This window comes from Variovorax sp. GW821-FHT10B04 (assembly GCF_059415645.1).
This window is the reverse complement of sequence record NZ_JBWKNQ010000004.1, coordinates 503686-561356: the sequence shown is the minus strand read 5'-3', so window position 1 is coordinate 561356 and position 57671 is coordinate 503686. Positions and strand designations below refer to the sequence as shown.

Here is a 57671-nt window from a genome sequence, read left to right as displayed (position 1 = left end):
GCGTGCGCTTCGATGGCGGCGTCACCGAAGGCGCGGCCGTCACGGCCGACTTCGACTCGATGCTGGCCAAGCTGGTGGTGCACGGCGCCGACCGCACGCTCGCCATCTCGCGCATGCGGACCGCGCTGGCGGAGACGACGATGCTGGGCGTCACGATCAACAACGACTTCCTGGCGCGCGTGCTGCGCCACCCGGCCTTCGCACGCGGAGAGACCGACACCGGCTTTCTCGAGCGCCATCGCGCCGAGCTGGCGCACCAGCCGCTGACCGATGCCGAGCGGCAGGCCGTGCTGGCGGTGGCCGCCAGTGCCGCACCCGACCCCGCCGCACGGGCCGTTCCCGAACCCTATGCATCGATGGGTGCATGGCGCAATTGATTCCTTCGAGAGCCTTCATGACAACCTTTCAATTCACCCATGAACCCGCGGTGCGGCACCGCGTGATGCCGCAGGGCGACAGCGTGCAGGTCGATGCCGTTCGCGTGCCCGTCCGGGCGGCCGGCCAGGGCAGCTTCGTCGCCACCGTCGACGGCCGCAGCGAGCGCCTGCACGCCGCCGCGCACGGCGATGCGGTCTATGTGCAACTCCGGGGGCGGGCGTGGCGGGTGGACCGCGTCGACGCCACGCGCTCGAGCGGAACGGCTGCGGCGGCCGGCGCCGGCGCCTCGCATGCGCCGATGCCCGGCGTCGTCGTGTCGCTGCATGCCGCGCAGGGCCAGGTGGTGCGCCGTGGCGACCCCCTGCTGGTCATCGAGAGCATGAAGCTGCAGATGACCATCGATGCCTCGGCCGACGGCGTCGTGGTGGAGTTGCCCTTCGCAGCGGGCCAGACCTTCCAGCGCGGTGCCACGCTGGTGCGCATCGCCGTCGAGGAGGCCGCCGCATGAGCCGCATCCAGAGCCAGATCGACACCGGCAGCGCGAGCTACCGGCAGAACCATGCCGCCATGACCCAGCGCGTGGAGGCGCTCAGGGCGCAGGTGCACAAGACCCGCTTCGAGCGGCCCGCGCGCGACCTGGAGCGCCTGCACCGCCAGAAGAAGCTCACGGTGCGCGAGCGGCTCGACCTGCTGCTCGACCCCGGCACGCCCTTCCTCGAACTCAGCACGCTGGCCGCCAACCGCGCATACGACGGCGAGGTGCATGGCGCCGGCCAGGTGTCGGGCATCGGGATCATCCAGGGGCGCGAAGTGATGATCCATGCCGACGATCCGAGCATCAAGGGTGGCGCCTGGTATCCGCTGTCGGTCAAGAAGATCGTCCGCACGCTGGACATCGCGATCGAGAACAGGCTGCCGGTGATCCACCTGTGCGACAGCGCGGGCGGCTTCCTGCCCCTGCAGTCGGCGCTGTTCCCCGACCGCCAGGCGGCCGGGCGCATCTTCCGCAACCAGTGCACGCTCTCGAAGATGGGCGTGCCGCAGATCGCGGTGGTGCTGGGCCATTGCACGGCGGGCGGCGCCTACATCCCCGCGCTGTGCGACTACAGCGTGATCGTGCGCGGCAACGGCGGCGTCTTCCTGGGCGGGCCGCCGCTGGTGAAGGCGGCCACGGGCGAGGTCGTCACGGCCGAGGCGCTGGGCGGCGCGGACATGCACACCAGCGTGTCGGGCACCTGCGACTACGCGGCGGACGACGAGCCGCACGCCATGGCCATCGCGCGCGACATCCTGGCGCAGACCACACCCATCGAGAAGCAGCGCATCGACCGCGTGGAGGCCGAGCCGCCCTACTACGACCCGGCCGAGCTCTACGGCATCGTGCCGACCGACTGGAAGACCGGCTTCGACATGCGCGAGGTGATCGCGCGCGTGGTCGACGGCAGCAAGTTCCACGAATACCAGCCGGGCTACGGCACCACGATGATCTGCGGCTACGCGCGGATCTGGGGCTGCAAGGTCGGCATCCTGGCCAACAACGGCGTGCTGTTCAACGACAGCTCGCTCAAGGCCGCGCACTTCATGCGGCTGTGCGACCGCGACCGCACGCCGCTGGTCTTCCTGCAGAACATCACGGGCTACATGGTCGGGCGCGAGTACGAGGAGCGCGGCATCACCAAGGACGGCGCCAAGATGATCATGACGCAGGTCGGCTGCACGGTGCCCAAGTTCACCGTGATCGTCGGCGGCTCGTTCGGCGCCGGCAACTACGGCATGTGCGGGCGCGCATTCGACGGCCGCTTTCTCTGGATGTGGCCGCAGTCGCAGATCGCGGTGATGGGCGCCGAACAGGCCGCCAACACGCTGGCCGACGTGAAGGTGCGGCAGCTGCAGCGCCAGGGCAATGAACTCTCGTCCGAGCAGATCGCCGCGATCCGCGACCCGGTGCTGCGCAGCTTCGAGGCCGAGAGCGACGCCTACTACTCCACGTCCGAGCTGTGGGACGACGGCATCCTCGATCCGGTCGACACCCGCAATGCGCTGGGCATGGCCATCGTGGCGTCGCTCAACGCACCGTTCAGCGACGACGCCGGCTACGGGGTGCTGCGCCTCTGAGCACGGCGGCGCACCGACCCACCAGGAGACAACAGAATGATCGAGATCGACGAACGGTCCACCATCGGCGAAACCTTCTTCCGCGCCGCCGAGGCCTATGCGGGCCATGCCTTCCTCGCCGTGCCGGCCAACCCGGCGCGCGCCTATGCGGCCGAGGGCATGGAGATCCGCTACGGCGACGCGGCAGGCGTGGTGCGCAGCCTGATGAAGGCTTACGGTGATGCCGGCTACGGCGTCGGCCACCGCATCGGCCTGCTGCTCGAGAACCGGCCCGAGCACCTGCTGCACAAGCTCGCGATGAACGCGCTGGGCGTGTGCTGCGTGCCGCTGAACCACGACCACCGCGCGGGCGAGCTGGCCTATGTCATCGACCATGCGCGCATCGACCTGGTGGTGTGCATCGAAGGCCTGGAGCCGCTGTTGCGCGCGGGCATGGCGCAAGCCCGCCATCAGCCGGCGGTCGCGCGTTTCGAGGACTTCGGCCCGGGCCTGCCCGCGGCGCGCGCACGTGCCTCGTCCATCGTGCCCGAGGGCCAGACGCCCGCCAGCGTGCTCTACACGTCCGGCACCACGGGCCGGCCCAAGGGCTGCGTGCTGTCGCATCGCTACGAGCTGGCGTCCGGCGCCTGGTACGCCATGCGCGACGGCCTCTGCAGCTTCGGCGAGGGGTGCGAACGGCTCTACAACCCGTTGCCGGTCTTCCACGTCAACGCATCGATCTTCTCCTTCTTCTGCGTGATGCTGAAGGGGAACTGCCAGGTGCAGACCGACCGGTTCCAGCCATCGCGCTGGTGGACCGAGGTGCGCGAGTCGCGTGCCACGGTGGTCCATTACCTCGGGGTCGTGGTGCCGATGCTGCTGGGGCAGCCCGAAAGCCCGCAGGACCGCAACCATGCCGTGCGCTTCGCGATCGGCGCCGGCGTCGAGCCGCAGCGCCACGCGGCCTTCGAGGCGCGCTTCGGCTTTCCGCTGATCGAGATCTGGGGCATGACCGAGATGGTCCGCGCGATGATCGACAACCATCCGCCACGCCAGGTCGGCACGCGTGCCTTCGGCCGCGCGCAGCCGGGCGTCGAGGTGCGGCTCGTCGACGATGCCGACGTCGAGGTGCCGACGGGTGCCGAGGGCGAGATGACCATCCGGCATTCCGCGGCCACGCCGCGCAAGGACTTCTTCAGCGGCTACCTCGACGACGATGCGGCGACCGAGCAGTCCTGGCGCGGCGGCTGGTTCCACACCGGCGACATCGTGACGCGCGATGCGGGCGGCATGCTGCACTTCGTCGACCGGCGCAAGAACATCATCCGCCGCTCCGGCGAGAACATCGCCGCGGCCGAGGTCGAGGCGTTGCTGCAGACGCACCCGCTGGTCGACCAGGTGGCCGTCCTGGCGGTGCCGGACGACATTCGGGAAGAGGAAGTCCTGGCCTGCCTGGTGCTGCGCGCGGGTGCGGTCGGCGGCACGGGGCTGGCGGTCGACGCCGACGTGGCGGTGCGCGTGCTGTTCGACTTCTGCAACAGCAAGCTGGCGTACTACAAGGCGCCCGGCTGGGTCTGGGTGACCGATCGCATACCGACCACGGCCACGCAGAAGATCCAGAAGCACCAGATCTTTCCGCAGGGCGTGGACCCGCGCGGCCTGCCGGGCATGCGCGACCTGCGCAGCTGGAAGAAGCGCGACGCACCGGCGCGCGCCGGATCGGCCTGATCCGCGCTGAGCTGGTGCAACGCCGTCATGCAACCCACTTCCAACCGGAGACGCCCATGGGCTGGTACTACGAGGATTTCGAACCCGGCCGTGTCGTCGAGACGCCGGGCCGCACCATCACCGAGGCCGACATCGGCACCTTCGCGGGCCTGAGCGGGGACTTCAACCCGCTGCACACCGACGAGGTCTTCGCCCAGGAGGCCGGCGTGGGCGGGCGCATCGCGCACGGGCCGATGGTGCTCGGCATGGCTTTCGGGCTCGGCGCGCGGGCCGGCCTGTTCGACGAGACCGTGCTCGGCCTGCTGGGCGTGCAATGGACTTTCGAGGCGCCCGTGCGGCCAGGCGACACGCTGCGCGCATCCATCGTGGTGCTGGACATGCGCCCGACCCGCAAGCCCGACCGCGGCATCGTCAGCCTGCGCCTGGACCTGCGCAACCAGCATCGCGTGCAGGTCCAGACCGGCCATTGCCAGATCATGTTCATGCGCCGGCCGGCAAGCGCCTGATCGCTGTCCATCATCAGAACGACCACGGAGACACCATGCCATTGCCCCGCCTGTTCCAGAACGCGCTGTCGATCCCCGCGATCGGTGCGCCGATGTTCCTCGTGTCCTTCCCGCCGCTGATCACCGCACTGTGCAAGGCCGGCGTGGTCGGGACCTTCCCGCACGTCAACGCGCGGCCCGCCGAGCAGCTCGACGTCTGGCTCACCGAGATCGAACAGGCGCTCGGTGCGCACCGTGCGGCGCATCCCGAGGCGGCGGTGGCGCCCTACGGCGTCAACCTGATCGTGCATCGCACCAACGCGCGCCTCGCGCCCGACCTGGACGTGGTGGTGGCGCACCGCGTGCCTTTCGTCATCACCTGCCTGGGCAACCCGGCGCCGGTGGTCGAGGCCGTGCATGCCTATGGCGGCACGGTGTTCTGCGACGTGACGAGCGCCGACCATGCGCGCAAGTCGGTCAGTGCGGGCGTGGACGGGCTGATCTGCGTGGGCGCCGGCGCCGGCGGCCACGCATCGAACCAGAGCGCCTTTTCGCTGGTGCGCGAGATCCGCGAGTTCTGGGACGGCTGCCTGGTGCTCGGCGGCGCCATCAACGACGGCTTCCAGATCCGGGCCGCCGAGACGCTCGGCGCCGACATGGTCTACGTCGGCACGCGCTTCCTGGCGACGCGCGAGTCGCAGGCGCAGGACGACTACAAGCGGATGGTCGTGGATGCGAAGGTCGCGGACCTGGTCTACACCGACCGGTTGTCGGGCGTGCACGCGAACTTCCTCCGGCCGTCCCTCGAACGCTTCGGCATCGACGTGGCGACGCTGCCGCCGAAGGCGCCCGGCTTCAGTTCGCTGAACGACTCGGAGGCCAGGCTCTGGAAGGATCTCTGGAGCGCGGGGCAGGGCGTGGCGACCATCCACGACATCCCGACCGTGGCCGCGCTGGTCGAACGGATGGCCGCCGAATACCGGCAGGCGTGCGCGCTGCCGCCCAGCGGTGCGCTGCGCCACCCGGCTGCGGCGGCTGCCAGATGACCGCCACCGGCCCTGGCGCAGCGGCGCCCGAAACCCGCGCGGAGCCGATCGATTTCTGGTTCGACTTCGCATCGCCCTACGCCTATTTCCTGTCCGAGAAGATCGATGCGCTGGCGGCCCGCCACGGGCGCACGGTGCGCTGGCGGCCGGTGCTGCTGTTCGCGGTGCTGCGCGCGCTGGACCTTCCGGCGCCCCTGGGCAACAGCGTCAAGCGCGACTACATGCATCGCGACTTCGACCGGTCGGCGCGGTTCATGGGCGTTCCGTTCCATCTGCCGCCGGGCTTCCCGGTGACCACGCAGCTCGCCGCGCGGGCCTTCCATCTGATCGATCGTGCCGACCCGGTGGCGGCCGTGCGCTTCGCGCAGCGTGTCATGCGCGGCTACTTCCGGGACGCCGCGCCGATCGACCAGTTGGCGCTCATCGCCGGCTGGGCCGCGCAGGAGGCGCCCGCGCTCGGCGACGCGGCGGCCATCGAAACGATGCTGGCGCTGCCGGAAACCAAGGCGCTGCTGGGCCAGGCGGTCGACGAGGCGATCCGGCGCGAGGTCTTCGGTTCTCCTTTCGTCGAGGTGGACGGCGAGTCGTTCTTCGGTGCCGACCGGCTGCCGCAGATCGAGGCCGCGCTGGCCGGCCGCGCGGCCACCACGGGCAGCCGGAACGAGGCCGTGCCCGATGCGCCGCCGCGCGTCCTGCTGCACAAGGAGGACGCGGTCGCGGTCATCACCCTGAACCGGCCGGACAGCTTCAACACGCTCGACCTGCCGATGCTGCTGGCCATGGAAGAGGCCATCACCGCGGCCGATGCGGACCCGGACGTGCGCGCCGTCGTGGTGACGGGTGCCGGCGACCGCGTGTTCATGGCGGGCGGCGACATCGAGGACCTGTCGCGTCGGCGCGGCCTGCAGCACTACGAGGAATTCGCCGAAGTGCTGCAGCGCGTGTTCCGCCGGTTCGAGGCATGCCGGCATCCGACGATCGCGGCGGTCAACGGCTGGGCGCTGGGCGGCGGCATGGAATTCATGCTGTGCCTGGACCTGCGGCTGCTGGGCGAACGCGCGCGCATCGGCCTGCCCGAGATCAAGCTCGGCCTGTTCCCCGGTGGTGGAGGATCGCAACGGCTGCTGCGCCAGTTGCCGCTGTGCCAGGCCAAGATGCTCATGTTCTGCGGCGACGCGATCGATGCGGGCGAGGCCCTGTCGCTCGGGCTGGTCAACCGCGTGGTCCCGCAAGACGATCTGCGGGACGAGGCCATGGCGCTGGCGCGGCGCCTCGCCGGGCAGCCCCGCGTGGCCTTGAGGCTGCTGAAGAAGTCGATGCTGCACGGCGCCGAGATGCCGCTGGAGGCTGCGCTCGACTACGAGCGGTCGATGATCAGCCTGGTGTTCGACAGCGAGGACGCGCACGAAGGCACGTCGGCCTTCCTGCAGAAGCGGCCGGCGAGCTTCTCCCACCGCTGACGCACTGCGTGTGCGCACGCACCCTATCTAAATCGCGGGCCCCGGTGAATCATCCATTTGGATAATCCAATGGCCATGACGCTCCATGCCCGGCAACCATTAGCGTTGGGCATCTTCCTAGGAGTCGACATGAATGCCGTCCTGATGCCCCCGAGTCACACGCCTGCGCAGTTCGAGGACGCACAGCGTCGCCAGGCCGGGCATCAGATATTGCGCGCACTCGCATCCGCCTGCGACGCCAGCCCGGCGACGGCGAGGGTGCCGCAGCACGGGGCGTCGCGGTCGATGGTGAAGGTCGAAGTCATGCTGCCGCGCGACCTGGCCGGCCTGCTGGGAGGCTTGACCATCCGCACCTGGGAGGGCAGCGGCCCCGTCACGGAATACCACGCGGTATCCGCCGCCGAGCAACAGGGCCTGCGCCTCGAGCTGCGGGGCACGCAGGAGCTCGGCGACCTGACGCCGGGGCACTTCTGCGAGGCCTTCGACATCACGCATGCCGAAGCGCGCGTGCTCGCCGCGCTGGTCGCGGGCGAGCTGCCGAAGCGCTATGCGTCCAGCCGCGGCCTCTCGATCCACACGGTGCGTACCCAGATCAATTCGCTCAAGATGAAGATGGGTTGCAACCGCCAGATCGACCTGGTGCGCAAGGCCTATGGGCTCGCGCATCGCACGCCGTCGCGCCCCTCTTTCTTGCCGGTCGGCTAAGCCTTGGTTTATTCAGGAGCCGCAGGGGCTGCGCCTATGATTGCCGGATTTCCCGGGTCTTCCAGAGCTTTCATGCACGTTCTCATCGTCGATGACCATCCCTTGTTCCGGCAGGGCCTGCGAGCGCTTCTCTCGGCGCTCGATCCGAGCATCGAGGCGGCGGACGTGAGTGCGGTGCCGGATGTCCGGGCGCTGCATGCGGCCGGCTACCAGCCCGAGCTGGTCCTGCTCGACATGAACCTTCCCGGCATCAGCAAGCTGGACGCCCTGCGCGACGTGAAGGCGCTCTTCGAGTCGGCCTGCGTCGTCGTGGTTTCGGCCGACGAGGATCCGACGCTGATCCGCAGCGTGATCGAGGCTGGCGCGGCAGGCTACATACCCAAGACGACCGACCCCGCGATCACCATCCAGGCGCTGCGCCTGGTGCTTTCCAACGGCATCTACCTGCCCTCGATCGCGCTGGACCACGCGATCGATGCGCCTTATCCGGCCCACAGCGCGAGCAGCGACGCCGGCTCGTTCAGCCCGCGCCAGCGCGCGGTGCTGCGGTGCCTGCTGCAGGGCAAGGCGAACAAGGTCATCGCGCGCGAACTGGACATGGCCGAGGGAACCGTGAAGGCCCACCTCTGGGCGGTCTACCAGGCGCTCGGCGTGAACTCGCGCACGCAGGCGATGTACCGCGCGCATGAACTCGGACTCTTTGCGCAAGTCTCCTCGTGAACCCGGCGGCTGCTCCCCGTGCGGTTCCGGCGCCGGACGCCGGTCCGGGCAGCCACGTCCTCGAGGATGAATTGCTGCGTCTCCTCGCCACACAAGGTCAGCGGGCGCCGCTGCCGGTCTTTGCCACCGCGGCGCTGCTGGCGTTCATGGCGGCCGGACGGCTCGACTATTCCTGGGTCGCATGGCTCTGGCTCGCGCTGGTCGCCGTCATCCTTGCGGTGCGCTGGCGTGTGCTCGGCGGGCTGTACGGCGACACACGGCTCGATCTCGCGCAGAAGCTGAAGATCGCCATCTGGCTGAGCGCCATCAACGGCGTCGTGCACGGTGCCTCGGTGATCTTCCTGCCGTCGCTCGACGGCATCGAGAAGGCGTTCCTGTCGATCCTGCTGCTCGGGCTCTGCGCCGGCTCGGTGGCCACCACGGCGGGCTACCGCCCCATATTCCTGGCCTATGTCGTCCCCACGCTCGCGCCGTTGTCGATCGCCTGGATGTTCAGCTCCAGCACCGACGCCCACCGCTGGACGGGCGTTTCGACGGCGGTGCTGATCGTCGTCTTCGGCGGGCTCCTGGTCGCGCTGGCGCGCGACACCTTCCACCTGTTCAAGGAGTCCTTCGACATCCGGCAGCAGCAGGTGGAACTGAACCGGCAATTGAGTGCGGCGCTCGACAACGCAGAGGCCGCCAACCGGGCCAAGACCCGCTTCCTGGCCGCGGCCAGCCATGACCTGCGGCAGCCGATGCACACGCTGACGCTGTTCGGCGCGGCGCTGACCATGCGCACGCTCGACGAGGCCAGCCGCCAGATCGCGCAGCACATGAGCACGGCGCTGCAGGCGCTGGGCGCGCAGCTCGACGCGCTGCTCGACATGTCCAAGCTCGACGCGGGCGTGGTGCCGGTGCGGCCTGCGCGGTTCTCGCTGGTGACCTTCCTGCAGCGGCTCGACCACGAGTGCCGTCCCCGCGCCGAAGCCAGGAAGCTGTCGCTGCGCATGGAATGTCCGTCCAACGCGATGACCGAGACCGACGAGCTGCTGCTCGGGCGCATCGTGCGCAACCTCATCGACAACGCCATCAAGTACACCACCTCGGGCAGCGTGCATGTGACGGTGCAGTCCGGCCCGCACCCGGTCGGCTGGACGCTGTATGTCCGGGACACCGGTGTCGGCATCGCCGAATCGGAACACGCCCGCGTGTTCGAGGAGTTCTATCAGGTCGGCAATCCGGAGCGCGACCGGTCGGAGGGGCTGGGGCTGGGCCTGTCGATCGTGAGGCGCCTGACGCGTCTGCTGCAGCTGGAGCTTCGCATGGTCTCGGCGATCGGCGTCGGCACCGAATTCAGCCTCGAGCTGCCGGCCGCCTCTTACGTGCTGCCGATGTCGGACCGGCCCGCGTCCGCCGTCGGCAGCACTTCGCTGGCGGGCTTGCGCGTGCTGGTGCTCGACGACGAGGAGGCCGTGCGCAGGGGCATGCAGTCCCTGCTGCAGGCGCTCGGCGCCGAAGTCGCGCTGGCGGGCGGCATCGCCGAAGCCGTCACCCTGGCCGAGAGCACGCGGCCCGACATCCTGCTGGCGGACTTGCGTCTGCGTGGCGACGAGGACGGCGTCCAGGCGCTGCGTGAGCTGAGAAGGATCCGCCCCGAGCTGCGCGCGCTGTTCGTCAGCGGCGACATCGAGCAGGGGCGCCTGCAGCAGGCGCATGCCACGGGGGTGCGCATTCTTCACAAGCCCGTCGCCGTCGACCTCCTGTGCAGTGCCATCCAGGAAGAGATTCGAAATGGAGCACACGATGACGACAGACGCAGAAGGGGTTCCGGAACAGGCTGATCTTGCAAGGGAGGGTGCGCGCGCGACGCGGTGGTTGTCGCGCGGCCTCGAAGAACTGATCCTCGAGCGCTCCGCCTGCGCCTCGCGCGTCGAGTCGGTCGCCGACTTCGACGCCGTGGTCATCGGCAGCGGCTACGGCGGTGCGGTGGTCGCCGCGGAGCTGTCTGCGATGTCGGCGCGCAAGAGCGTCTGCGTGCTGGAGCGCGGGCGCGAGTACCTGCAGGGCAGCTTTCCGTCTCGCGTGGCCGACCTGCCTTCGCACGTGCGCTTCACGACCGGCGACACGGGTGGCCCACGGGGCTACCGCGAAGGGCTGTTCGACGTGCGTGTCGGCGCGGACGTGAGCGCCGTGGTCGGCAACGGCGTGGGTGGCGGCTCGCTCATCAACGCGGGCGTGATGCTGATGCCCGAGCCCGAGGTCTTCGCGGATCCGGCCTGGCCGGAGGCGCTGCGCGAGCCGGCGGCGCGCGATCAGCTGGCGGCCTGCAGCGCCGAGCTGCTGACCCGGCTCGGCGCGACGCACACCGTGGCGAGCGACGGCGTGCGCGACCCGGCGCCTCACAAGTACAACGTGCTCGGCCAGCTGGCGCCAGCGAAATTCAGCGCCGTTCCCATCACCGTCGCGTTGGCCGAGGCCCCGCGGACCATCGCCGGCGTGCAGATGGACACCTGCGTGCGGTGCGGCGACTGCGCGACGGGTTGCAACCACAACGCCAAGCTGTCGCTCGACGTCACGCTGCTGGCCGAGGCCGTGCGCAACGGCACCCTGATATTCGCCGGCGCCACGGTGCTGCGCATCGAGAAGCAGGCGCGCGCCGACGGCCCGCCGCTGTGGAACCTGCATCTGGTGCATACCGACGAGGCGCTGCGCCGCCGCCAGGGCGCGCCCTTCGTGCTGCGCGCCGAGCACGTGGTGCTGGCCGCCGGCACGCTCGGCTCGTCCGAGATCCTGATGCGCTCGGAGAGCGACGCGCTTCGCTTCTCGCCGCGGCTCGGCCATCGCTTCTCGGCCAACGGCGACATGATCGCGGCCGTGTGCGACACCGAGGCCGGCGTCGTCGACTGCGTCGGCGACGAAACCGTGCCCCCCGCGGGTGTGCCGCCGGCCGATCGCGTGGGGCCGACCATCACGGGCCTGGTCGACCTGCGCGGCGACAAGGCGATCGGCATGGCGGTGCAGGACCTGGGCGTGCCCGGTGCGCTGCGCCGCCTGTTCGAGGAGGTCGTGACGACCTCGGCCAACCTGCACCTGCTCGGCGAGAGCGACGAACGCGTGCATGGTCCCGGCGACTCGGTGGCGACCGATCCCTGCGCGATCGATGCCGAGCGCATGCGCAAGTCGCTGCTGGTGGTCATGATGAGCCGCGACCCGGCCGATGGCCTGCTGACGATGAACCGCGACGACACCTCGCCCGAGGCCGGCGACGGTGCCGTCTCGATCCGCTGGCCCCGGCTGCGCGACCACCCGCCCTTTCTGGCGCAGCACGCGGCGCTGCAGGACATGCTGGACCGGTCGCCGATCAAGGGGCGGGTGCTGCCCAACCCGGTCTGGCGGCCGTTGCCGGCCAAGCTCGACTACCTCTTCGACGGTGCCAACGGGCCCTTGCTCACGGTGCATCCGCTGGGCGGTTGTCCGATGGGCGATGGCGTGGACACGGGCGTGGTGGACCACGCGGGCCGCGTGTTCGACCGCGCCGCGCCGGCGGGGTCGGCGCAGCGCTTCCATGAAGGGCTGGTCGTGCTCGACGGCTCGGTCATCCCGACCTCGCTCGGCATCAACCCGGCGCTGACCATCGCCAGCGTCGCGCTGCGTGCCGTGCGGGAACTGCGCGCGTCATGGGGCTTCACCGAGCCGCGCGAGCGGAAGGCCTTGCCGCCGCGGCCGATCTTCCGGATCGAACCGGTCCGGCAGAAGCCGCAGCCCACGGTGGTCGAAGTGCTCGAACGGCTGTCGGGGCCGGTGACGCTCAAGGGCCTCGGCCGCGAGGTGCACGCCGAACTGACGATGCACTTCGAGCCGACCGAACTGCGCCAGTTGATGGTGCCCGGCGCCACGCTGCGCCTGTCGCCCGATGCCGGCAAGCTCCGCATCTTCAGCAGGCAGCCGGGTGTGGACGAGGACAAGCGGGACGACGACCCGACCGCCCTGCTCGTGGCCCGGCTGTCGGGGTCGCTGCGCGTGTTCCATCAGGAAGCGTCCACGCCCTGGGAGCGGCGGGTGCGCAGCCTGTGGGCCTGGTTTCGCAACCGCGGGCTGCGCGACACCGTGCATTGGCTCCAGGATCTCTGGGCCAACCGGGCTTCGGCACCGGCCGGCACGCACACGTTCGTCGAAGCGGTCAAGAGCCGGGCGCTCAGCGCCTGGCAGCTGGGCTCGCGCGCCGGTGCGGTCCGGCTGATGAGCTACGAGCTGCAGGTCGATGAGGTGCTCTCGCACGCCGACGAACCGGCCATCGCATTGCTGGCCGAGCGCTTTCGCGGCGCGGCGATCCGGGGCGAGAAGCGGCTGACCTATTCGCGCCGTGCCAATCCCTGGCGGCAGCTGATGGAGGTGAGGCTCAGTGCCTTCCCCGATCTGGCGGCTGGCGGTGCCGACCCGCTGCTTCGGCTCGATCCGGCCTACCTGGCGCACCAGGGCATGCCGCTGCTGCGCATCGTGAAGCAGCAGGACCAGCCGAGCGCGCTGATCGACATGGCGTCGCTCGCCCTGTATGTGCTGCGCATCCTGCTGCACGTGCACGTCTGGAGCTTCCGCGCGCCCGACAAGCCGCTGCCGCGCGAGATCCGCCGCCTGCCGGGGCTGGTCAAGGGCCTGCCGCAACCGGTCGTGGTGGAACTGCCGGTCGGCGCGATGCCGGACGGCCGTCCGATCATGGTGCGGCTCACGCACTATCCCTTCGGCGAGTCGCAGCGCGCCGGTGTGCTGAAGCTGAAGGCGGGCGCCCAGGTCGCGGTGGAAACACCCGTGCTTCTCATCCATGGCTACAGCGCCAGCGGGACCACCTTCGCGCACCATGCGGTGCGGCCGAACCTGGCCGGTGCCCTGTGGGACGCGGGCCGCGACGTCTGGATCATCGACATGCGGACCAGCGCCGGCATGCCGCACGCACAGCACGCGTGGAGCTTCGAGGAAGTTGCCCGCGCCGACATCCCGGTCGCCGTCGCCCATGTGCTGGCGAGCACGGGCAAGTCCTGCATCGACGTGTTCGCCCACTGCATGGGTTCGGCCATGCTGGGCATGGCGCTGCTGGGTCCGAAGGACGACGGCGAGAGCTTCTGGCCGCTGCGCGACGGGCTGCATTCGAAGATCCGCAGCCTGGTCATCTCGCAGGTTCCGCCCGCGATGATCTTCACGCCCAGCAACGTGTTCCGGGCCTACGTGATGCGCTACGTGAGCCACTACCTGTCGCTCGACGGCTTCCAGTTCCGCATGTCGGATGCGCCGGGGCTGGCGGAGCAACTGGCGGACCGCCTGCTGGCCACGCTGCCCTATCCCGAGTCCGAGTTCGATCGCGAGAACCCGCTGTGGACACCGTGGCGCCGCACGCCCTGGGTCGCCACCCGGCACCGCATGGACGCGCTGTACGGCCGCGACTTCAGCGTGAACAACGTGTCCGACGAGATGCTGCGGCACATCGACGACCACTTCGGGCCGCTCAGCCTGCAGACCGTGTCGCAGGTGATCCACTTCGCGCGGTTCCGCTCGATCGCCGATCGCCAGGGTTTCAACGAATTCGTCGACCCGACCCGCCTGCGCGAGAACTACGACTTCCCGGTCATGTGCGTGCACGGCGTGGACAACGGGCTGGTCTCGGTCGAGACGCTCGCCCACTTTGGCGAGGTCATGAGCGAGGCGACCGGACGGCGGGTGCACAAAGAGCCCGTGCCGGGCTTCGGCCATCAGGACTGCCTGATCGGCGTCGAGGCGCGGCCGGTGTTCGACAAGATCATCCGGTTCTTCGATGGCGCGATCGAGGCCGATGCGCCGGCGGCCGATCCGGCGGGCGAGCCCGACACGGCGTCGGCGGTCTACGTGTGCCAGGTGCCGACGCTCGGGCTTCGGATGGACATCATGAGCACCGGCGCGACCTTGCGCTTCGCGCTCGGCGACGACGGCGGACGCGGCAGGCCGCTTCACGCCGCGATGATGCCGGTCGCCTGGAAGAACGGTCGCCTGATGCTGGTGGGCGAGACGGGGCCTGTCGCACCGACCCGGGACAACCTGCTGGAACTCGCGCAGGTGGTGCAGCCCCTGGCCGGCGTTCAGCACGACAACATGCAGCTGTCGTTCGAAATCGATCGGCCCTCGCTGTCCGACGGCACCGATGGCCTGCTCATGATGCTGGTCTACCCCCAGTCGCGCCTGATCGGCGACCTCGATGCGAAGCTCCGCGTCAAGGCGCTGCAGCGCGCGATCGCGGCGGCTCCCCAGCTCACGCCCGACATGGCCGACGCCTTGCTGTGGGCCTGGAACGACAGCGCCGACGATGCGCTCGAAGCGGGCATCCTGCGGCTGCCCGCGACACCGCTCGTCGATCGGCCCGCGGTGATCGCGGCGCAGCGAAGCTTCGTCCTGGCGAGTTGCCAGTACCCGGGCGGCATGCTGGACCGCACGCCGCCCGGCATGCCGAGCCATGCGCAGGCCGGGCCGTCCGACGCGTCGTACCTGCGCCTGCGCGACCGGCTGCTGCCCACGGCGCCATCCCCGGCGCCTGCCTTTCTCGTGCTCGCCGGCGACCAGGTCTATGTGGACGCGACGGCCGGCCTGTTCGACCCGCGCGGGCTGGACGACCGGTTCCGCATGCCGTACGAGAACTTCCTGGGAGCCCGCGGTTCGCGGGCGGTGCTCGGCCGCCTGCCCGCCTACATGGTGCTGGACGACCACGAGGTCGTCGACAACTGGGAAGCCGACCCGGCCGGCGCGACGCCCCGGGAACCGACGGGCAACGACGAACTGCGGGCGCTCGGCCTGGCGGCTTTCCGCCGGTACCAGCGGCCCTGGAGGGCCGCGGCGGGGGAGGGCGATGCGTTGTTCAGATCGACCGAACTCGACGGCTTCGCGTTCTTCTTCGCGGACAGCCGTCTCGAGCGCGCGCCCCGGCTGGCGGCAGACGCCATGCAGGCGGACATCATGGGGGAAGCCCAGGCGCAGGCGATCGCGGCCTGGCTGGCGCAGCAATCGCCTGGCGGGCCGCGCTTCTTCGTGTCGAGCGCGATGGTGTTGCCGCGCCTGCTGGAAACCCAGGCGTCGGGCGGCGCGGCCAGTCTTCGCTCCGACGCGTGGGACGGCTACCCGGTCGCGCTACATCGGTTGCTGGCCGGCGTGTTCGAGCGCGGCACCAGCGACGTCGTCTTCCTGTCCGGCGACGCCCATCTCGGCAATGTCACGCGCATCGTGCTGACCCGCGACGACAGCGACCTGCAGGTGGTCGCGCACTCCGTGCACTGCCCGGCGCTGTACGCGCCCTATCCCTTCGCCAATGCCGTGCCCGACGACTTCGCGCGCGTCGACGCATTCGCCTTCGAGGCCGCCGACGCGGGGGGTGTGACGCGTCGCTATCGGTGTTCGGTCGAGAGCTGGTTTCCGGCGCCCGGTGACGGCTTTGCGCTGTTTCGTGTCGACAAGGCGGACAGCGGCTGGGCGGTGTCCGTCGAGTTCGACCGTGCGCCCGGTCCGGCCGGGGTGTCGAACAGCATCAGGCGCTTCGTCGTGCCCTGACTCGGGGCGCGGCGGCTCGGCGGCTCGGGGACTCGGGAAGGGCGATGTCGCCCGAGGCGCGGGCCAAGGGCAACCAGCGACCGGCCGCTCAGCCGCCGGCTTCCGGCGCCGGCCGCGCGGAAGACCGGGCGTTGAAGTTCATCTCGCAGAAATAGGCCGCCTTGCGCAGCATCGAGCCGTTCAGCGCTTCGGCCAGGGGCGCGTCGCGGTCGAGGTAGGCATCCGCGACGCGCAGCCTGTCCAGCGCCAGGACCTTCAACTGCTCGCGGCTCATCAGGCCCAGCCGGCGAAACCAGTTGATCTTCCACTTCAGCGAGTCGAGCACGCCCAGCACGACGTCGTTGCCGCACAGGCGGCTTTCGGCGAGCAGGTAGTCCTCGATGTCCTGCACGTGGACGTCGGTCTCGCTCGTGTCTCCCTGTTCGACCAATGCGAGCGCACGGGCGCGGAGGTCCTGCAGGCTCGGTTCGGAGGCCGTTTCCACGATCGCGCGTGCGATGTAGGCATGCAGTGCACTGCGCAGCGCATAGAGATCGCGGATGGCCTTGACCGACACCGGCGCAACGCGCGGACGCCTCCGGGCCGACATCGTGATCAGCCCGTACTGGTTCAGGATGAGCAAGGCTTCGCGCACCGGCGTGCGGCTGGTGCCGAAGCGCGCGGCCAGCTCGACCGAGTTGATCGGCGCGCCGGGCGCGACCTCGCCCCGGACGATGCTGTCGCGGACCGATTCGAAGATCTTGACGACGGTGTTGTCGTCGCTGGGAAGGGCATCCGCAGGCGCGGTCGCAGGGGTGTGGGAGGCGGGCACGCCGCCATTGTGCTGGAACCGGCGCGGTATCCGCATCGTGCGCGCGACGGCAGAAGTGTCGACACTAATAAGTGAATATACCTATCCAAGGAAAATATAGGGCGAATAATATTAAAAGTGTCCACACTTCATCTGAAGCAGCAGATCGTGCAGGGCACCACATCCAGAAAAACCAGGAGACATCCCGTGCCCCATTCCTCTCGTCTTACCCGGCGTGCCACGATCCTGTGGGCCACCGCCGCCATGGCCGGCCTGGCCCATGCGCAGTCGCCATCGGGGCGCCCGATACGCATCGTGGTACCGGGGCCGGCCGGCTCCGCCATGGACGCGCTGGGCCGGTCCATCTCGGCGCCGTTCGGCCAACTGACCGGGCACCCCGTGCTCATCGACAACCTGCCAGGCGCAGGCGGCACGCTGGCGACGGCGCAGGTCGCGCGGGCGGCGCCGGACGGGCTGACGCTGGAGATCGTCTCGTCGAATCACGTGGTCAACCCGAGCATCTTCAAGACGCTGCCCTACGACACGCTCAACGACTTCACGCCGATCGCCGTGATCGGCGTGGTGCCGATCGTGCTGGTCGTGTCGCCGTCGCTCGCCGCCCGCAACGTGCCGGAGCTGATCGCGCTGGCCAAGAGCAAGCCGGGTGAACTCAACTACGGCTCGCTGGGCATCGGCACGGCGCTGCACCTGGCGGGCGAACTGTTCGGCAGCGAGGCCGGTGTCGACATCCGGCACGTGCCGTACAAGGATGCCGGCGGGCTCACCACCGACCTGGTGAGCGGCCAGGTCCAGATGGCCTACCTGGCGCTGCCGTCGGTGTCGCAGTTGATCAAGGCCGGCAAGATCCGCGCGCTCGGCGTGACCACCGTGCAGCGTTCGGCCGCGATTCCCGACGTGCCCGCACTGGCGGAAACGCTGCCCAGGTACGCGCTGGACGCCTGGATCGCGCTGATCGGACCGAAAGGCATGGCACCTGCGGTGGTACAGAAGTACTTCACCGATCTGAAGGCCTCGATGGACGATCCGACCGTCAAGGACGCGCTGGCCGCGCAAGGCCTGGTACCGACCCTGAAGGCGCCGGCCGATGCGCAGGCCTACTTCGTCAGCGAGATGGAAAAGAACGCCGCGCTCGTCAAGCGCTCCGGCGCGACGCCGCAGTGAAGCGGCGGCCCTTCCTCATGGCGCAGGCGACCGGGGACTTTGCCTTCCGCGCCGCGCGCATCGACCGGCGCTTTTCATACGGGCTCCATGTGCCGTCAAGCTTTCGGCGCGAGCGGGCGGAGAGCTTCCGGATCCTCGTTGCGGTCCATGGCTCGGAGCGCGCGCCCGAAGCCGCGCGCGAAGGTTTCGCGGACCTCGCCGAGGAATGCGGCTACCTGGTGCTGGCGCCGCTGTTCCCGATGGCCGTCACCGACGACGAAGAGGCGCACAACTACATCTTCCTGAAGTACCGCGACATCCGCTACGACCTGGTCCTGCTGTCGATGATCGACGAGGTGGCCGCGGCGTGGGGCGTGCCGTCGCGCGAGGTTTCGCTGGCGGGGTTCTCGGGCGGCGGGCAGTTCGCGCACCGCTTCATGTACCTGCATGGGGCGCGGCTGGCGGCCGTGTCGGTCGGTGCGCCCGGCATCGTCAATACGCTGGACGACCAGGTCGACTGGTTCGTCGGCGTGCGCGACGTGAAGTCCCGCTTCGGATGCGACGTCGACCGGGCCGCGCTGCGCGGGCTGCCGGTCCAGGTGGTGGTCGGTGCCGAAGACGTCGGCGCCGACGTGCTGATGGCGCCGGGCAGTCCGCTCTACATGGACGGCGTCAACGCGAGCGGCACCACACGCGTCGAGCGCGCACGGACGCTGCACCGCGTGCTGGTCGACGCAGGCGCGGATTGCCGCTTCGACCTCGTGCCCGGCGCGGGGCACGAGGCGCAGCAGGTGCAGTTGGCGGTGGACGCGTTCTTTCGAAGGCTGCGCCCGCCGGCGCGCTGAGCGGCGCGCTCCCACAGGCGCGATATCGCGCAAGCGACGATCTCCTCCACCGGTTGGCGATATGGTTCGAGCCGACGCCACGGCAAGACCCAGAAGGAGACAAGACATGCAGCTTTCCATCGACGACGCGTTCGGCACCATCGGCCAGCGCGTGCGGCAGCACGCCCGCGAGGCGCCCGATCGCGTGGCGCTCCATGACATCGGCGACGCGACCCGCATCACCTACCAGGAACTCGACCGGCGCATGGACCGCGTCGCCGCCGCGCTGCAGGCCGAAGGGCTGGCGGTCGGCGACCGCATCGCCATCTGCGGCAAGGCGTCGATCGACTATGCCGTGGTGTTCCTGGGCGCATTGCGCGCTGGTGTGGTGGTGGCGCCGCTCGCACCGAGTTCATCGCCGGAGACGCTCGCGCGCATGCTGTCCGACGCCGGCGCGCGCCTCTTCTTCGTCGACGACAGCGTGAAGGCGCTGATCGACGCCATGCCGGCGGGTTCGCTGCCCCGCATCGCGCTGGACGGCGGCGGTACCGGGCAGCCGCTGTCGGCATGGCTGGACCGCACCGCCGCGGCGCCCGCGGAGGCCGCGATCGAGCCGGCCTCCGCCTTCAACATCATCTATTCGTCGGGCACCACCGGCGAGCCCAAGGGCATCGTGCAGTCGCACGGCATGCGATGGGCCCACATCCAGCGCGGACGCTTCAGCGGCTACGGCGGCGACAGCGTCACGGTGCTGTCGACACCGCTCTACTCCAACACCACCCTGGTGCTGTTCTTCCCGACGCTGGCCTACGGCGGCACGGTGGCACTGCTGCACAAGTTCAGCGTGCCGGTCTATCTGGCGGCCTGCGAATCGCTGCGCGCGACCCACACGATGCTGGTGCCGGTGCAGTACCAGCGGCTGATGGCCAGCGACATCTTCGACCGGCATGACCTGTCGAGCTTCGTCAACAAGTTCTCGACCAGCGCGCCCTTTGCCGCGTCGCTCAAGGCCGACGTCCTGAAGCGCTGGCCGGGCGGGCTCATCGAGTACTACGGCATGACCGAAGGCGGCGGCACCTGCATCCTCGAAGCCCACGACCACCCGGACAAGCTCCACACCGTGGGCCAGCCGGCCAGCGGCAGCGACATCCGGTTGATCGACGACGAGGGCCGCGAAGTCGGGCCAGGGGAAATGGGCGAGGTGGTCGGCCATTCCGCGGGAATGATGACGGGCTATTTCGGGCAGCCCGGGAAGACGCGCGACGCCGAGTGGTTCGACCCGCAGGGCAAGCGCTTCATCCGCACCGGCGACGTGGGCCGCTTCGACGCCGACGGCTTCCTGGTGTTGATGGACCGCAAGAAGGACATGATCATCTCGGGCGGCTTCAACATCTATCCGAGCGATATCGAAGATGTGCTGCACAAGCATCCCGCGGTGCTGGAGGCCGCGGTTGTCGCGCTGCCGTCCGAGGCCTGGGGCGAGTCGCCTGGCGCCTTCGCGGTCCTGCGCGCAGGCCATCGCGACACCACTGCTGAAGCCCTGCGCGAATGGGTCAACGAGCGGGTCGGCAAGACCCAGCGGCTGGTGTCGCTGCAACTCATCGACGAGCTGCCGCGCAGTGCGATCGGCAAGGTGCTCAAGCGCGAGCTGAGGGACGCGGCAGTGCTCGGCGGAGTTCGGCCGCTGACCGCCGTCACCCCGCGAAGCGCTTCCGGTACTCCACCAGGCTGACGCCCAGTCGGCGGCTGAATGCGCGGCGGAAGCCGTCGACATTGGCATAGCCCACGGCGTTGGCCAGCCGCTTGGCCGGCGCATCGGAATCCTCGGCCAGCCGGCGGGCGGCGTCGATCCTTGCGTTCTCGACGAACTCCGCCGGCGTCGTGCCGGTCTCGCTGCGGAAGATCCGGGCAAAGCTTCTTTCGCTCATGCCGGCATGTGACGCCAGAACGGGCACCGACAGGTCGCTTCGGAGGTGCGCGAGCACATGCTCCTGCACTTCCCGCATGCTGCTGCGCTCGGCCGTCTGCGCGGCCAGATGGGCGCTGAACTGGCTCTGCCCGCCCGGGCGCTTGAGGAACATCACGAGCTGTCGCGCCACGCGCAGGGCCAGGTCGCGGCCGTGGTCCTCTTCCACCATGGCGAGCGCGAGGTCCATGCCGGCGGTGACGCCGGCGGACGTGAACAGCTTTCCTTCCTTGACGTAGATGGCATCGGCCTCGACGCAGGCGCTGGGGTACGCCGCGGCGAGCCGCGCCGTGGAATTCCAGTGCGTCGCCACCCGCTTGCCGTCGAGCAGCCCGGAGGCCGCCAGCACGAAGGCGCCGGTGCACACCGAGCCGTAGCGCCGCACGGTCTGCGCCTGGAAGCGCAGCCATTCCTGCAACGGCGTGTCGCTCGCCATGTCGTCGATCTCGGGGCTGCCCGCGACGAGCAAGGTGTCGATCGGGCCGCGATGCGTCGCCACCGTGTCGTCGACGGCAAGGCGCAGCCCGCCGCTGCTCGCCAGCAGGCCTTCCGTGGTGCCGATCACCCGCACCTCGTAGGCGTCGGGCTGGCCGAGCTGGCGTGACGCCTCGGCGAAAACGTCCGCCGGCCCGGCGACGTCGAGCAGTTGGAAACGAGGAAAGGCAAGGATGGCGATGCGCATGGCCGACGAGCTTCGATGATTGGCAGGAAACGTCGTGTACGGACGAGGACGGCTGAAGAAGTCTGGCAGAAACTAGCCGCTCATGCAAATTCAGCCAAGGAGGCCACCGTGTCAAGCCAGCCTGCAAGTACGTTCCAGCCCGTCTCTTTCCGTTCCAGCCAGGCGTCGATCCGCAACCTGCCCGTCAACCTGTTCGCGTCGGTCATGGGCCTGTCGGGGCTGGCGCTCGCCTGGCGCGTGGCGCACGGCAGCCTGGGTGCGCCGGCCTTCGTCGGCGAGGCCATCGGCGCGCTGGCCCTGGGCGTCTTCCTGCTGCTCGCGTTCGGCTATCTGGTGAAGCTCGTGAAGCATCCGCAGGCGGTGCATGCGGAATTCCATCACCCGATCGCGGGCAACTTCTTCGGCACGATCGTCATCTCGCTGCTCCTGCTGTCGGCGGTGATCGGGCCCTACAGCGCACCGGCGGCGCACGCCATCTGGACCGTCGGCGTGCTGGCGACCTTCGCGCTGGGCTACGTCGTGGTCGCCCGGCTGCTCAAGGGAGCGGTGGACGCATCGCACGCCGTGCCGGCCTGGATCGTCCCGTGCGTGGCCACGCTCGACATACCCGTCACCGGCGCGGAGATGCCAATGGCCTGGGCTGCGGAAATCAATCTGATGGCCGCCGCCGTCGGCACCATGCTGGCGCTCGTGCTGTTCGGAATGATCGTCCCGCGGCTGGTGCACCGCGACCCGCTCGCGCCGGCCATGACGCCGTCGCTGATGATCCTGCTGGCGCCGTTCGCGGTGGGCTTCCTGGCGTACGGCAACATCGTGGGCGGCATCGATCGCTTTGCCGCGCTGCTCTTCTATTTCGGGCTGTTCATGTTCGCCGTGGTCGCGCCGAAGGTGTTTCGCCCGAGCGTCAAGTTCTCGCCGGGGTGGTGGGCGATCAGCTTTCCGATGGCCGCACTGACCAATGCGGCACTGAAGTACGCGGAGTTCCGCGCGAGCGCGCCGCTGTGGGTGGTCGCCATCGTGCTGCTGGGCGCGCTCAGCGTCGTGCTGGCCGTGCTCACGGTGCGGACCGTGCGCATCGCGCTCGACAGGACGCTGTTCCTGTGAACTCGGCGTCCGCCTTCGTGAGCCTTCACGGATGCATGCGCACCACGGCCGGATCGTCACCGCCATGGAGCTGCGCCACGTGTGCGGCGCGGCGCGCGAGCACTGCGCGCTGGTTGATGTAGCCCTTGTCGGTGATCTCGCCCGCATCCAGGTCCGGCGGCTCGGTCAGCACCAGCGCGCGGGCCGGGCACTGCGACGAGCCCGCACCCTCGTCGCGCAGCGCGCGCAGCACCGCCGCGATGTGCGCGTGCAGGGCTGGCGCCGGCAGCGTGGCCGCCTGCGGGCTGGGGAACACCAGCATGCCGATCTCGTCGCGGTCGTGGCCCGTCAGCACCACGTCCTGCACATGCGGCGCGAGCATCGACACCAGCCGGATGCGCAAGGTGCCCACCGACACCCAGGTGCCGGTCGAGAGCTTGAAGTCCTCGGCCACGCGGCCGTTGAACATCACGCCGCGCGCGGGCTCGGCCGGGTCGGCCAGGAAGCCCGCGTCGCCGATGCGGTAGTAGCCCTCGGCGTCGAAGGCTTCGGCGGTTTCGCGCGGTGCATCGCGGTAGCCGGGGAACACCGACACGCCCTTGACGCGCATCTCCAGCTTCTCGCCGTTGGGCACGAACCTGAGTTCGAGCCCCGGCAGCGGGGCGCCGATGCAGCCCGCGCCATCGAGCTTCCAGTGCGCCGATGTGATGGCCGGCGATGTCTCGGTCGCGCCCCACGACGTCGTGAGCCACAGCGGCCGATCGGGGCGCACGCGGCGCGCCACGGCCTCGAGCCGCTGCCAGGTCGAGGGTGCGAGCGCGGCGGCCGCGTAGAACGCCAGCCGCAGATGCGAGAGCACGTCGGCGGCCAGCGCATCGTCGGCTTCCAGGAAGGGCAGCAGCATGTCGAAGCCGCGCGGCACGTTGAACAGCAGCGTGGGCTTCACCTCGCGCAGGTTGCGCACGGTCCTGTCGATCAGCCCGGGCGCGGGCCGGCCTTCGTCGATGTAGAGCGCGCCGCCATGGCACAGCACCATGTTCAGGTTGTGGTTGGCGCCGAAGGTGTGGCTCCACGGCAGCCAGTCGACCAGCACCGGCTTCTCGTGTGCCAGGAAGCGCCAGGTCTGCGCCATCATCTGCTGGTTGGCGCACAGCATGCGGTGCGTGTTGATCACCACCTTGGGCTTGCCGGTGGAGCCCGAGGTCAGCAGGTACTTGGCGTGCGTGTCGGGCAGCACGTCGGCAAAGGCCCGCATGACCGCGGGCGTCTCGGTCGTGGCGAGCAGTTGCGCGAAGTCCATCGCATGCGGATGCGCATCGGCATGGCGGCTGAACACCGTGACGGCATCGACGTCGCTGCCCGCGAGCGAGGCGCCGTACACCCTGGCGTCCGACGCATAGACCAGCGCGGGCTTCAGCGTGCGCAGCATGCCGTGCAGCCGCGCCGGGTCCTTGGCCATGCGCGAATAGGCGCTGGAGAGCGAGCATGCGGTGCGGCCCACGTGCATGGCCGCCAGCATCAGCACCGCGTGGTCGATCGCGTTGTCCGAAAGGATCACGACCGGCTGGCCGGCCGGCAGGTTCATGTCGAGCAGCGCCTGGCCGACGGCGCCGACCGCCTGCCGCAGCGCGCGGTAGTCGAGCCGTCGCCAGCCGTCGCCCGTGTCGTCGCGCTCGGCCAGCGCGAGCGCGTCGGGCGTCTCGCGAGCCCAGCGTTCGAGCCATCCGCCGATGCAGCGCGCATAGGGCTGGAGCGCCGTCGGCGAGCGCAGCGTGAACGAGCCGTCGTCGAAGTCGATGCGCACCGTGCGCGGTGGCGCGACCCGCGCGGGGTCGAGTAGGAAGTCGTCGTCGGTCATGGTCAGTCGAGCTTGCCGGTTTCCGACTTGGCGCGAATCAGGTCCGACAGCAGGTGGTCGCGCGCGGCCTCGAGTTCGGCCGTGCTGCGCGTGCCGAGCGCATCGGCCACGCCGTCGGTCACCTGCTGTCTGAGCGCGGCCGTCATCGACGGCGCACCCAGGTCGCTCCACCAGTCCTCGATCGGCCCGCCGAGATGCGCGAGCAGGTGCGCGATGCCGCCCGCGCCGCCCGACAGGTGCAGGTTCATGAACGGCCCCATCACCGCCCAGCGCAGACCGGGTCCGTGCGCGATGGCCGTGTCGATGTCGGCCACGCTCGCCACGCCCTGGTCGACCAGGTGGAAGGCCTCGCGCCACAGCGCCGCCTGAAGCCGGTTGGCGATGTGGCCCTTGACCTCGCGCTTCACGTGGATGGGCCGCTTGCCGATGGCTGCGTAGAACGCCATGGTGCGCGCGATCGCATCGGCCGATGTCCGTTCGCCGCCGATCACCTCGACCAGCGGAATCAGGTGCGGAGGATTGAAGGGATGCCCCAGCACCACGCGCTGCGGATGCACGCAGCCCGACTGCACGCCGCTGATCGCCAGGCCCGACGAACTCGACGCGAGGATCGTCTCCGGCGGCGCGGCGGCGTCCATGCGGCGGAACAGGTCGATCTTGAAGTCCATGCGCTCGGGGCCGTTCTCCTGCACGAAGTCGGCCACCGACACCGCGTCTTCGAGGCTGTCGTGAAAGCGCAGCCGGTCCACCGATGCGCCCGGCGACAGGCCGAAGCGCTCCAGCGTCGGCCAGTGCTGCGCCACCGCGTCGCGCAGCCGCGCCTCGGCGCCGGGCGAGGGGTCGGTCGCGTTCACGTCGAGCCCGTGCGCGAGGAAATACGCGACCCAGCTCGCGCCGATCACGCCGGTGCCGACGACCGCGACGCGCTTTACGCCGCCATGGCCGTCGTGGGTGACGACAGCGCCGCTCATGACTTCCACCGCACGCAGCGGCTTTCCGCCTTGGTGGTCCAGGCGGCCTCGCCGCGGATCGCCTCGACCACCTTGTAGTAGTCCCACGGCTCGGTCGATTCGGCCGGTGTCTTGACCTGCATCAGCTGCATGTCGTGCACCATGAGCCCGTCGTCGCGCAGCCAGCCGCCCCGCACGAACATGTCGTTGAACTTCGTCTTGCGCAACTGCGCCATCACCTTGTCGGCGTCGTCGCTGCCCGCGGCCTTCACGGCCTGCAGGTACTGCAGCGCCGCCGAGTAGTCGCCCGCATGGAAGGACGAGGGCATGCGCTTGTGCTTGTCGAAGAAGCGGCGCGCCCAGGCGCGCGACTCGGGGCTCTGGTTCCAGTACCAGCTGTCGGTGAGGTACATGCCCTGCGCGTTCTTCAGGCCCAGCGCATGCACGTCGTTGATCGTGATGATCATGCCGGCCAGCTTCATGTTCTTGCCGATGCCGAACTCGGCCGCCGACTTGATGGCGTTGACCGTGTCGCCGCCCGCGTTGGCGAGCGCCAGCACCTGCGCCTTCGAGCCCTGGGCCTGCAGCATGAAGGAAGAGAAGTCGCTCGCGCCCAGCGGGTGCTTCACCGAGCCCGCCACCGTGCCGCCGCCGGCCTCGATGATCTTCGCGGCATCGCTCTGCAGCGCCGCGCCGAAGGCATAGTCGGCCGTCACGAAGTACCAGCTCTTGCCGCCGGCCTTGACCACCGCGCTCGCGGTGCCGCGCGCCATGGCCACCGTGTCGTAGGCATAGTGCACGGTGTACGGCGAGCAGTATTCGTTGGTGAGGCTGGAGGCGCCCGAGCCGACCACGAAATACGGCTTCTTCTTTTCGGCGGCCACGCCGGCCATGGCGATGGCCGCGCCCGAGTTGACGCCGCCGATCAGCATGTCGACCTTCTGCACGTCGAACCATTCGCGTGCCTTGGCGGCGGCGATGTCCGGCTTGTTCTGGTGGTCGGCCGTGACCAGCTCGATCTTCCGGCCATCGATGGCGCCGCCCATGTCGGCAATCGCCATGCGGATCGCCTCGGCGCCGGCCGGCCCGTCGTAGTCGCGGTACAGGCCGGACATGTCGCTGATGAAGCCGATGCGGATCGTGTCGTCGGACACCTGGGCCGATGCGGTGGCGGTGAAGGCCGTGAAGGCGGTTGCGGCGGCCAGGGCCACCAGCGTGCGCGGGATGTTCATGTGCGTGTCTCCGTTCGTTGTTCTCGTCTCGTGCGCGGCGGCATCAACCCCAGGCGAACTCGGGCCGCGGCGCGCCGGTGCGCGGCAGGCCCATGATCTGTCGCGCCTCGGCCGGCGTGGCGACTTCCATGTCGAGCTCGCGGATCACGCGCACGATGCGCTCGGTGAGCTGCACGTTGGTGGCCAGCTCGCCGTGGCGGAAGTAGAGGTTGTCCTCGAGGCCGACACGCGCATGCCCGCCCAGCAGCAGCGCCGCCACGTTGGCCTCGAGCTGCGACATGCCGATGCCGCTCACGCCGAAGATGGCGCCCTTGGGCAGCGTGTCGACCATCATCTGCAGGTTGCGCGGCGAATACGGCATCGCGTTCTGGAAGTTGCGGTGCACGTTCATCACCAGGTTGACGAAGTACGGCGCGTCGTCGTGGCCTTCCTCGATCAGCGTGGTCGTGTCCTGCAGGATGTGCGTGGGGCTGAACACCTCCCATTCGGGCTTGATGCCGCGCGCCTTCATGCCGGCCGCCAGTTCGCGCCCGCGGGTGATGGGCGTGTCCATCAGGATCTGCTTGCCCTCGAAGCTCAGGTTCAGCGTGGTGGCGTCGAGCGTGCACATCTCGGCGCCCGCGTCCATGCCCTTGATGCGTTCTTCCCACGCGATCTCCCAGCGGTCGCCGGCCAGCGGCCTGACCATGTCGCCATGCACGCCGCCGCCGGTCGAGTTGTTGATGACGATGTCGCAGCCGGCGGCGCGTATGCGGCGGTTGATGTCGCGGTAGACCTCGGCATCGCAGGTGGCGCCGTCGTCGGGGCGGCGCGCGTGGATGGCCGCGACGCTGGCGCCGGCGTTCCAGCAGCGCAGCACGTCGGCGGCGATCTCGTCGGGCTGGGTGGGCAGGTGCGGGTTCTGCGACTTGTGCGCCATGCCGCCGGTGGGGGCGATGGTCACGATGACTTTGCGCTTCGACATGGTCGGTAGCTCCTGATCGGGGTTGTCTCTGTATCGGTGGGGCCGCGTTATTATTTTTGGGGTCGCGGTGCGCACTCAGTCATCGCGACGACATTCGGGCTCAGGGTTTGTGCCCCCCGATCTCAGGAGACTTCATTCCATGCCCACGACGAAGCCGGCCCTCCAGGCGGCATCGCTGACCATCGCGCAGCTGCTGCACGCGTCAGCCTGGTTTCCGCTGATCGACGCGGCCGCCGGCGAGCGCGTGCGCGACGAGATGCGCGAGGTCGACGTGCCGGCCGGCGCCGCCCTGTGCCGGCGTGGCGACACGCCGACGCATTGGTACGGCACGCTCGAAGGGCTGCTCAAGTGGTCGATCACGTCGAGCGACGGCCACTCGGTGACGCTGGGCGGGTTGTCGGTCGGCAGCTGGTTCGGCGAAGGCACGCTGCTGCGCGCCGTGCCGCGCTCCGCCGACATCATTGCGCTGCGGCCGAGCCGCGTGGCGCGCCTGCCGCTCGAGACCTTCGAATGGCTGCACCGCACGCAGCGCGGCTTCGATCACTTCCTGCTGCAGCAGATCAACGAGCGGTTGCACTGGTTCATGGGCAGCTATGCGGCGCACCGCCTGCTCGACGCCGACAGCCAGGTGGCGCGGGCGCTGGCGGGGCTGTTCCACCCGTGGCTGCATCCGGGCAGCGAGCCGCATCTGCAGACCTCGCAGGAAGAGATCGCCAACCTGTCGGGCGTGTCGCGCCAGCGCTGCAACGCGGCGTTGAACCGGCTGCGCGAGGCCGGCTTCCTGCGCATCGAATACGGCGGCATCACCGTGGTCGACCTGGAAGGGCTCCGGCGCTTCATCGAGTGACAAAGGAAAAAGGGAAGGCGTGCAGGCCTTCCCTTTGTGGAGTGCGTGGCGGCGTCAGCCGCCGATGCGGATCATCGGCGTAGGGCTGGCCTCACTGGCCTGGCGAACCGATCGCCGTGCTTGCGGCCGGCTGGGCGAATCCGCCAGCCTCGCCCACCTTCGCGGCCCGGTAGGTCGGTGCCGAGGTCGACACGCCGTCCCACACGGCCGAGCTGGTCGCGCTGCCGCCGAAGACCGCGCCGGCGTGTTCCGCATAGACCGCGGTGATGCCGGTCGAAGGCGCCGCCGGATTCACGACCGTGCCGTCGACCGCCGTGATCGCGCTGGCGCCGAAGTTGATGCTGGCGGCCACCTTGCCGGTTGCGTCGAACAGCACCACGGCGTCACCCTTGCCGAGGCCCGGACCGCCGGTGGCGACCGCGGGGAACGTGGCGGCATTGAGGCCCCAGGCCGCCGCGAAGGCGGTCGTGTCGGCCGCGGCGACCACCACCAGCCGTTGGCCCGGTGCGATGCTGACCGACGGGAGCGCCGCGCTGGCCGCATCGTTGAAGTTGGCGGAGTCGTCGTCCCACTTCCAGCCCAGCAGGTTGACCGCGGCGGTGCCGTAGTTGTAGAGCTCGAAGAAGTCGCCGCCGTTGGCGTTGGTGTTCACCTCGGTGATCAGCAGCTGCGGCACGGGTGTCGGGCTCGTGCCGAAGGTGACGAAGTTCAGCGTCGTGCTGTCGGCGATGCCGACGAACGCGTTGCCCGCGAGGTCGCTCAGCGCGTTGGCGGACACCTGCACGCTGTAGGCCGTGCCCGCATGCAGGTCGGCGCTCGGGTTGAGCGTGACGGTGCTGCCGCTGATCGCGACCTGGCTGGTGTCCGACGCGCTGATCGTGCGGACGTCGTCGCTGCCGTTCGTGATGGTGAAGGTGCCGGCACCCGCGTGCACGGCTTCGTTGAAGGTCAGCACGATGTTGTCGCCGACGGCCACGCCGGTCGCGTTGTCCTGCGGCGTCGTGCTCTGCAGCGACGGGGGCGTCGTGTCGGGCACGGTCTTGAAGGCCAGCGTGGCGGCACCGTTCACGGCCGTCGTCGCGAGGCCGGTGGCGTCCTTGATGACGCCGCTGGCGTATTGCACGCTGTAGGTGGTGTCGGGTGCCAGGTCGGCGGTCGGGTTGATCTTCACGGTGCTGCCGTTGAAGCTCACCTGGGTGGTGTCCGTGATGGCGATCGTGCGGGTGTCGCCGCCGCTGCCGATCAGCGTGATGTTGCCCGTGCCGGCCGCCACCGCTGCCGAGAAGTTCAGGTACAGGTTGCTGCCCACCCCGACCTGCGTGCTGCTCTTGGTCGGCGTGTAGACCCAGAGCTGCGGCAGCGCCTGGCTGCCGCCGCCGGCCTCGTTGGTCACGTACATGTTGAGCTGCTTGTCGAAGGTGATGCCTTCGTGGCCCAGGTTCAGCGGCGCATTCGGCAGGTCGAGCGTGCCGAAGATGCGGCCGGCGCGGTCGACCTTCACGATGCGGCCCGACTCCTGGCTCAGCAGCATCAGGTGGCCGTAGTCCGGCGCGGTGCTCGGCAGCGAGTTGGACAGCGCGTGGACGTCGGCGATGTCGGCCAGTCCGGCCAGCGCCGGATCGAACAGGTTGACCGAATTGACCGTCGAGGCCGAGCCGTTGGATGCGGCGCCGGCCGTGAAGTCCAGCGTCGTCTGGAAGATGCCCTGCGGCTCGGTTTCCTTGACGAAGATGTAGCCGCCCGTCATCGGGTCGGCCGTGACGCCTTCCAGGCCGATGTTGCCGACCGTGGTGCCGAGCTTGACGCTGCGCACGGTGGCCGCGTTCAGCGTGGTGCCGCCGACGTAGGTCACGAGGTTGGCGGTGCGTTCGCGCTCGTTGGCCACCACGAACTGGTTGCCGCCGGCCCAGGTCAGGCCTTCCGGGTCGCCGAAGAGGCCGGCCGGCAGGTTCATGGTGTCGATCACCGTGCCCGTCTTGGACAGCTGGGTGATGTACGTACCTTCGTCACCGATGATGAACAGGCTGTCGGTGGTCGGGTTGTAGGTGACCGCGGAAACCTCCGCGGCGATCTGGTTGGCGCCCGAGGCCAGGTTGACCGGCAGCGTGACGCGGGTGGTCAGCGTGTAGTTGCCGAGGTCCAGGCTTTCGTCCGGCGCCACGAAGGACAGCGTGGGGCTGCCGAGTGCGACCGGTGCGTTCGGCGTGTCCGGCGTGCCCGGGTTGGTCGTGACCGGATCGGCGGGCGTGTTGGCCGGTGAGCCGTCGTTGCCGCCGCCGCAGGCGGCGAGCGCCAGCGCGCCGCTCAGGATCAGTGCAGTCAGCACGGGACGTCGAGCCAATGCACTCGGCATCTGGGAGAAAGATCGCATGAATTCACCTGTCGTAACAATTTATTCAAGCGTATGGCCGCTTGAAGTCAGGTCGATGACAGGGAAGCGTTCGGCCTCTCAGTGCGCGTGATCCTTCCGGTCGAAACCCGGCCGCGGAATCAGCGTGAGCAGCGCGTTCGACACGCCGCCGTCCACCATGAACTCCTGGCCGCTGATGTAGAGCGCGCGCTCGCTGGCCAGAAACAGCACCGCGTCCGCGATGTCCTGCGGCGCACCGATGCGCCGCGTCGGGACGATCTCGGTGCGGCGGCGCAGGATCTCAGGGTCGCGGTAGAAGGCTTCCGACAGCGGCGTGCGGATGACCGCGGGCGCCACCACGTTGCTGCGCACGCCGTGTTCGCCAAGCTCCAGCGAGAACAGCTTCGACAGCATGTTCACCCCGGCCTTGCTCACGCTGTAGGCGCCGCTGTAGGGCTGCGGCAGCGTGCCCGAGATCGACGACACGTGGATCATGCTGCCGCCGCCGGCCGCGATCATCTGCCGGCCGAACGCCTGGCCGCACAGCAGGTAGCCGTTGAGGTTGATCGACAGCAGCCGGTTCCATTGCGCGATGTCGATGTCGAGCAGCGCGCCCGCGTACAGCGTCGCGGCGTTGTTGACCAGCACGCGGCAGGGCCCGAGCTGTTCGGCGCTGCTGGCCGCGGCGCGGCCCACGCTGTCGGGGTCGGACACGTCGCAGGCGATGGCCACGGCGCGTCCGCCGGCACGGCCGATCTCGTCGGCCAGCGCGCGGCAGGGCGCCTCGTCGCGGTCCAGCAGCGCGACGTGCGCACCGGCCGCCGCGAGCGACAGCGCAATCTCGCGGCCGATGCCGCCGGCGGCACCGGTCAGCGCGCAGACGCGGCCGTCGAGGTCGAGCCAGTCATGGGGCGACGCCGAAGCGGAAGAAGAAATGGGTGGGGTCGTTGCAGTGGTCATGGGGCTTCGATGGAGTCTTCGCGATTCAGGCGGGTTCGACGCGCAGCGGCAGGCGGTCGAGCGTGCGCATCTGGTTGATGGGGCGGTATTCGGCCTCGCCCGCCAGGCTCAGCGTGCTGGCCTGGCGCACCAGCGCACCGAGCAGCGCCTCGGCCTCGAGCCGCGCGATCATCTGGCCGATGCACGCGTGCACGCCGGTGCCCAGCGCGAGGTGGCTGCCCGCGACCTGCGGCCGGTCGACGTCGAAGCGATCGGGCTCGGTCCAGCGCCGCGGGTCGCGGTTGGCGGCGCCGAAATACACGCCGACCTTGGCGTCGGCCGGTATGCGGCAGCCGCCGAGTTCGGTCTCGGCCACCGTGGTGCGGTAGGTCACCTGGAATGGCGATTCGAAGCGGATCGCCTCTTCGAAGGCGGCCTTCACCTTGGCCGGCTCGGCCCGCAGCCGTGCCCATTGCGCCGGATGCCGTGCGAGCTGGTTCAGCGCAAAGCCGATGCCGCTGATGGTCGAGTCGGTACCGCCGCCGACGAAGCTGCGCACGATGTTCGATGCCAGGCCGGGTTCCAGTTCGCCCGCGTCCTCGGCCTGGAACAGCAGCTCGGCGATCGAGCCGCGCGTCACGTTGCGGCGCTGCACCGATTCCTCGAACCAGGCGAGGTAGGGCTGCGCGTTGGCCATGGCGCGCTCATACAGCGCGTTCTTCGGGCCGCTCTGGTTGAAGCGCATCTCGCCGATGGCCAGCGTCTCGGTGCGCGGCAGGCGCACGCCCACCGCCGCCGGAAAAGCCTCCAGCACGAAGGCTTCGGCGCAGTCGTCGACACCGTTGAATTCGCGGCGCGCGACCAGTTGCGCGACCAGCGCATCGGCCTTCGAATCGAAGCCCTCGCGCCAGCGCCGGATCACCAGCGGCGACAGCACGCGCATCACGACCGAGCGCACCCGCGTGTGGTCCGGCGGGTCGACTTCGAGCAGCCGGCTCGGCACGCGGAAGTCGCCGGGTCTGCGGATGTCCTGGATGCCGATGCCCGCCGCGTTGCTGAAGCGCGCGTAGTCCGCCAGCACCGTCTTCGCTTCTTCGTGGCGGCCCACCGCATACACGCCGTGCGGCCGGATGAAGGCGACCGGGCCGGCTTCGCGCAGCATCTGGTGAAAGGGATAGGGGTCGGCCAGTACGGCGTCGGAATAGGGGTCGATGTCCAGCACCGGCGCCTCGCGCAGGGCCTCGCGGTCGAGGGTTTCAGCCATGGGTTCGCTCCGTTGCAATGCGTATGCGGGGACGATAGCCACGCACCCCCGCCACGTATGTCCCCTGCCATAGGGACTTGGGCCTGGACGTGGCCGCGGCGGTGGGTCAGCCCGGCACGGCGGCCAGCGTGCGCTGCACGCCGAAGCGCGGCACCAGCGCCAGCGCCACCGCGCCGGACGCGAACACCAGCACGCCGATCGCGAGCGCCAGCGAGCGCGCGCTGCCGTCGAACACCGCGCCGACCGCACTCGCCGCCACGAAGCCGCCCAGCGCGAGCACGCAGCCGCCCAGTGCCGATGCCGCGCCGGCCTGCGCCGGGAAGGGCGCGACCATGCCGACCTGGCCGCAAGGCTGCTGGATGCCGTAGGCGAAGAGCTGCAGCCAGATGGCCGCGGCCAGCGTCCAGGGCGTGTGGGCGTCGGCCAGTGCGGGCAGCACGAACAGCGCGCACGCCGCCATCGTCAGCCAGCCGCCGCGGCGCACGGTGGTCTGCACACCATGCAGGCCGACCCATCTGCGGCAGCACAGCGTGCCGAGCAGGTAGGCGATCGACGCGCAGCCGAGCACCGCACCGAACACCGGCGCCGACAGGCCGAAGCGGCCGACGAACACGAATGACGACGTCGCATAGAAGCCGAAGTTGGCCGCATAGCCGAAGGCGCACAGCATCGTCCAGGTCAGGAAGGCGGGGCTGCGCGCGATGCCCGCATAGCCACGCGCCAGCGTGGCGGCGCGCACCGGCGCCGACTTGTCGCGCAGCGTCTCGGGCACGCGCCGTGCAATCAGCGCCAGCGTGGCGAGCGCGAACATCGCCGACGCGGCCAGCGCGGCGCGCCAGCCCCAGTGCGCGGCCAGCCAGCCGCCGACCACCGGCACCGTCATCGAGATCACGCCGACGCCCGAGAGCGACAGCGTCATGATCCGCGTGCCTTCGACCGGCTCGTACAGGTCGCGCACCATCGCGCGGGCACACACCACGGCGGCGCCCAGCGCCGCACCCTGCAGCACGCGGCAGGCCACCAGCACGGCCACGCTGGGCGCGAAAGCGCCCGCCAATGTGGACGCGACGTACAGCCCGAGCCCGGCCAGCAGCACCGGCCGCCGGCCGAAGCGGTCGGACACCGGCCCCCACACCAGCTGGCCCGCGCCGTAGCTGACCATCAGCGCCGACAGCGTGAGCTGCACCGCCGCCACCGTGGTGCCGAGGTCGGCCAACAGCATCGGCAGCGCCGGCAGGTAGAGGTCGGTGCTGACGGGCTGGAGCGTGACGAGCAGCGTCATCACCAGCACCGCGAGCAGCGCGGAGACGACCGGCGTGGCGGACGTGGCAGGTGTGGCAGATGTGCCGGGCATGCCCGCGCTCAGCGGATGCGTTCCAGCACGCTCACGTAGTTGGCCACCGCGGCGCCGCCCATGTTGAAGATGCCACCGATCGTGGCGTCGCGCACGCGCATCGCCTCGGGCAGCTCGCCGGTGAGCTGCATCGCCGTCATCGCGTGCATCGATACGCCGGTCGCGCCCACCGGGTGGCCCTTGGCCTTGAGGCCGCCGCTCGGATTGACCGGCAGCCGGCCGTCCATGCGGGTCCAGCCTTCTTCGATGGCGCGTGCGCCCTGGCCCTCGGGTGCCAGGCCCATCGCTTCGTATTCGAGCAGCTCGGCCATGGTGAAGCAGTCGTGCGTCTCGACGAAGGACAGGTCGTCGAGCGTGAGCTTCGCGTCGCCGAGCGCCTGCGCCCAGGCGCGCGAGCAGCCCTCGAAGCGCAGGATGTCGCGGCGCGACATCGGCAGGTAGTCCTGCACGTGCGCAGTGCTGCGGAACATCACGGCGCGCGGCATCGACATGGCGGACGCGACGTCCATCAGCACCACCGCGGCCGCACCGTCGGACACCGGCGAGCAGTCGGTGCGGCGCAGCGGCCCGGCCACCAGCGGGTTCTTGTCGCTCACGGTGCGGCAGAAGTCGAAGCCCAGGTCCTTGCGCATCTGCGCATAGGGATTGGCGACGCCGTTCGCGTGGTTCTTGGCCGCGATCAGCGCGAGCGCGTCGGACTGGTCGCCGTACTTCTCGAAATAGGCGGTCGCGATCTGACCGAACAGCCCCGCGAAGCCGCCCTGCACGCCGCTTTCTTCCGCGAGGTACGACGCGCGCAGCAGGTTGGTGCCGATCTCCGGGCCGGCCGTGGTCGTCATCTGCTCGACGCCGACCACCAGCACCGTGCGCGCGCGCTTCGACTCGATCGCGCGGATGCCCTGGTGCACCGCGGCCGAGCCGGTGGCGCAGGCGTTCTCGACCCGGGTCGCGGGCTTGAAGCGCAGGTCGGGCGAAGCCTGCAGCACCAGCGCGGCCGTGAAGTCCTGCTTCGAGAAGCCGGCGTTGAAGTGGCCGAGCACGATCTCGTCCACGTCGGCCGCGCCGATGCCCGCGTGCGCGAGCGCCTCGTTCGTGGCCCGCACGATCAGGGTCTCCACGGTTTCCTTGTCGAACTTGCCGAAGGGCGTGTGGCCCCAGCCGACGATGGCTGCTGTCATGTGTTTTCTCCTTGGGTGGCCAGTTGAAGGCGCAGCTCGCGCTTGAGCACCTTGCCGTAGTTGCTCTTGGGCAGCGCGTCGATGAAGACGTATCGCTTGGGCCGCTTGAAGCGGGCGATGTGGTCGAGGCAGTGCGCGTCGAGCGCGTCGCAGCCGGGCGCGGCGCCGTCCACCGGCACCACGAAGGCGACGACCACCTCGCCCCACTCCGCATCGGGCTCGCCGACCACGCAGGCCTCGGACACCTCCGGGTGCGTGAGCAGCGCCTCTTCGACCTCGCGCGGGTAGATGTTCGATCCGCCGCTGATGACGACGTCCTTCGACCGGTCGCGCAGCGTGAGCCGGCCGTGCACGTCGAAGGAGCCCATGTCGCCGGTGTAGAGCCAGCCGTCGCGCAGCGCCTCGGCCGTGGCTTTCGGGTTGCGCCAGTAGCCCGACATCACGACGTCGCCGCGGCAGACGATCTCGCCGATGGCGTCGACCGGGCAGGGGCGGCCTTCGTCGTCGACCACGCGCACGTCCATGCCGAGCCGCGGCGTGCCGGCCGAGCCGAGCGTCGCGTCGTCGGCGCCGATGTGTTCGTGGCGGCGCAGCGCGGTGATGGTCATCGGCGCCTCGCCCTGGCCGTACAGCTGGGTGAAGACCGGGCCGAAGGTGGCCAGCGACTTCTTGAGTTCTTCCACGTACATCGGCGCGCCGCCATAGACGATCGAGCGCAGGTGCGCGGGCCGGCGCCCGCTGCGCTCGGCCTCCAGCCGCAGGCGCTGCACCATGGTCGGCGCGAGGAAGGCGCCGCAGGACGGATGCGCATCGCACAGGTCGAGGAACTCGGCCGGGTCGAAGGCGCCGGACGCCGGCAGCACTTGCCGCGCACCACGCGCGACGTACGCCGGGATGTAGAGGCCGGAGCCGTGCGACATCGGCGCCGCGTGGATCTGGCTCGCGTCCTCGCCGAAGGTCTCCATCTCGGCGAGGTGGGAGATCGTCATGGCCATCAGGTTGCGGTGCGACAGCATCGCGCCCTTCGACCGGCCGGTGGTGCCGCTCGTGTAGAACAGCCAGGCCAGCGCCTCGGGCGCGGTGATCGGCGCGTCCGTCGGCGCTGCATCGAACAGTGCCGCGTAGTCCGCGCTGCCGATGCGCAGCAGCCGGCAGCCGGCCTGCGCCGACGTGGCCAGCGCAGCGGCCAGGTCGTCGGCGAGCTTGGGCGACACGAAGGCCGCGGTGGCCTCGGCGTCTTCGATGATCTGCACCATCTCCTTCGCGTGCAGCTTGGCGTTGATCGGCACGAACACCATGCCCGCGGCCCAGATGCCGTACATCGCCTCGAGGTACTCCGTGCGGTTCTCGCTGGCCACGGCCACGCGGTCGCCGGGCTGGCCGTGCCGCCGCAGCGCGGTGGCCAGGCGGCGCGCGCGGTCGCAGAGCTGGCCGTAGGTCCAGACCTGCTCGCTGCCGCGGTACACCGCGCCGCGCTGTGGAGAACGGCGCGCCGATTGCGCCAGGAGTTCGAACATGTTCATGGAAGTACCCGGATGCCCCTGTCGGCCAGCCAGCCGTAGATGAGGGATGTGGCTTCGGCCAGCAGCTCCGGCTGGCCTGCGTAGTAATGGGTCGCGCCCTGGATCACGTGGAAGGTCTTGTCCTTCGACGCCGCGGCTTCATACAGCCGGCGCGTGTGCGGCTGCGGCACCGCGTCGTCGGCGCTGTTCTCGATGGCCAGCAGCGGTACGCGGATGTGGGCTGCGCAGGCGGCGCCGTGGGCGTGCGTGTCGTCCATCGACCACTGCGACAGCCAGGAGCGCAGCGTCGAGAAGCGCGCGAGGCCGACCGGCCCGGTGTTGACTGTTTCCGGGTTGCCCATGTAGCACCAGTTCGGGCGCCGGTCGTTCGGGTCGAGCGCCGGGTCCAGGAAGCGCGGGTCGGCCAGCGTGCGGTGCACGACGAAGCCGCGTTCCATCTCGCCGGTGTCGCGGCGCTTGAGCTCGGCCAGCGTGCCCTTCACCCAGGCGGTGATGCGGCCCATGCGGGCGCGTTGCGCGCTGCGGTAGCGCGCGATGAACTCGGGCGCGTAGGGCGGCTGGTTCGGGTTGGCGGGGTCGTAGATGTCGAGTTCGACGTCGCGGTCGTCCGGGTTGAGTTCGTCGCGTACCGACGGGTCGATGGCTTCGAGCAGCAGTTCGGCGCGCGACAGGTGCGCGGCCTGGTAGATGATCGCGTCGGCCGGAATCAGCCCCGCACCGCGCACGTCGACCGGGTCGCCGGCGGGCGTGTGGGTGATCGACGGCGCCTCGGCCTGCGACTGGTAGAACACCGCGAGCGAGCCGCCGCCGCTCCAGCCGACCAGCACGATCTTCTCGTAGCCCCACTGCGTCTTGGCATGGCGGATGTAGGCGCCCAGGTCGAGCAGCACCTTCTCCATGATCAGCGCGACGTCGTTCTTCACGTAGCGGCTGGCCGCGCACAGCACGTGCGCGCCGGCCTGCACCATGGCGCGCGGAACCGGCAGCAGTTGCAGCGTGGACGTCGGATGCATGAAGACCAGCAGCGTCTTCGACTCGACGCCCTTCGGCCGCAGCCGCAGGCCTTCGAGGTTGACCGCGCCCTGGTTGCCGGAGAAGCCATAGGTCTCGGTGAACTTCGCGGATTCGTTGTACTGGATGTGGACCCACTCGGCGTGGATCTCGTGGGCTGGCGCAGGCGTTGTCATGGTCGGTTGCCGATCGATGGCGCAGGCCGCAGCCGACGCGCAGGTTGGGGAATTACCGCATCGACTGTAGTGAGCCCACGTTCGATACTCAGTCCCCTTGCAGCGGGACAGTACCTTTGCCGATGCTTTCCGCACACTGAGGGCAAACCCCATGTGCCCCACTGCCCAGCCCCCTACCGACATCGCCGACCCGACCGGTCCGTTCGACGCCCCCGACCTGCCCGACATCGTCGAGGCGCTCGGCACCGACCGCTTCGACCGCGAACTGCTCGCCTACCTGCACCGCGTCTGCGGGGCCGACCATTGCGCGGTCTTTCTCTACGGCCAGGGCAACTTCAGCGAACTCGCGAGCAGCAGCCTCGACGGCACCCAGCGCGCACACGAGCAGGTGTCGCGCTACCTGCGCGACGAGTACTGGCGGCGCGACCCGGCCATGCTGCAGGCCCGCGCGACCATGGGCACCGGCGAGGGCGAGCCGCTGGTGCTGCAGGTCGACCTGTCCGGGCTGCCCGATGCCGCCATGCGCGAGGCGCTCTGGCCGCGCATCCGCGACCGCGTCGTGGTGTCGGCGCGGCGGCGCGACGTCGAGCTCACGCTGAGCATCCTGCGCTCCGACACGCAGGGCGCCTTCACCGACGCGCAGATGACCGACCTGCGCAGCGTGGCCGAGCTGTTGGTGTCGCTGATCGCCAAGCACGCGGACTTCCGCATGCGGCAGCGCAGCCTGGGCATCGCGCTGTCGTCGCTGGAGGAAATCGAGTCGTGCATGGTCGCCATGACCGACCTGCCGCGGCGCGAGATGGAGGTCTGCGCGCGCATCCTGTACGGGCTCTCGTCGGCCGGCATCGCGCTCGACCTGGCGGTCGGCGAGGAGAGCATCAAGACCTACCGCCACCGCGCCTACCAGCGCATGGGCATCGGCAGCGAGCGTGAACTGCTGATCCGCTATCTCGGCCTGTGGAGCCGCTGGCAGCAGCGGCTGTTCGAGCTGCGCACGCCGTCTGCGGCGCCTGTTGCGCTGCCCGGCAAGCGGCCCGGCCGCACGGGGTAAACCCAGTCCCTCCGCGCAGGGACTGACGCCGCGCGACGGCTCCTGTCCACTCGCTTCTGCGTCGAGCGGCCGAACCCGGGCCGGCTGCGTGCGCAATCCGATTCGAGACATACAAGGAGCCTTCCATGCGTTCAACCCTCATCGCGTTCGCCGCCGTGGCGAGCCTCGCGGCCTGGCCGGCCTTTGCGCAGAAGGCCTACGGGCCCGGCGTGACCGACACTGAGATCAAGCTCGGCCAGACCGTCGCCTACAGCGGCCCCGGTTCTGCCTATTCGATGGTCGGGCGCATGCACGTCGCCTATTACAAGATGCTCAACGAGACCAAGGGCGGCATCAACGGACGCAAGATCAACCTGCTGTCGGAAGACGATGCCTACACGCCGCCGAAGACCGTCGAGGTCACGCGCAAGCTGGTCGAGAACGACCAGGTGCTGGCGATGGTCGCGTCGATGGGCACGCCGTCGCAGACCGCCATCCAGAAATACATGAACTCGCGCAAGGTGCCGCAACTGCTGTTCTATGCCAGCAGCACCGGCCTGCACGACCCGAAGAACAACCCATGGACCGTGCCCTTCTCCTTCGCGTACGACATCGAGGGCGAGATCTACGGCAAGTACCTGCGCACCGAACGGCCGAACGCGAAGATCGCCGTGCTCTACCAGAACGACGACGTGGGCAAGAGCTACCTGCGCGGCCTGAAGCGCGGCCTGGGCGACAAGGCCGGCCAGATCGTGAAGGAAGCGACGCAGGAAGTGTCGGACCCGACCGTCGACTCGCAGGTGCTGCAGCTGCAGGCCACGGGGGCCGACACCTTCGTCGCCTTCACGTCCAACAAGGCCGGCGCGCAGGCCATCCGCAAGGTCGCGGCCATCGGCTGGAAGCCTTTCTACATCGTGCCCTACGTCGCCAGCTCGATCACCGGTGTGCTCACGCCGGCCGGCCTAGACAACTCGACCGGACTGGTGTCGACCTATTGGTTCAAGACGCCATCGGACCCCACCTGGGCGGACGACAAGGCGATGAAGGAATACCTGGCTTACTTCAAGAAGTACCTGCCCAATGACGATCCGGGCGACACCACATCGGTCTATACGTACATGGGTGCGCAATTGGTTGCGATGGCGCTGGAGCGTTGCGGCGACAACCTCACGCGCGAGAACCTGCTGAAGCAGATTCAGGGGTTGAAGGATGTGGAGCTGGGCATGCTGTTGCCGGGGAGCAAGGTGTCTTTCAGCGCGGACGACTATTACCCGATCCGCTCGGCGCGGCTGGCGCGCTTCGATGGCAAGTCGTGGAAGCCAGTGTCGGAATTGATCACCGTGAGTCGTGAAGGCGGCAATTGAGTTGCTGAATGACTGAATTGCGAGATAACTGAGTCGACGAATGCGCAAAGGACCGGGCCGGACATGATCTACGAACTTCGCCTGTACAGCGTGGTGCCCGGGCGCATGCCCGATCTGCATGCGCGCTTCGAACGGCTGCCACCGCTGTTCAAACGCCACGGTGTGCAATGCGTCGGCCAGTGGACCGCCACCGCCGGGCCGCGCATGCCGGGGTTCGTCTACCTGATGGCGTATGCGGACCTGGCCGAGCGTGAGGCGCGATGGGCGCCGTTCTATACCGACCCGGATTGGTTGAGCCTGCGGGCGGAAACCAATGCCGGCTCGGAGATGGTGGAGCGGTATGACCTGTACTTCTTGAAGCCGAATGCGGCCTGGGTGCCTGCTCCGGTGGATGCCGAGCGCACAGTCGGCGGCGTGCATGAACTGCTGATGCACGAGGCCGCGTTGGGGCAGGGGGCAGCGACGAATGCGTTGCTGCGGGATGTGCAGTTGCCGCTGCTGCGCAAGCACGGGGCGCAGGTGATGATGGTGGCGGATATGGCGAGCGGGCCGAGGATGCCGCAGGTGGTCACCATGTTGGCCTGGGCGGACCATGCGACTCGCGAGGCTGGGTGGGAGGCGGTGGAGGCCGATCCAGGGTGGCGGGCCGCTGTGGCTGCGCAGCGCACAGAGATCGGGTGGCCTGTGTTGGGGCGGACGGATCGGTATTTGTTGAGGCCGACGGCGAGCTGTCTGCCGAAAGCGGTGTTGCGGGTTGGTGTGAGCTGATCGTTATGCGATTGGCATGTCGGGCGCCTAAGTGGTGCCCTTTTTTTATCTTTGCAAAGACGAGTATTTTTGGCGGCGCGCTTTAGTTAGCAGAGATCTCACATCGATCGCATTTGTTTGTGAGGTAACGCAGGCATTACAAGCCGAGCCGGCGCCTACTGATAATCCGTAGATTTGCATATTGGACTTAGGTTTAGGTGTCACAACACACCCTAGTGTTTTCCACAGATCGCCGCAATTGGTAGTCAAGTTTCGGCTTGAATTTTGACGTCGACCAACTATAGTGACGATCCGTAACAAATATTAAGAGGGCGTGGTTATGGTAACGGCAACCAAGAAGATTAAGAAGGTAGGCACCGCAAAAGCGAGTAAAGAGCCCACCCGAACTAGAACGGCTCGGCCTTATCCCGCTTCATCCTTCGCAGATGCTCTCACTTTGGCAAAAGCGATCATGACGCATGCTGCAGGCGAGCGCGTTCGTAGGCTGACTTTGCTGGAGAAGCTGGGCAAGTCCGCTACAAGCAGCGCTACCCAGATGATGATCACCAACTCGGGGAAATATGGAATTACGATTGGCTCGTATGCAGCGGATTACCTTGAATTAACAGAAAAGGGCGCCGTAGTTGTTAGTTCAAGCAAGTCTGAGCGCGATCGGCGTCGTGCCGCATTTGAGTTGTCAATTGAAGGCGTCGCCCCCTTTAAATTGCTGTACGAGCATTACAAGGGGAAACGTCTCCCAGAGCGCGAGATTATTAAAGATGTATTGCGCGATGCGGGCTCTGATGTTCCTGACCTAGATGAGTGTGTCGATACCTTTACCGTAAACGCCAAAGATATCGAGTTACTTCGTACGATTGGTGGTGCGGAGACGCTTGTTACTATTGAGCAAGTTCTAGAAGAACTGCCAGATGGGATAAACAATCCGAGTCCCGCTAAACCAATGGCGACAGCTCAGGCAGCTCCTGCGATTGTCAGGAAATTGGCGGAAGATTCGTCCAGCGCTTCGGACTGGGATCGTGTTTGCTTTTATATCACTCCAATCGGAGCAGATGACAGCGTGGAAAGAAAGCATTCCGATTTATTTCTTTCTTCGCTGGTGCAGCCAGCATTGGAGGAACTGGGGCTGACCGTTGTACGGGCGGATCAGATTGGTGAACCAGGCATGATTACTACGCAAGTTCTTGAATATCTAAAGCGCGCTAAGCTAGCAATTGCAGATCTTTCATATTTGAATCCAAACGTCTTCTACGAGGTCGCCCTTAGGCATGCGCTGCGGCTCCCCGTAGTACAGTTGATTCGCAAAGCCGACCGCTTGCCATTTGATGTCAATCAATCTAGAACACTGGTTTTCGATACCAGCGATATTTATAGTCTTGTGCCAAAACTTCAAACGTACCGGGCCGAGATTGCAAATCAAGCTAGAAAAGCATTGGAAGATCCTGAAAGCGTTGGTAATCCGGTCAGTATTTTTTATCCGGATTTTTACAAATAGGCAGCCCCTGTTTATTTGGGGTGTCATCATCGTGTCATTCTATCTTGTTCGCTTACTGCATAAGAATTGAGTGATTGCAATTGTGATTGTTTGCAAGCAGTTTCTGCAAATATGTGGACGCCGCGGTAAGTTGTATTGACAGCATCGTAGGCGCCTATTGGATGTCCGCTTCCTTTTTGATCGATCATCGGCGTGCTTTGGGAAATTCCAGTCCCAAAGAAATTGCACCATTGCTGCATTCGGTGAGATATAGGAAATTCAAATGGCAGAAAACATCGGAGAGGTCGATTCTGGCTCAGTGAAGGCTGCGAATCCGCTCGTTTTTATTAGTCACGACACGCGTGATGCTGAGCTTGCCGAGGCATTTGGCAACTTGCTGAAAAGTGTTAGTGCAGGCGTGCTGAAATCCTTTCGAACCTCGGATCGGCCAGGCAATCAGGGGATCGAGTATGGTATTGAATGGTATCCTGAGATTATCAAGAATATTCAGTCTGCGTCCGATGTAGTGTGCTTGCTCACAGAGCGAAGCGTAAATCGACCATGGATTCTATTCGAAGCCGGTATGGCAAAGGGCAAGCTGGACACGCCGATTTTAGGGGTTGCGCTCGGCATTGAGTTAAAATCGGCGTCAACGGGTCCTTTCGCCCAATTTCAAAATTGCGCTGATGATGACGAGTCGCTTACAAAACTTGTTTTTCAGCTGGTGAATCGAATTCCAGGCTCTGAGCCAGATCGAGACACCATCCGTTTTCAAGTTGGAAAATTTAAAAGCAGCATAGAAGGAATTCTCAAGGCGCTCGCGGCGCCATCAGTTTCCACAGCAAAAAAGCAGAAGCAAGACGAGATCGAAAACTCTTCAGCCAAGCTCTTCGAAGAGATCAAAATCATGTTCCAAGATCTCCCGTCGCGCATTGAGAGGAAAGATGCGTTGCGAACGCCTAGAAGGCGAAAAGGGTTTCATCCGGGGATGGCTGAAAGCCTAATGTTGAGCTCTAAGAACCCCGCTCTTGGAATTCGAATTGGCCTAAGCTTGTTCCGCGACACAATGCCTTGGATATATGATGAAGGTTGCATTCTTTTAAGTAAAATTCAACATACTAAGACACTTGCCGCTCGAAGAAAGATTTTTCTTGAATTCGAATAGCTCTTCATGATTGGCAATCGCGAGCCACATATCGAACGGTACTTTATAGAAAGTGAAAGTGATTACCTGCTTTTTCATGAGTTGCCGCATGTGATCATGCGTGCATTGGATCGACTTATAAGCGAGACTTAGTGCTTTGTTGATGCTCCTTTGGGCAATCGAGGCGGCCACATTCCAAGTCGACTGCCCGCGGCTCATCGACACCTTCACCCGGAATTGGCTTCTCCAGTATTTCCGATCCTCAAGCTGGCAAGGCGGGGCGCGTGGTCGGTCACGTTGTCGGTCAGTGACACAAGGTCCGATAAATCGCATGTTGCAAGTGAGCATTTTTAAAGGACCTTTGTGCGCAGAGCAAGTAATCCCTCCATCTCCTCTATCTGATTGTCCCGCTGCCGGTAGAGCCATAGTGCTGCGCCACTTATATCCTGCGTTGCCTATTTTGGGCAGTCCGCTCACCCCACAGCCAACGACCCCATATCAATCACAAACCGATACCGCACATCCCCCCGCTCCATCCGCTCGAAGGCTTCATTGATCTCCCCGATCTCGATGATTTCGCACTCCGGCAGGATCTGCTTCCGCGCGCAGAAGTCGAGCATCTCCTGGGTCTGCGCGATACCACCTGAAGGCGACCCCGTGATCCGCCGCCGACCCATGATCAGCGGCAGCGAACTGAAGCCCGCCATGGCGCCGAGATTGCCGACGATCACCAGCACGCCTTCCACATCCAGCAGCCCGATGTAGGGCGAGAGGTCGTGGCCGACCGGGATGGTGTCGATGATCACGTCGAACGACGACACCGCCGCGGCCATCGCATCGGCCGACGTGGAGACGAGTACGTGTTCCGCGCCCAGCGCACGTGCCTCCGCAGCCTTGGCGTCCGTGCGCGTGATCACGGTCACGCTCGCACCCAGGCCGGCTGCGAGCCGCACCGCGAGGTGGCCCAGGCCGCCGATGCCGATGACACCCACGCGGCTGCCGGGTCCGACCTTCCATTGCCGCAGCGGCGAATAGACCGTGATGCCTGCGCACAGCAGCGGTCCCGCACGCGACGGATCGAGCCCGTCGGGAATTCGGAGCACGAAGTCCTCGCGCACCACGACATGCTTCGAATAGCCGCCATAGGTCGGCGTGCCGTCGATCCGGTCGCGGCCGTTGTAGGTGACGGTCGGAAACTCGCGGCACATCTGTTCTTCGCCGTGGCGGCATTGGTCGCAATGCTGGCAGCTGTCGACGATCGTGCCGACGGCCACGGTGTCGCCGACCGCGTGGCGCGTCACCTCGGCACCCACTTCGATGACACGTCCGATCATCTCGTGGCCGGGAACGCACGGGTACGACGTCGGTCCCCATTCCTTCCAGTCGTCGCGGGACTGGTGCAGGTCGGAATGGCAGACCCCGCAATAGAGGATCTCCACGGCCACGTCGTTGGCGCGCAATGCACGGCGCTCGAAGTGGAAAGGGGCGAGGGGGCTTTGCGCGTCGTACGCGGCATATCCGATCGTTTGCATGAGCGTGTTCCGTTCACAGTTTCAAGAGGTGCGCGCATGGTGCCCCTCGCGTGCTCGGTCGCGTTAGCTCGATCCTTCAGGATCATTGCCCGATTCTCTGGATGCCCGGCCGGCAGCTTGCGGGCCGCCACGTCGAAAGGCACCATGCCGGCGATGTTGCTGCTGAAAGATCCACAACGCGGCTCGGACCGCCAGGCCAACGACGAGCGGGCAACGGCACGCGGCCGATTGGCCGCACGCATCCTTCGCGACTTGCCCGGCCCTGGCGATCACGATGCCGCGGTGCCGGGCCTGTCCTTCCACCGCCGCGACGGCTTTTGCGAGCCCGTGTCGGCGCTGTACGAGCCCAGCCTTTCGGTCGTCGTGCAGGGGCGCAAGCGGGTCGTGCTGGGCGTGGAGACGCACGAGTACGACGCGGGCCGCTTCATGCTGACATCGGTCGACCTGCCGACCATCGCCCAGGTGCTGGACAGCAGCGATGGCCATCCATTCCTCTCGATCATGCTCAAGCTCGATCTGGCGGCCGTGCAAGAGGTCGGCGGCGAGATCGATCTCCACGGGATCCACACCAACGACACCGGCTCGGGGATGACGATCGGCTGGGTCACGGCCAGCCTGCTCGATGCGATCGTGCGACTGGCGGCACTCGCCGATGTGCCGCGCGACATTCCAGTCATGGGCCGGCTGCTGCAGCGCGAGATCGTCTATTACCTGCTCGTGGGGCCAGCCGGCGGCCAGCTCCGGCAGATCGCAATGCGGGGCTCGCGGTGCAACCGGATCGCGGGGGTCATCGCCTGGTTGCGCGAGCACCATGCCGAGCCGGTCCGCATCGAGGCGCTCGCGGACATGGCGGCGATGGGCGTGTCGACCCTGCACCAGCACTTCAAGGCCATCACACGCCTGAGCCCGCTGCAATACCAGAAGCAGATCAGGTTGCACGAGGCACGCCGCATGATGCTGACCGAGTCCGTGGACGCCAGTAGCGCGGCATTTCGAGTCGGCTATGAAAGCGTGCCGCAATTCAGTCGCGAATACCGGCGGCTGTTCGGGAATCCGCCGATGCGGGACATTGCGCGGCTGCGGAGTCATTGACGGATTCATCGCTCCCGTGCAATTGGGGCTGACCGCCATGCGCGTCTCGCTAACATGCCCCGATGGACCTCCGCCAACTTCGCTACTTCGTCGCATTGGCAACCCAGCAGCACTACGGCAAGGCCGCGGGCGTGCTGCACGTCACGCAGCCGGCGCTCAGCCGGCAGATCCGATTGCTTGAAGAAGAGCTGGGCGTTCAGCTCTTCGAACGCCATGCGCGTGGCGCCGCGCCGACCGACGAGGCGCGCCTGCTGCTCGAGCGCGCGATATTCCTGCTGCGGTACGTCGAGCAGATCAAGTCCGATCTGCAGGCCCGCCAAAGAGAGCCGAGGGGGCCGGTCGCGATCGGCCTGACGCCAGGGCTCGCGCAGCAATTGACGGTGGTGCTGACCAAGGCGGTGCTGCAATACCTGCCTGAGGTGCGGCTGCGTTTCATCGAGGGATTCGCACCTTCGCTGCAGGAGATGCTGACGGAAGGCGAGGTCGACATCGCGCTGTTGATCGAGCCGGTCGAGCGCTCCAATCTGGCGACCGTGCCGCTGTTGAAGGAGCAGATCTGTCTGATCGGCATGCCGGACGACCACCGCGTCCAGAAGCCGCAGATACGCATACGCGACCTGGCCGGCGTGCCATTGGTCATGACCGGGCGGATCAAGTCCGGCGTGCGCCTCGAGCTGGAGGTCGCCGCCGCGCATGCCAAGGTCGAGTTGAACCATGTCGTGGAGGTCGAGACCGTCGAAGTGGCCCGGCGCCTCGTGCTGGATGGCGTCGGACTCACCGCGCATTTCGCCGCGGCGGTCAAGGAGGACGTCGATGCGAACAGGCTGCGGGCCGTTCCCATCGAGGGGCTCTTCCTGCATCGTGTCCTCGCGCGCGCCGCCGATCGGCCCATGTCCAGGGCAACGGACGGGGTGATGGGCGTGCTTCGCATGGTGGTCGAGCGGCATGTCCGCGAAGGCAGATGGCCGAACGCCGAGCTTTCCTGAATGGCGGGTAGCGATCGGTCCGATGCCGGCCGGTTATGGATCCGGTCAGAAAATTCACTTGGACGCGGCGGAAGCTGAAACTTAACCTTGTGTCGTTCGTGGCCTCGATCTCTCGGGGCCGTTTCATTGAACTTCACAAGAGATCGCCTGTTCCGCAAAGTGCTGCGCGCTTGTGGGCCGGACGAGACGGAGACAAGCCATGTTGCACAACAGAAGAGCATTTCTGGGCGCCGTCGCGGGCGCGACGCTGACACCCTATCTGGCCCATGCGCAGGACCAACCCCTTCGCATCGTCGTTCCCTTTTCGGCCGGCAGCGGCACCGATGTGGGCGCCCGCGTGCTGGGCCAGGCCATCAGTGGCAGCAATGGACGCCCGGTCATCGTGGACAACAAGCCGGGTGCCGGCAGCGTGATCGGGTCGCTGGAGGTGGCACGTGCGCGCCCCGACGGCAACACCGTTCTCTACACGACAGGGGCGCACACGACCAACGCCATCCTGATCAAGAACCTGCCCTTCGATTCGCTCTCGGACTTCACGCCCATCACTCTGTTCACGAAGTCCTCGGGCTTCGCGCTTCTGGTCAGCGCCAAGTCGCCGTTCAAGACGGCTGACCAGTTCGTGGCCGCCGCCAAGGCCCAGCCGGGTCGGCTGTCGTTCGGATCGTCCGGGGTCGGCAACACCACGCACGTCATGGGCGTCCTGTTCTGCAAAGGAGTGGGCACCGACCTGCTGCATGTGCCTTTCAAGGGAACGCCCGGCGGCGAGTTGATCGCGGGGACGGTCGACTCGGCGTTTCTGTCTCCCACGGTGGTTGCGCAACAGATTCGCGCCGGCCAGTTGCGCGCATTGGGAATCTCCGGGGACACGCGCTCGCCGCTGCTGCCGGACGTCCCGACATTTGCCGAGCTGGGCCTCAAGGTGCAGGACATTCCGGCATGGACAGGCATCTTCGCGCCTCCCAGGATGCCGGCGGATGTCGTTCGCCTGCTCTACCAGACCATGGCGAAGGCCGCGCAGGCGCCTGCGTTGAAGACCTTCGTCCAGGAGAGCGGCGGGGAGCCCGTGGCCATGCCACCCGACCCGTTCAAGACCTACGTGGCGAGCGAGATCGAACGCTACCGGACACTGCTGCCCCCGCTGGGCATCCAGATGAGCTGACAGGAGAACCGACATGCCAGAGTTCATCGAACTGCGTGGAACCAGGACCGCCGTTGAAGTCGCAGGCAACGGGCCGCCGTTGCTGATGCTGCACGGCGCCGAGGGCAGCCGCAGGCAGTTTGCCGCGATCCTGCCGGCGCTGGCGGATCGCTACACCGTCATCACCTACGACCAGCGCGATTGCGGCGAGACAGTCAATCCCGACACGGCGACCACCCTCATCGACCTGGCCGACGATGCACAGGCTCTGCTGGAGGCGCTGGGACATTCGTCGGCGTTCGTGTTCGGCACCTCGTTCGGCGGGCGCGTGGCACAGGCGCTCGCGGTGCGTCATGCCGATGCCATCCGGCGCCTCGTGCTGGCCAGCACATGGCCTTTGCCGGTCTCGATCGCTTCGGCCAATGCCGAGGTCGCGCAGGAAATCGGCCGGCTGCGGTCGACCCTGCCAGACAGCGGCGAGCAACTCGCGGAGATATTTTTCCCCGCGTCCTTTCTGGCGGAGCAGCCCGCGTTCCGGGCGCATTTCAAGTCCGCCCCGGCACGATCGCCCAGGTCGGACCGCAGAGCCGCTGCCGTCAATGACATCCCGGATCTGGACCTGTCGCGGATCGACCGGCCGACCCTTCTCATCGCAGGTGCCGTCGACCGCGTGGTTCCGCTGGCACTCACGCAGTCGCTCGCCGCATTCATCGGCGGCACCCGGCTGATCGTGCTTCCCGGCGTGGGTCATCTGAGTTCCGCACAGGCGCCTGGGACGCTGGCCCGGCATCTGCGCGAGTTCTTCGTCTGAGCCCATCGGACCGTTGACAAGCCTTTTTCATGATTGCGCCATGAGGCGCCTGGAGTCTCTTGATGATTGATGTTCCCGTGCTCATCGTTGGTGGCGGTCCGGTCGGCCTGACCACGTCCATCTATCTGTCTCTCTTCGGCGTGGAGTCGCTGCTGGTCGAACGCCATCCAGGGACGGCCATCCTCCCCAAGGCCCGGGCGCTGAACGCCCGCACGATGGAGATGTATCGCCAGATCGGCCTGGAAGACGAGATCCGCGCCGTCGGCATGCCCGCAAGGTTCAGCGAGATGGTGCTCTGGGCCGAAAGCCTGGCCGGCGCGGAGATCAAGCGCCTGCAACCCGGGCGCGGCGTCGCCGACAAGCCGGCGCTGTCGGTGTCCAGGAACTGCGGTTGCTCGCAGGACATCCTCGAGCCGGTGTTGCGGTCCCGCGCCGAGGCGGCAGGCGTGGGCCAGCTCCGCTTCGACACGGACATGACCGAGATGGATTGCACCGCCGACGGGGTGCGCGCCACGATCAAGGATTCGTCCGGCGCCAGCCAGGAGGTCCACGCGCGGTACCTGGTCGCCTGCGACGGCGCGCACAGCAAGATCCGTAGCCAGTTGGGAATCTCCCGGCAGGGCGAGCGCGATGTGTACGACAGCGTCAACATCCACTTCCGGGCAGATCTCACGCCCTGGACAGCCGACCGGCCGGCAGCGCTCTACCTGATCGAGCAGCCGGCGTTGCGCGGCACCTTCATGACCATCAACGGCACCGACCGATGGGGATTCCTGGTCACCTCGCTGTCCCACTACGGCTTCACGCCCGAGCAGTTCACCCCCGAGTTCAGCGCCGAGATCATCCGTCGCGCCGTCGGCTTCAGCGATCTCGATGTCGAGGTGCTGGGCGTGGGCCCGTGGAAGGCCTCCGCCCTGGTTGCGGAGCGATATCGCTCGGGCCCGATCCTTCTGGCCGGTGATGCGGCGCACGAGATGCCTCCGACGGGCGGCTTCGGCATGAACACGGGTGTCCAGGATGCCCAGAACCTGGCCTGGAAGCTGGCCGCGGTGCTGCGCGGCGAGGCCGGCGACGCGCTGCTCGACACCTACGATGCGGAGCGGCGACCCGTCGGCGAAGCCGTCACCCGTTCGAGCCTCCTGAATGCCTTGTCGATGGGGCGCACTGCGAAGCAGGACCAGGCCGTGTTGCCTCGCAAGGAGTTTCTCAACGAGATCGGGTTGGTGTTCGGCGCGCGGTACACGTCGGCGGCGGTCGTTTCCGATGGGCCCTCGGAGGAGGCCGACGATGAAGTGCAGGCTTATGTCCCCAGCGCCGCGCCGGGACGCCGAGCGCCGCATGTCTGGCTGAGCAAGGCGGGGCAGCGGATGTCGACGCTGGATCTGCTGGGCCGCGACTTCGTCCTGCTCTCCGCGCCGCGGGGCAAGGCGTGGCGGGATGCGGCAACACGCGTGGCCTCCCCGCGCATTGCCAACGCGGTCATCGGGGACGACATCCGGAGCGACGATGTCGACTGGCTGGATATCTATGGACTGGACGAAGACGGCGCTGTCCTCGTCAGGCCCGACGGGCATGTCGCATGGCGTTCGCGCGGTGGCGCGGCCGATCCGTCGGCCGCGTTGCACGCGGCAGTCGATGCGATCCTGTGCCGTGCGTCGCGTGCGAACGGGAGCGGATCATGATGGCCGGCGTTTCCGCGATCCATCACTTCACCATCGGTTGCGCGCCCGAAGACCTTCCCGTGCTGCGCGACTTCTATACGGGCACGCTGGGCTTGCAGGAAGGCTATCGCCCCGCGCTGCGCCATCCCGGTCACTGGCTCTACGCGGGCGGGCAGGCGATCGTCCATCTGAACGCGCTGCGGCAAGACACGCCGCCATCGGCCGTCGGCTCGGTCGACCACATTGCGCTGAAAGCACATGGCCTGGCTTCGACGCGGGAGTTCCTGCAGGCAGCCAATGTCCCGTTCAGCGAGACGCCGCTGACAGGAACCTCCTTGCACCAGGTCTTCCTGAACGACCCGTTGGGCCTCAAGGTCGAATTGAATTTCGATCTCGACGCCGAAGCGCAAGCAACCCCATCGAGCCCATGAGCAGCGCGTGGCGCGCGCCCGTCGCGCATGACTTCATTGCGCGCGACTTCCGGTTTCGCAGCGGCGAGGTCATGCCTGCGCTCAAGCTGCGCTACACCGTGCTGGGCAATCCGGACGGGGAGCCGGTCCTCGTCCTGCACGGGACCGGCGGCACGGGCAAAGGACTTCTGTCGCCGGATTTCGGCGGACAGCTGTTCGGGCCGGGCCAGCCGCTGGATGCGGCGCTGCACTTCATCGTGCTGCCCGACGCCATCGGCCATGGCGGCAGCGCAAAGCCATCGGACGGCATGCGCGCCGCGTTCCCTTCCTACGGCTACGAGGACATGGTCGAAGCGCAGTACCGCATCGTCACCGAAGCGCTGCGCCTTCACCACCTGCGCATGGTCCTCGGCGTCTCGATGGGCGGTATGCACACATGGCTTTGGGGTGTTCGACATCCGTCGTTCATGGACGCGCTGATGCCGTTGTCATCGCTGCCGGCGCCCATGTCGGGGCGCAACTGGCTGATGCGTCGGCTGCTCATCGATGCGATCCGCAACGACCCGCAATGGGCGCAGGGCAATTACGCGGCGCAGCCGGCCGGTGCGCGTGCCGCTTGGGAGTTCTTCAACATCGCGACCCATGGAGGCGTGCTTGCCTTGCAGAAGGCGGCCCCGAGCCGGGTGCTCGCCGACAAGTGGCTCGAAGCACGGCGCGCGCAGCCGTTCACCACCGATGCCAACGACCTGCTGTATCAATGGGAGGCCTCGCGCGACTACGATCCCTCGCCCGAGCTGGGCCGGATTCGTGCGCATGTGCTGGCCATCAATTCGGCCGACGACGAGCGCAATCCCCCTGAGACGGGCATCGCCCAACGGGCGATCGACCGGCTCGAGAATGCCCGGTTCCTGCTCATCCCCGGCAGCGACGAGACGCGCGGCCACGGGACCGTGGGCCTGGCCGCATTGTGGGCAGAGGCGTGCCGGGCGTTCCTGGCCTCTGTTCCGGCTTCGCGTGACGTGGCGTGAGTCCGCCGGCCTCGCGCAGGCCCACGCCTACCGAAGCACCCGCACCAGTTCCAGCGTCTCGTCGGTCACGCTGAACGGTGGCCGCGTATTGCGGGCCTCGAAGCGCACGACGCGGCCCAGGCTGGGGGCGTACCAGAGCTTCGCTGCCATCCGACTGGCCGATGGCGCCAATGGCGCTCCCAACGCGTAGCCGGTGTAGAGCCAGCCTTCATAGCCGATCTCGACGACCCTCAGCTCCGTGCCGTCCACGCGCGCCGGACGTTCGCCGAGCACAGTGGCTTCCAGCTCGTAACGCAGCTTGTCGCCCGTCGTGGAGACGTAATTCAGGTTCCAGCGCATACCGGGTCGTGCACCCTGGCGAACCCAGCCGTCGGGCGGCGAGGCCGCGTCGAACATGCCGCCGATCGGCGTCGTGACGGACACCACGCGGCCGTCCGTTTTCTCGATCCGTCCGCCGCCGTTGAAGGAGAGCTCGTCGCCGCTGACACGGTCGACCCGGTAGATCACTGGCGCCCGATTGCCGGTCAGCTTGTCCGTTCGAACGTATTCGAGTGCGTCGCCGGCGCGCAAGGGGGATGCGAGCGTGAGGACCGCAGGGCCGGCAGCGGCAACCCCGGCGGTCGCGGCGGCGGGCGCTGGCGGCGGAGCGGCGTCGCGCGCCGCCAGTGCGGCCTGCGCCCGGGCAGGAAGCTCCGCGATGAAGGTCGCCGGGATCGCAACGCCTGCGTTGCCTTCATCCGGCGCGGTGGTGGTCGTGATGCCGATCAACCGGCCCTCCTGGTCGAACAGGCCGCCGCCATTGCTGCCCTGAGACACCGCCACGGTGATCTGCAGCAGGGGGGCTTGCGCATCGTCGCCGCCGCGCAGGCCCGTCAGGATGCCTTCGGCCAGCGTGTTCTCGAGCCCGCGCGCATTGCCGACGGCATAGACGCGTTGCCCGACCCTGGCCGTACCGACGGGTGCGATCGGTGCGGGCGGCGCGCTGAAGTTGGCCACCCTGATCTGGCACAGGTCCCGTCTCGGGTCGGGATGCTCGAGCGTCGCGCCATAGCTGATGTTGTCCTGCCGGATCACGAAGGAGCTGGCCTTGGCGAGCACCTGGCATGTGGTGACCAACCGGCCCGGCGCAACGACCACCGCACTGCCGGTGCGCAACGGACGCTCCTGGGCATCGAAGGTCCGCACGGACCACACGCTGGGCGAGACCTTGCCGAACAACACATCGGGCTCGAGTGCCTGTGCGCCGGACGCGAAGACGAAGAAGACCAGGCCCGGCAGGAGCCCGCGATGCAGCCAGCGGGCGCTCATGGCTTGGCCGGCAGCAATGCCTTGAGATCCTCCATCGACACACGCGTCGCCGCGCCCGCTGCCGGCGCCTGTGGCGCGGACGCGACCGCAGGCAATTGCGCAGGCATGGGTGGCGGTGGCGGCATCGTGGCGGGCAGGACGGCGGCAGCGACGGGTGGCGACGGCACGGGCTCCGGTGCGGCAGCGGATGCCACGGGCGCTGGGGTCTGGGTCTGCGCCTGCACAGGCGTCGACGTCGGCGATGTCGCCGCCAGCCGCGTCTCTCCGACCTTGATGCCCGCCAGCGCCTGTTCGCCGGACTGGCTGCTTCGATCGAAGGTCCGGACCTCGCCGAAGACCAGCTGCACCCAGCTCGGGTAGTTGAAGCCGGCACCCGTGCTGGAGTCGATGGCTGCGCCGATCAGGCCGCCGACGAGGATGTTGCCCACCATGCCCGTATTGACGCGGGACGTTGCCTGGCCGTTCGCCGGTGCCTGGCCCGGTTGCGTGCACTCGATGTTCAAGGTCGCGCCCGAGCGCCGCACGGATGCGCTTTGCCCAGACAGCACGATGATGTCTGCTTTGTCATTGGAGACCTTGCATTCGGCGCCTTCGACGGATTGACCGGCGGCCGTCAGTGTCTCGACCTTGACCGATTGCGTGGTTCCCTGCGTCACCGACGCACAACCGGTCAGCGCGCTCAGCACCCCGAGCGCCCCCCACAGCGCCCAGCGCCTCCATTGCAAACGAATCATCTCCTCGACCCCAGTGTGTTCAATTGTTACGGATCGTGAAGTTTAGCGGCCATCCGAGCGCGTCAGGGTGCGAATCGGGGCGTGCAATGAGAGTTGGACGAAGGTTTAGTCTTCCTTTCGCCAGGCGCTTTGACCGCCTCCCGATCAGGTGGCTGCCCACCCCTCCCGGAACCCCTCGACCACAGCGTCGTCCACCTCCCGCGGCGCCACGCAATCCCCGACACGCCGCACCCGCAGCCCGCGCCCGTGCAGCGCCGCGTACAACCCGTCCTCGCTGCGCCGCCCCATGCAAAGCACGACCGTGTCCGCATCCAGCCGCGCGCCCGGCCGCCCGTAGGCGTCGCGCAACTGCACGGCCCCGACGTCGATCCGCTCGACGAACACCGAGGTTCGCCACTGCACGCCCGCCGCGGCGACGCGCGGCATCATCCATTGCAGTTCCACGGTCGGTTCCATCTTCCGGCCGACCATGTCGTCGCAGGTCAGCACCGTGACCTCGCGCCCCATTCCGGCGAGCAGTCGGGCCAGCCCGAGCGCCGTGTAGTCGCCGTTGTCGTCCACGATCACGACCCTGGCACCGCAGCGTGCCGGATGGTCGAGCGCGGTGGACGGGTCCAGCACCTGTGCGGCGGCATCGCGCGGTATCCCGTCGCGGTCGGTGCGGTAGGTCGAGAAGCCGCTGGTGTCCCATTGCGCGCCCGTCGCCAGCACGACCTCGTCGGCGCCGAAGGCCGCGATCGAATCGGCGGTCGCCTCGATGCCCAAGCGCACCGCAACGCCCAGCCGCTCGAGCGATGCACCCAGGTCGTCCGCCAGGAAGTTCCATGACGCGTGGTCCGGCAGCTTGCCGGCCTGGCGCAGTTGCCCACCGAGCCGATCCCCGCGCTCCCACAGCGTGACCTGGTGGCCGCGCGCCGCAGCGGTCTCAGCGAACTTCATGCCCGCAGGCCCGCCGCCGATCACCAGCAGCTTGCGCGGCGTCGGCCTGGGCACCGGCAGTGCGACGGTGTCGGCGAAGGCCAGTTCGCGCCCCGCGACCGGGTTGACGGTGCAGCTCACCGGCTGCCCCAGCCGGCGCCAGCAGCCCTGGTTCGCGCCGACGCAGCGGCGCGTTTCATGCGCACGGCCTTCGCGTGCCTTGCGCACGATGTCCGGGTCGGCGATGTGCGCACGCACCAGGCCGACCAGGTCGGCGTTGCCCTGCTGCACGATGCGCGCGGCGGTCGCGATGTCGCGCACCGCGCCCTGCACCAGGATCGGCGTGGCCGCATCGATCGCCTGGCGGCCGCGGCCCGCGCCTTCGGCCAGCGGCGCGGTCTCGCCGCTGGATGCGGGCGGCACCAGCCGGTGGTTGTGGTGGTAGTCGGTGTGCGAAAAGCAGAAGTAGTCGAACAGGCCGGTGCGCTGCAGCAGGGCCAGCACGCGCAGCGCCTCGTCGGGCGTGGTGCCGGCGCTGCCGAGGTATTCGTCCAGGCTCAGCTTCATGCCGATCACGAAGCCGGGGCCGCAGCGCTGCCGCACGGCACGGCCGATGTCGACGGCGAGCCTGGTGCGGCGCTCGGTGTCGCCGCCCCATGCGTCGTCGCGGCGGTTCCAGTAGGGCGACAGGAAGTTGCTGACCAGATAGCCGTGCGAGCCGTGGATCTCCACGCCGTCGGCGCCGCCGGCCTGCACGTGCGCGGCGGTCGTGGCAAAGCCTTCGATCAGCGCCTCGATGTCCTCGGCCTCCATCGGCTTCGGCACCATCCTGTGCACGGACGACGGGATGGCCGACGGCCCCAGCAGCGGGCCCCACAGGTCGATGTCGTCGGTGCGGCGCACGCCGCTCGCGCCCATGTGGGTGATCTGCACGAACACCGGCACGCCTTCGGCATGCACCGGCTTCACCATCTGCTCCACCGCCGGAATCCATTCGGGCAGCCAGGGCGACACGCCGGCCTTGGCGCTGTTGGCGACCACATGAAAGCCGTGCGTCACGATCAGCCCGACGCCGCCGCGCGCGCGTTCGCGCAGGTAGGCGCCGTATTCCTTCGGCGGCAGCGACACCTGGTGTGCGGGCAGGTAGATGCGGTTGCGCGTGGTGGCGGCGCCGATGCGCACCGGCTGCCAGAGAAGGTCGAGTTCGCTGCTCATGGTGGCGCGCCTCATGAGAACGCCATGCCGCCGTTCACGTCGACCACCGCACCGGTCATGAAGCTGGTGCCGCGCGAGCACAGGAAGGCGATCGGCCAGCCGATCTCGGCGGGCTCGCCCAGCCGCTTCATCGGGTAGCTGTCGGTCGCGAAGGGCTGGTTGGCCGACACCAGCAGCGGCGTGAGGATCGGCCCCGGCGACACGCCGTTCACCACGATGCCCTTGTCCGCCACCTGCCGCGCGAAGTAGCGCACCAGCGCATGCAGCCCGCCCTTCGACGCGACGTAGGCCGGCTCCACCGCCAGCGTCGAGCCCGCGTTGCGCGCCGACATCGAGCCGGTCAGCACGATGCGGCCCGAGCCGCGCGCGATCATGCCGGGCAGGCAGGCGCGCACCAGGTTGGTCGGGCCCTTGATGTTGATGTCGAGCGTGCGCGCGAGCAGCGCGTCCCACTCGTCGCCGCCGTCGACCCAGTCGCCCTTGACGTAGTAGCCGCTGCAGTCGACCAGCGCATCGAGCGGGCCGACATCGGCGAACAGCGCGTCGACGTCGCGGCGCGATGCGTTGTCGAGGCCGGCGGCGCGCGTGCCGTTGCCGAGTTCTTCCGCCAGCGCCTCGGGTGCCTTCAGGTCGGTGACGATGAGTTCGGCGCCGAGCGAGGCGCACACGCGTGCGGTCGCGCCGCCGATGGCGCCGCCCGCGCCGGTGATCAGGATGCGCTCGCCGCGCAGGTCGAACAGGTTCTTCATCG

At 68.0% G+C, this 57671-nt stretch carries 46 protein-coding genes (1 of these 46 running past the window's edge); 28 read left to right on the top strand and 18 right to left on the bottom strand.

Annotated features, from left to right (window positions below; genetic code table 11):
• From AC07PZ_RS13705 to AC07PZ_RS13655, 11 genes are all read left to right on the top strand, one after another.
• A protein-coding gene (locus AC07PZ_RS13705; protein ID WP_495295641.1) for an acetyl-CoA carboxylase biotin carboxylase subunit crosses the window boundary here: on the top strand, window positions 1–377 show its end. 1096 nt of this gene lie to the left of the window's left edge; the window shows 377 of its 1473 coding nt (coding positions 1097–1473); the start codon falls outside the window, past its left edge; its stop codon occupies window positions 375–377.
• A 17-nt stretch (window positions 378–394) separates the two neighbouring features.
• Window positions 395–886, top strand: a complete 492-nt coding sequence (locus tag AC07PZ_RS13700) for an acyl-CoA carboxylase biotin carboxyl carrier protein subunit (protein WP_495295640.1) — start codon at window positions 395–397, stop codon at window positions 884–886.
• A complete protein-coding gene (locus AC07PZ_RS13695) occupies window positions 883–2493 on the top strand; it encodes an acyl-CoA carboxylase subunit beta (RefSeq protein WP_495295639.1) in 1611 nt (536 codons plus the stop codon). Before AC07PZ_RS13700 ends, AC07PZ_RS13695 begins: the two co-directional genes overlap by 4 nt.
• Window positions 2494–2529: 36 nt before the next feature.
• Window positions 2530–4200 (top strand): AMP-binding protein, encoded by a 1671-nt coding sequence (locus AC07PZ_RS13690; protein ID WP_495295638.1) that lies wholly within the window; start codon window positions 2530–2532, stop codon window positions 4198–4200.
• Window positions 4201–4256: 56 nt separating this feature from the next.
• Window positions 4257–4706: a MaoC family dehydratase gene (locus tag AC07PZ_RS13685; RefSeq protein ID WP_495295637.1), complete on the top strand. Its 450-nt coding sequence runs from the start codon at window positions 4257–4259 to the stop codon at window positions 4704–4706.
• Window positions 4707–4741: 35 nt separating this feature from the next.
• Window positions 4742–5731: an NAD(P)H-dependent flavin oxidoreductase gene (locus AC07PZ_RS13680; RefSeq protein WP_495295636.1), complete on the top strand. Its 990-nt coding sequence runs from the start codon at window positions 4742–4744 to the stop codon at window positions 5729–5731.
• Entirely contained in the window at window positions 5728–7191 is a 1464-nt protein-coding gene (locus AC07PZ_RS13675; RefSeq protein ID WP_495295635.1) for an enoyl-CoA hydratase-related protein, read from the top strand. Before AC07PZ_RS13680 ends, AC07PZ_RS13675 begins: the two co-directional genes overlap by 4 nt.
• A 129-nt stretch (window positions 7192–7320) precedes the next feature.
• The gene (locus AC07PZ_RS13670; RefSeq protein WP_495295634.1) at window positions 7321–7896 is read left to right on the top strand and encodes a helix-turn-helix transcriptional regulator; all 576 of its coding nucleotides are present in this window, start codon (window positions 7321–7323) and stop codon (window positions 7894–7896) included.
• Window positions 7897–7968: 72 nt separating this feature from the next.
• Complete coding sequence (locus AC07PZ_RS13665; RefSeq protein ID WP_495295633.1) at window positions 7969–8616, top strand: response regulator; 648 nt, start codon at window positions 7969–7971, stop codon at window positions 8614–8616.
• A gap of 71 nt (window positions 8617–8687) precedes the next feature.
• A complete protein-coding gene (locus tag AC07PZ_RS13660; RefSeq protein ID WP_495295632.1) occupies window positions 8688–10439 on the top strand; it encodes an ATP-binding response regulator in 1752 nt (583 codons plus the stop codon).
• Window positions 10402–16158, top strand: coding sequence for an alkaline phosphatase D family protein (locus tag AC07PZ_RS13655; RefSeq protein WP_495295631.1), 5757 nt, complete (start codon window positions 10402–10404; stop codon window positions 16156–16158). The genes AC07PZ_RS13660 and AC07PZ_RS13655 overlap by 38 nt, the downstream gene beginning before the upstream one ends.
• An 88-nt stretch (window positions 16159–16246) precedes the next feature.
• Here the strand turns inward: AC07PZ_RS13655 and AC07PZ_RS13650 are convergent, their stop codons facing one another.
• A complete protein-coding gene (locus tag AC07PZ_RS13650; RefSeq protein ID WP_495295630.1) occupies window positions 16247–16969 on the bottom strand; it encodes a GntR family transcriptional regulator in 723 nt (240 codons plus the stop codon).
• A gap of 186 nt (window positions 16970–17155) precedes the next feature.
• On the opposite strand from AC07PZ_RS13650, the gene AC07PZ_RS13645 reads away from it, so the two are divergent.
• The 3 genes from AC07PZ_RS13645 (at window position 17156) to AC07PZ_RS13635 (ending at window position 20665) form a co-directional block, all read left to right on the top strand.
• Window positions 17156–18130 carry a Bug family tripartite tricarboxylate transporter substrate binding protein gene (locus AC07PZ_RS13645; RefSeq protein ID WP_495295629.1) on the top strand — a complete coding sequence of 325 codons (975 nt, stop codon included), beginning with the start codon at window positions 17156–17158 and terminating at the stop codon, window positions 18128–18130.
• Between the two features lie 17 nt (window positions 18131–18147).
• Window positions 18148–18954, top strand: a complete 807-nt coding sequence (locus AC07PZ_RS13640) for an alpha/beta hydrolase family protein (RefSeq protein ID WP_495295628.1) — start codon at window positions 18148–18150, stop codon at window positions 18952–18954.
• 106 nt (window positions 18955–19060) lie between these two features.
• Window positions 19061–20665 (top strand): class I adenylate-forming enzyme family protein, encoded by a 1605-nt coding sequence (locus tag AC07PZ_RS13635; protein ID WP_495295627.1) that lies wholly within the window; start codon window positions 19061–19063, stop codon window positions 20663–20665.
• Here the strand turns inward: AC07PZ_RS13635 and AC07PZ_RS13630 are convergent.
• Window positions 20628–21581 carry a GlxA family transcriptional regulator gene (locus AC07PZ_RS13630; RefSeq protein WP_495295626.1) on the bottom strand — a complete coding sequence of 318 codons (954 nt, stop codon included), beginning with the start codon at window positions 21579–21581 and terminating at the stop codon, window positions 20628–20630. The two genes, AC07PZ_RS13635 and AC07PZ_RS13630, sit on opposite strands and share 38 nt — an antisense overlap.
• 108 nt (window positions 21582–21689) lie before the next feature.
• Here AC07PZ_RS13630 and AC07PZ_RS13625 point away from each other — a divergent pair, with 108 nt between their 5' ends.
• A complete protein-coding gene (locus AC07PZ_RS13625; protein WP_495295625.1) occupies window positions 21690–22685 on the top strand; it encodes an SLAC1 anion channel family protein in 996 nt (331 codons plus the stop codon).
• 25 nt (window positions 22686–22710) lie between these two features.
• On the opposite strand, the gene AC07PZ_RS13620 is transcribed toward AC07PZ_RS13625, so the two are convergent.
• Genes AC07PZ_RS13620 through AC07PZ_RS13605 form a run of 4 tightly spaced genes read right to left on the bottom strand, consistent with a single transcriptional unit; the run spans window position 22711 to window position 27668 of the window.
• Entirely contained in the window at window positions 22711–24522 is a 1812-nt protein-coding gene (locus AC07PZ_RS13620) for a feruloyl-CoA synthase (protein ID WP_495295624.1), read from the bottom strand.
• A 2-nt stretch (window positions 24523–24524) separates the two neighbouring features.
• Complete coding sequence (locus tag AC07PZ_RS13615) at window positions 24525–25493, bottom strand: 3-hydroxyacyl-CoA dehydrogenase NAD-binding domain-containing protein (protein ID WP_495295623.1); 969 nt, start codon at window positions 25491–25493, stop codon at window positions 24525–24527.
• Window positions 25490–26704: an ABC transporter substrate-binding protein gene (locus tag AC07PZ_RS13610; protein ID WP_495295622.1), complete on the bottom strand. Its 1215-nt coding sequence runs from the start codon at window positions 26702–26704 to the stop codon at window positions 25490–25492. The genes AC07PZ_RS13615 and AC07PZ_RS13610 overlap by 4 nt, the downstream gene beginning before the upstream one ends.
• Window positions 26705–26747: 43 nt before the next feature.
• Window positions 26748–27668 (bottom strand): beta-keto acid cleavage family enzyme, encoded by a 921-nt coding sequence (locus AC07PZ_RS13605; protein ID WP_495295621.1) that lies wholly within the window; start codon window positions 27666–27668, stop codon window positions 26748–26750.
• A 139-nt stretch (window positions 27669–27807) separates the two neighbouring features.
• Here AC07PZ_RS13605 and AC07PZ_RS13600 point away from each other — a divergent pair, with 139 nt between their 5' ends.
• Window positions 27808–28515 carry a Crp/Fnr family transcriptional regulator gene (locus tag AC07PZ_RS13600; protein WP_495295620.1) on the top strand — a complete coding sequence of 236 codons (708 nt, stop codon included), beginning with the start codon at window positions 27808–27810 and terminating at the stop codon, window positions 28513–28515.
• Window positions 28516–28606: 91 nt separating this feature from the next.
• Here AC07PZ_RS13600 and AC07PZ_RS13595 read toward each other — a convergent pair whose 3' ends face one another.
• The 7 genes from AC07PZ_RS13595 to AC07PZ_RS13565 all read right to left on the bottom strand — a co-directional run bounded on the left by AC07PZ_RS13595 (window position 28607) and on the right by AC07PZ_RS13565 (window position 38310).
• Window positions 28607–30886 (bottom strand): SdiA-regulated domain-containing protein, encoded by a 2280-nt coding sequence (locus AC07PZ_RS13595; protein ID WP_495295619.1) that lies wholly within the window; start codon window positions 30884–30886, stop codon window positions 28607–28609.
• Window positions 30887–30964: 78 nt separating this feature from the next.
• Window positions 30965–31825: an SDR family NAD(P)-dependent oxidoreductase gene (locus AC07PZ_RS13590; RefSeq protein WP_495295618.1), complete on the bottom strand. Its 861-nt coding sequence runs from the start codon at window positions 31823–31825 to the stop codon at window positions 30965–30967.
• Window positions 31826–31850: 25 nt separating this feature from the next.
• Window positions 31851–33068: a cytochrome P450 gene (locus tag AC07PZ_RS13585; RefSeq protein WP_495295617.1), complete on the bottom strand. Its 1218-nt coding sequence runs from the start codon at window positions 33066–33068 to the stop codon at window positions 31851–31853.
• Window positions 33069–33174: 106 nt separating this feature from the next.
• A complete protein-coding gene (locus AC07PZ_RS13580) occupies window positions 33175–34422 on the bottom strand; it encodes a multidrug effflux MFS transporter (protein WP_495295616.1) in 1248 nt (415 codons plus the stop codon).
• Window positions 34423–34430: 8 nt separating this feature from the next.
• Window positions 34431–35600 (bottom strand): acetyl-CoA acetyltransferase, encoded by a 1170-nt coding sequence (locus AC07PZ_RS13575; RefSeq protein ID WP_495295615.1) that lies wholly within the window; start codon window positions 35598–35600, stop codon window positions 34431–34433.
• Window positions 35597–37123, bottom strand: a complete 1527-nt coding sequence (locus tag AC07PZ_RS13570; protein WP_495295614.1) for an AMP-binding protein — start codon at window positions 37121–37123, stop codon at window positions 35597–35599. Before AC07PZ_RS13570 ends, AC07PZ_RS13575 begins: the two co-directional genes overlap by 4 nt.
• Window positions 37120–38310: an alpha/beta hydrolase gene (locus AC07PZ_RS13565; RefSeq protein ID WP_495295613.1), complete on the bottom strand. Its 1191-nt coding sequence runs from the start codon at window positions 38308–38310 to the stop codon at window positions 37120–37122. The genes AC07PZ_RS13570 and AC07PZ_RS13565 overlap by 4 nt, the downstream gene beginning before the upstream one ends.
• A 151-nt stretch (window positions 38311–38461) precedes the next feature.
• On the opposite strand from AC07PZ_RS13565, the gene AC07PZ_RS13560 reads away from it, so the two are divergent.
• The 5 genes from AC07PZ_RS13560 to AC07PZ_RS13540 all read left to right on the top strand — a co-directional run bounded on the left by AC07PZ_RS13560 (window position 38462) and on the right by AC07PZ_RS13540 (window position 44108).
• Entirely contained in the window at window positions 38462–39361 is a 900-nt protein-coding gene (locus AC07PZ_RS13560; protein ID WP_495295612.1) for a helix-turn-helix transcriptional regulator, read from the top strand.
• Window positions 39362–39486: 125 nt separating this feature from the next.
• The gene (locus tag AC07PZ_RS13555) at window positions 39487–40704 is read left to right on the top strand and encodes an ABC transporter substrate-binding protein (RefSeq protein WP_495295611.1); all 1218 of its coding nucleotides are present in this window, start codon (window positions 39487–39489) and stop codon (window positions 40702–40704) included.
• Window positions 40705–40767: 63 nt separating this feature from the next.
• A complete protein-coding gene (locus tag AC07PZ_RS13550; protein WP_495295610.1) occupies window positions 40768–41472 on the top strand; it encodes an NIPSNAP family protein in 705 nt (234 codons plus the stop codon).
• Window positions 41473–41923: 451 nt separating this feature from the next.
• Complete coding sequence (locus AC07PZ_RS13545) at window positions 41924–42964, top strand: hypothetical protein (RefSeq protein WP_495295609.1); 1041 nt, start codon at window positions 41924–41926, stop codon at window positions 42962–42964.
• A 262-nt stretch (window positions 42965–43226) separates the two neighbouring features.
• The gene (locus AC07PZ_RS13540; RefSeq protein WP_495295608.1) at window positions 43227–44108 is read left to right on the top strand and encodes a toll/interleukin-1 receptor domain-containing protein; all 882 of its coding nucleotides are present in this window, start codon (window positions 43227–43229) and stop codon (window positions 44106–44108) included.
• A gap of 452 nt (window positions 44109–44560) precedes the next feature.
• Here AC07PZ_RS13540 and AC07PZ_RS13535 read toward each other — a convergent pair whose 3' ends face one another.
• Window positions 44561–45619 (bottom strand): NAD(P)-dependent alcohol dehydrogenase, encoded by a 1059-nt coding sequence (locus AC07PZ_RS13535; RefSeq protein ID WP_495295607.1) that lies wholly within the window; start codon window positions 45617–45619, stop codon window positions 44561–44563.
• Here AC07PZ_RS13535 and AC07PZ_RS13530 point away from each other — a divergent pair.
• The 7 genes from AC07PZ_RS13530 to AC07PZ_RS13500 all read left to right on the top strand — a co-directional run bounded on the left by AC07PZ_RS13530 (window position 45584) and on the right by AC07PZ_RS13500 (window position 52745).
• Window positions 45584–46711 (top strand): AraC family transcriptional regulator, encoded by a 1128-nt coding sequence (locus AC07PZ_RS13530; RefSeq protein ID WP_495295606.1) that lies wholly within the window; start codon window positions 45584–45586, stop codon window positions 46709–46711. The genes AC07PZ_RS13535 and AC07PZ_RS13530 overlap by 36 nt on opposite strands.
• A gap of 62 nt (window positions 46712–46773) precedes the next feature.
• Window positions 46774–47697, top strand: a complete 924-nt coding sequence (locus AC07PZ_RS13525; RefSeq protein WP_495295605.1) for a LysR family transcriptional regulator — start codon at window positions 46774–46776, stop codon at window positions 47695–47697.
• Between the two features lie 199 nt (window positions 47698–47896).
• A complete protein-coding gene (locus AC07PZ_RS13520; protein WP_495295604.1) occupies window positions 47897–48856 on the top strand; it encodes a Bug family tripartite tricarboxylate transporter substrate binding protein in 960 nt (319 codons plus the stop codon).
• Between the two features lie 85 nt (window positions 48857–48941).
• On the top strand, window positions 48942–49646 hold the full coding sequence (locus tag AC07PZ_RS13515; protein WP_495295700.1) for an alpha/beta fold hydrolase: 705 nt from the start codon (window positions 48942–48944) through the stop codon (window positions 49644–49646).
• Window positions 49647–49708: 62 nt separating this feature from the next.
• Entirely contained in the window at window positions 49709–51328 is a 1620-nt protein-coding gene (locus tag AC07PZ_RS13510; RefSeq protein ID WP_495295603.1) for an FAD-dependent monooxygenase, read from the top strand.
• A complete protein-coding gene (locus AC07PZ_RS13505) occupies window positions 51226–51738 on the top strand; it encodes a VOC family protein (protein ID WP_495295602.1) in 513 nt (170 codons plus the stop codon). The genes AC07PZ_RS13510 and AC07PZ_RS13505 overlap by 103 nt, the downstream gene beginning before the upstream one ends.
• Complete coding sequence (locus AC07PZ_RS13500; RefSeq protein ID WP_495295601.1) at window positions 51735–52745, top strand: alpha/beta fold hydrolase; 1011 nt, start codon at window positions 51735–51737, stop codon at window positions 52743–52745. Before AC07PZ_RS13505 ends, AC07PZ_RS13500 begins: the two co-directional genes overlap by 4 nt.
• Window positions 52746–52772: 27 nt before the next feature.
• Here the strand turns inward: AC07PZ_RS13500 and AC07PZ_RS13495 are convergent, their stop codons facing one another.
• From AC07PZ_RS13495 to AC07PZ_RS13480, 4 genes are all read right to left on the bottom strand, one after another.
• The gene (locus AC07PZ_RS13495) at window positions 52773–54053 is read right to left on the bottom strand and encodes a S1C family serine protease (protein ID WP_495295600.1); all 1281 of its coding nucleotides are present in this window, start codon (window positions 54051–54053) and stop codon (window positions 52773–52775) included.
• Window positions 54050–54787: a hypothetical protein gene (locus AC07PZ_RS13490; protein WP_495295599.1), complete on the bottom strand. Its 738-nt coding sequence runs from the start codon at window positions 54785–54787 to the stop codon at window positions 54050–54052. Before AC07PZ_RS13490 ends, AC07PZ_RS13495 begins: the two co-directional genes overlap by 4 nt.
• Before the next feature lie 144 nt (window positions 54788–54931).
• The gene (locus AC07PZ_RS13485) at window positions 54932–56920 is read right to left on the bottom strand and encodes an oxidoreductase (RefSeq protein WP_495295598.1); all 1989 of its coding nucleotides are present in this window, start codon (window positions 56918–56920) and stop codon (window positions 54932–54934) included.
• An 11-nt stretch (window positions 56921–56931) separates the two neighbouring features.
• Complete coding sequence (locus tag AC07PZ_RS13480; RefSeq protein WP_495295597.1) at window positions 56932–57669, bottom strand: SDR family NAD(P)-dependent oxidoreductase; 738 nt, start codon at window positions 57667–57669, stop codon at window positions 56932–56934.
• Window positions 57670–57671 lie beyond the last annotated feature (2 nt).

What these genes read in the sequence shown, in the direction of transcription:
- AC07PZ_RS13525 (WP_495295605.1), top strand. Translation starts at nt 46,774, where the DNA reads ATGGACCTCCGCCAACTTCGCTACTTCGTCGCATTGGCAACCCAGCAG.
- AC07PZ_RS13655 (WP_495295631.1), top strand. Translation starts at nt 10,402, where the DNA reads ATGACGACAGACGCAGAAGGGGTTCCGGAACAGGCTGATCTTGCAAGG.
- AC07PZ_RS13595 (WP_495295619.1), bottom strand. Translation starts at nt 30,886, where the DNA reads ATGCGATCTTTCTCCCAGATGCCGAGTGCATTGGCTCGACGTCCCGTG.
- AC07PZ_RS13700 (WP_495295640.1), top strand. Translation starts at nt 395, where the DNA reads ATGACAACCTTTCAATTCACCCATGAACCCGCGGTGCGGCACCGCGTG.
- AC07PZ_RS13490 (WP_495295599.1), bottom strand. Translation starts at nt 54,787, where the DNA reads ATGATTCGTTTGCAATGGAGGCGCTGGGCGCTGTGGGGGGCGCTCGGG.
- AC07PZ_RS13620 (WP_495295624.1), bottom strand. Translation starts at nt 24,522, where the DNA reads ATGACCGACGACGACTTCCTACTCGACCCCGCGCGGGTCGCGCCACCG.
- AC07PZ_RS13605 (WP_495295621.1), bottom strand. Translation starts at nt 27,668, where the DNA reads ATGTCGAAGCGCAAAGTCATCGTGACCATCGCCCCCACCGGCGGCATG.
- AC07PZ_RS13480 (WP_495295597.1), bottom strand. Translation starts at nt 57,669, where the DNA reads ATGAAGAACCTGTTCGACCTGCGCGGCGAGCGCATCCTGATCACCGGC.
- AC07PZ_RS13575 (WP_495295615.1), bottom strand. Translation starts at nt 35,600, where the DNA reads ATGACAGCAGCCATCGTCGGCTGGGGCCACACGCCCTTCGGCAAGTTC.
- AC07PZ_RS13550 (WP_495295610.1), top strand. Translation starts at nt 40,768, where the DNA reads ATGATCTACGAACTTCGCCTGTACAGCGTGGTGCCCGGGCGCATGCCC.
- AC07PZ_RS13630 (WP_495295626.1), bottom strand. Translation starts at nt 21,581, where the DNA reads ATGCGCATCGCCATCCTTGCCTTTCCTCGTTTCCAACTGCTCGACGTC.
- AC07PZ_RS13560 (WP_495295612.1), top strand. Translation starts at nt 38,462, where the DNA reads ATGTGCCCCACTGCCCAGCCCCCTACCGACATCGCCGACCCGACCGGT.
- AC07PZ_RS13485 (WP_495295598.1), bottom strand. Translation starts at nt 56,920, where the DNA reads ATGAGCAGCGAACTCGACCTTCTCTGGCAGCCGGTGCGCATCGGCGCC.
- AC07PZ_RS13570 (WP_495295614.1), bottom strand. Translation starts at nt 37,123, where the DNA reads ATGAACATGTTCGAACTCCTGGCGCAATCGGCGCGCCGTTCTCCACAG.
- AC07PZ_RS13635 (WP_495295627.1), top strand. Translation starts at nt 19,061, where the DNA reads ATGCAGCTTTCCATCGACGACGCGTTCGGCACCATCGGCCAGCGCGTG.
- AC07PZ_RS13540 (WP_495295608.1), top strand. Translation starts at nt 43,227, where the DNA reads ATGGCAGAAAACATCGGAGAGGTCGATTCTGGCTCAGTGAAGGCTGCG.
- AC07PZ_RS13580 (WP_495295616.1), bottom strand. Translation starts at nt 34,422, where the DNA reads ATGCCCGGCACATCTGCCACACCTGCCACGTCCGCCACGCCGGTCGTC.
- AC07PZ_RS13640 (WP_495295628.1), top strand. Translation starts at nt 18,148, where the DNA reads ATGGCGCAGGCGACCGGGGACTTTGCCTTCCGCGCCGCGCGCATCGAC.
- AC07PZ_RS13690 (WP_495295638.1), top strand. Translation starts at nt 2,530, where the DNA reads ATGATCGAGATCGACGAACGGTCCACCATCGGCGAAACCTTCTTCCGC.
- AC07PZ_RS13555 (WP_495295611.1), top strand. Translation starts at nt 39,487, where the DNA reads ATGCGTTCAACCCTCATCGCGTTCGCCGCCGTGGCGAGCCTCGCGGCC.
- AC07PZ_RS13535 (WP_495295607.1), bottom strand. Translation starts at nt 45,619, where the DNA reads ATGCAAACGATCGGATATGCCGCGTACGACGCGCAAAGCCCCCTCGCC.
- AC07PZ_RS13680 (WP_495295636.1), top strand. Translation starts at nt 4,742, where the DNA reads ATGCCATTGCCCCGCCTGTTCCAGAACGCGCTGTCGATCCCCGCGATC.
- AC07PZ_RS13615 (WP_495295623.1), bottom strand. Translation starts at nt 25,493, where the DNA reads ATGAGCGGCGCTGTCGTCACCCACGACGGCCATGGCGGCGTAAAGCGC.
- AC07PZ_RS13545 (WP_495295609.1), top strand. Translation starts at nt 41,924, where the DNA reads ATGACGCATGCTGCAGGCGAGCGCGTTCGTAGGCTGACTTTGCTGGAG.
- AC07PZ_RS13505 (WP_495295602.1), top strand. Translation starts at nt 51,226, where the DNA reads ATGGCGTTCGCGCGGTGGCGCGGCCGATCCGTCGGCCGCGTTGCACGC.
- AC07PZ_RS13600 (WP_495295620.1), top strand. Translation starts at nt 27,808, where the DNA reads ATGCCCACGACGAAGCCGGCCCTCCAGGCGGCATCGCTGACCATCGCG.
- AC07PZ_RS13495 (WP_495295600.1), bottom strand. Translation starts at nt 54,053, where the DNA reads ATGAGCGCCCGCTGGCTGCATCGCGGGCTCCTGCCGGGCCTGGTCTTC.
- AC07PZ_RS13665 (WP_495295633.1), top strand. Translation starts at nt 7,969, where the DNA reads ATGCACGTTCTCATCGTCGATGACCATCCCTTGTTCCGGCAGGGCCTG.
- AC07PZ_RS13500 (WP_495295601.1), top strand. Translation starts at nt 51,735, where the DNA reads ATGAGCAGCGCGTGGCGCGCGCCCGTCGCGCATGACTTCATTGCGCGC.
- AC07PZ_RS13695 (WP_495295639.1), top strand. Translation starts at nt 883, where the DNA reads ATGAGCCGCATCCAGAGCCAGATCGACACCGGCAGCGCGAGCTACCGG.
- AC07PZ_RS13610 (WP_495295622.1), bottom strand. Translation starts at nt 26,704, where the DNA reads ATGAACATCCCGCGCACGCTGGTGGCCCTGGCCGCCGCAACCGCCTTC.
- AC07PZ_RS13670 (WP_495295634.1), top strand. Translation starts at nt 7,321, where the DNA reads ATGAATGCCGTCCTGATGCCCCCGAGTCACACGCCTGCGCAGTTCGAG.
- AC07PZ_RS13590 (WP_495295618.1), bottom strand. Translation starts at nt 31,825, where the DNA reads ATGACCACTGCAACGACCCCACCCATTTCTTCTTCCGCTTCGGCGTCG.
- AC07PZ_RS13510 (WP_495295603.1), top strand. Translation starts at nt 49,709, where the DNA reads ATGATTGATGTTCCCGTGCTCATCGTTGGTGGCGGTCCGGTCGGCCTG.
- AC07PZ_RS13520 (WP_495295604.1), top strand. Translation starts at nt 47,897, where the DNA reads ATGTTGCACAACAGAAGAGCATTTCTGGGCGCCGTCGCGGGCGCGACG.
- AC07PZ_RS13675 (WP_495295635.1), top strand. Translation starts at nt 5,728, where the DNA reads ATGACCGCCACCGGCCCTGGCGCAGCGGCGCCCGAAACCCGCGCGGAG.
- AC07PZ_RS13685 (WP_495295637.1), top strand. Translation starts at nt 4,257, where the DNA reads ATGGGCTGGTACTACGAGGATTTCGAACCCGGCCGTGTCGTCGAGACG.
- AC07PZ_RS13565 (WP_495295613.1), bottom strand. Translation starts at nt 38,310, where the DNA reads ATGACAACGCCTGCGCCAGCCCACGAGATCCACGCCGAGTGGGTCCAC.
- AC07PZ_RS13585 (WP_495295617.1), bottom strand. Translation starts at nt 33,068, where the DNA reads ATGGCTGAAACCCTCGACCGCGAGGCCCTGCGCGAGGCGCCGGTGCTG.
- AC07PZ_RS13515 (WP_495295700.1), top strand. Translation starts at nt 48,942, where the DNA reads ATGCTGCACGGCGCCGAGGGCAGCCGCAGGCAGTTTGCCGCGATCCTG.